General features: G+C 38.3%; 54 protein-coding genes, 1 tRNA gene and 6 pseudogenes. 26 read left to right on the top strand and 35 right to left on the bottom strand.

What is annotated here, in order from left to right; genetic code table 11:
* Nucleotides 1-24: 24 nt before the first annotated feature.
* From ACTNBF_RS10630 to ACTNBF_RS10580, 11 genes are read right to left on the bottom strand one after another with little or no spacing between them, the layout of a single operon-like run.
* Nucleotides 25-1,197 (bottom strand): toxic anion resistance protein, encoded by a 1,173-nt coding sequence (locus ACTNBF_RS10630; RefSeq protein ID WP_441089243.1) that lies wholly within the window; start codon nucleotides 1,195-1,197, stop codon nucleotides 25-27.
* A gap of 14 nt (nucleotides 1,198-1,211) precedes the next feature.
* Nucleotides 1,212-2,018 carry a toxic anion resistance protein gene (locus ACTNBF_RS10625; protein WP_441089242.1) on the bottom strand — a complete coding sequence of 269 codons (807 nt, stop codon included), beginning with the start codon at nucleotides 2,016-2,018 and terminating at the stop codon, nucleotides 1,212-1,214.
* A 6-nt stretch (nucleotides 2,019-2,024) separates the two neighbouring features.
* Nucleotides 2,025-3,134: a 5-bromo-4-chloroindolyl phosphate hydrolysis family protein gene (locus tag ACTNBF_RS10620; protein ID WP_441089241.1), complete on the bottom strand. Its 1,110-nt coding sequence runs from the start codon at nucleotides 3,132-3,134 to the stop codon at nucleotides 2,025-2,027.
* A 16-nt stretch (nucleotides 3,135-3,150) separates the two neighbouring features.
* Nucleotides 3,151-3,705: a His-Xaa-Ser repeat protein HxsA3 gene (gene hxsA3 / locus ACTNBF_RS10615; RefSeq protein ID WP_441089240.1), complete on the bottom strand. Its 555-nt coding sequence runs from the start codon at nucleotides 3,703-3,705 to the stop codon at nucleotides 3,151-3,153.
* A gap of 2 nt (nucleotides 3,706-3,707) precedes the next feature.
* Complete coding sequence (locus ACTNBF_RS10610) at nucleotides 3,708-5,078, bottom strand: hypothetical protein (RefSeq protein WP_441089239.1); 1,371 nt, start codon at nucleotides 5,076-5,078, stop codon at nucleotides 3,708-3,710.
* Nucleotides 5,079-5,080: 2 nt separating this feature from the next.
* The gene (hxsB, locus tag ACTNBF_RS10605) at nucleotides 5,081-6,472 is read right to left on the bottom strand and encodes a His-Xaa-Ser system radical SAM maturase HxsB (protein ID WP_441089238.1); all 1,392 of its coding nucleotides are present in this window, start codon (nucleotides 6,470-6,472) and stop codon (nucleotides 5,081-5,083) included.
* Nucleotides 6,469-7,575: a His-Xaa-Ser system radical SAM maturase HxsC gene (gene hxsC, locus ACTNBF_RS10600; RefSeq protein WP_441089237.1), complete on the bottom strand. Its 1,107-nt coding sequence runs from the start codon at nucleotides 7,573-7,575 to the stop codon at nucleotides 6,469-6,471. Before hxsC ends, hxsB begins: the two co-directional genes overlap by 4 nt.
* The gene (locus ACTNBF_RS10595) at nucleotides 7,566-8,597 is read right to left on the bottom strand and encodes a hypothetical protein (protein ID WP_441089236.1); all 1,032 of its coding nucleotides are present in this window, start codon (nucleotides 8,595-8,597) and stop codon (nucleotides 7,566-7,568) included. The genes hxsC and ACTNBF_RS10595 overlap by 10 nt, the downstream gene beginning before the upstream one ends.
* Nucleotides 8,597-8,797, bottom strand: coding sequence for an HxsD-like protein (locus tag ACTNBF_RS10590; RefSeq protein ID WP_441089235.1), 201 nt, complete (start codon nucleotides 8,795-8,797; stop codon nucleotides 8,597-8,599). The genes ACTNBF_RS10595 and ACTNBF_RS10590 overlap by 1 nt, the downstream gene beginning before the upstream one ends.
* On the bottom strand, nucleotides 8,794-9,162 hold the full coding sequence (gene hxsD / locus ACTNBF_RS10585; RefSeq protein ID WP_441089234.1) for a His-Xaa-Ser system protein HxsD: 369 nt from the start codon (nucleotides 9,160-9,162) through the stop codon (nucleotides 8,794-8,796). The genes ACTNBF_RS10590 and hxsD overlap by 4 nt, the downstream gene beginning before the upstream one ends.
* Before the next feature lie 7 nt (nucleotides 9,163-9,169).
* Nucleotides 9,170-9,355: a helix-turn-helix domain-containing protein gene (locus ACTNBF_RS10580; RefSeq protein ID WP_441089233.1), complete on the bottom strand. Its 186-nt coding sequence runs from the start codon at nucleotides 9,353-9,355 to the stop codon at nucleotides 9,170-9,172.
* 408 nt (nucleotides 9,356-9,763) lie between these two features.
* Between ACTNBF_RS10580 and ACTNBF_RS10575 the strand changes: the two genes are divergently transcribed.
* From ACTNBF_RS10575 to ACTNBF_RS10560, 4 genes are read left to right on the top strand one after another with little or no spacing between them, the layout of a single operon-like run.
* On the top strand, nucleotides 9,764-10,150 hold the full coding sequence (locus ACTNBF_RS10575; protein ID WP_441089232.1) for a plasmid mobilization protein: 387 nt from the start codon (nucleotides 9,764-9,766) through the stop codon (nucleotides 10,148-10,150).
* Nucleotides 10,128-10,259 (top strand): hypothetical protein, encoded by a 132-nt coding sequence (locus tag ACTNBF_RS10570; RefSeq protein ID WP_441089231.1) that lies wholly within the window; start codon nucleotides 10,128-10,130, stop codon nucleotides 10,257-10,259. Before ACTNBF_RS10575 ends, ACTNBF_RS10570 begins: the two co-directional genes overlap by 23 nt.
* 9 nt (nucleotides 10,260-10,268) lie before the next feature.
* On the top strand, nucleotides 10,269-11,804 hold the full coding sequence (locus ACTNBF_RS10565; RefSeq protein ID WP_441089230.1) for a relaxase/mobilization nuclease domain-containing protein: 1,536 nt from the start codon (nucleotides 10,269-10,271) through the stop codon (nucleotides 11,802-11,804).
* Nucleotides 11,801-12,118 (top strand): hypothetical protein, encoded by a 318-nt coding sequence (locus tag ACTNBF_RS10560; RefSeq protein ID WP_441089229.1) that lies wholly within the window; start codon nucleotides 11,801-11,803, stop codon nucleotides 12,116-12,118. Before ACTNBF_RS10565 ends, ACTNBF_RS10560 begins: the two co-directional genes overlap by 4 nt.
* Before the next feature lie 323 nt (nucleotides 12,119-12,441).
* Here ACTNBF_RS10560 and ACTNBF_RS10555 read toward each other — a convergent pair whose 3' ends face one another.
* From ACTNBF_RS10555 to ACTNBF_RS10495, 13 genes and pseudogenes are all read right to left on the bottom strand, one after another.
* Nucleotides 12,442-13,497, bottom strand: a complete 1,056-nt coding sequence (locus ACTNBF_RS10555; protein ID WP_441089228.1) for a DUF5688 family protein — start codon at nucleotides 13,495-13,497, stop codon at nucleotides 12,442-12,444.
* A gap of 39 nt (nucleotides 13,498-13,536) precedes the next feature.
* Nucleotides 13,537-15,645, bottom strand: a complete 2,109-nt coding sequence (locus ACTNBF_RS10550) for a DNA topoisomerase 3 (protein ID WP_441089227.1) — start codon at nucleotides 15,643-15,645, stop codon at nucleotides 13,537-13,539.
* Nucleotides 15,646-15,718: 73 nt separating this feature from the next.
* Nucleotides 15,719-16,414 carry a CD1107 family mobile element protein gene (locus tag ACTNBF_RS10545; RefSeq protein ID WP_441089226.1) on the bottom strand — a complete coding sequence of 232 codons (696 nt, stop codon included), beginning with the start codon at nucleotides 16,412-16,414 and terminating at the stop codon, nucleotides 15,719-15,721.
* Nucleotides 16,389-16,700, bottom strand: coding sequence for a DUF4315 family protein (locus ACTNBF_RS10540; protein ID WP_441089225.1), 312 nt, complete (start codon nucleotides 16,698-16,700; stop codon nucleotides 16,389-16,391). The genes ACTNBF_RS10545 and ACTNBF_RS10540 overlap by 26 nt, the downstream gene beginning before the upstream one ends.
* A 26-nt stretch (nucleotides 16,701-16,726) precedes the next feature.
* Nucleotides 16,727-18,715, bottom strand: a pseudogene (locus tag ACTNBF_RS10535) (CD1108 family mobile element protein).
* Between the two features lie 134 nt (nucleotides 18,716-18,849).
* A complete protein-coding gene (locus ACTNBF_RS10530) occupies nucleotides 18,850-19,164 on the bottom strand; it encodes a type II toxin-antitoxin system RelE/ParE family toxin (RefSeq protein ID WP_441089224.1) in 315 nt (104 codons plus the stop codon).
* On the bottom strand, nucleotides 19,154-19,447 hold the full coding sequence (locus tag ACTNBF_RS10525) for a type II toxin-antitoxin system RelB/DinJ family antitoxin (protein ID WP_441089223.1): 294 nt from the start codon (nucleotides 19,445-19,447) through the stop codon (nucleotides 19,154-19,156). Before ACTNBF_RS10525 ends, ACTNBF_RS10530 begins: the two co-directional genes overlap by 11 nt.
* A gap of 188 nt (nucleotides 19,448-19,635) precedes the next feature.
* A tRNA-Arg gene (locus ACTNBF_RS10520) sits at nucleotides 19,636-19,707 on the bottom strand.
* Nucleotides 19,708-20,060: 353 nt separating this feature from the next.
* The gene (locus ACTNBF_RS10515; protein ID WP_427807285.1) at nucleotides 20,061-20,936 is read right to left on the bottom strand and encodes a DUF3881 family protein; all 876 of its coding nucleotides are present in this window, start codon (nucleotides 20,934-20,936) and stop codon (nucleotides 20,061-20,063) included.
* A 24-nt stretch (nucleotides 20,937-20,960) separates the two neighbouring features.
* Nucleotides 20,961-22,241: a serine--tRNA ligase gene (gene serS / locus ACTNBF_RS10510; protein WP_427819309.1), complete on the bottom strand. Its 1,281-nt coding sequence runs from the start codon at nucleotides 22,239-22,241 to the stop codon at nucleotides 20,961-20,963.
* Nucleotides 22,242-22,303: 62 nt separating this feature from the next.
* Nucleotides 22,304-22,840, bottom strand: a complete 537-nt coding sequence (locus tag ACTNBF_RS10505) for a DUF4446 family protein (protein WP_427807288.1) — start codon at nucleotides 22,838-22,840, stop codon at nucleotides 22,304-22,306.
* A 2-nt stretch (nucleotides 22,841-22,842) separates the two neighbouring features.
* Complete coding sequence (locus tag ACTNBF_RS10500; protein ID WP_427807289.1) at nucleotides 22,843-23,751, bottom strand: ParB/RepB/Spo0J family partition protein; 909 nt, start codon at nucleotides 23,749-23,751, stop codon at nucleotides 22,843-22,845.
* Nucleotides 23,751-24,521, bottom strand: coding sequence for a ParA family protein (locus ACTNBF_RS10495; protein WP_427807290.1), 771 nt, complete (start codon nucleotides 24,519-24,521; stop codon nucleotides 23,751-23,753). The genes ACTNBF_RS10500 and ACTNBF_RS10495 overlap by 1 nt, the downstream gene beginning before the upstream one ends.
* A gap of 287 nt (nucleotides 24,522-24,808) precedes the next feature.
* Between ACTNBF_RS10495 and ACTNBF_RS10490 the strand changes: the two genes are divergently transcribed.
* A complete protein-coding gene (locus ACTNBF_RS10490; RefSeq protein WP_441016444.1) occupies nucleotides 24,809-25,756 on the top strand; it encodes an alpha/beta fold hydrolase in 948 nt (315 codons plus the stop codon).
* A 62-nt stretch (nucleotides 25,757-25,818) separates the two neighbouring features.
* On the opposite strand, the gene rsmG is transcribed toward ACTNBF_RS10490, so the two are convergent.
* The 8 genes and pseudogenes from rsmG to rpmH all read right to left on the bottom strand — a co-directional run bounded on the left by rsmG (nucleotide 25,819) and on the right by rpmH (nucleotide 33,090).
* Nucleotides 25,819-26,532, bottom strand: coding sequence for a 16S rRNA (guanine(527)-N(7))-methyltransferase RsmG (gene rsmG, locus ACTNBF_RS10485; RefSeq protein ID WP_427807292.1), 714 nt, complete (start codon nucleotides 26,530-26,532; stop codon nucleotides 25,819-25,821).
* A gap of 23 nt (nucleotides 26,533-26,555) precedes the next feature.
* Nucleotides 26,556-28,448 carry a tRNA uridine-5-carboxymethylaminomethyl(34) synthesis enzyme MnmG gene (mnmG, locus tag ACTNBF_RS10480; RefSeq protein WP_441089221.1) on the bottom strand — a complete coding sequence of 631 codons (1,893 nt, stop codon included), beginning with the start codon at nucleotides 28,446-28,448 and terminating at the stop codon, nucleotides 26,556-26,558.
* Nucleotides 28,414-29,793 (bottom strand): tRNA uridine-5-carboxymethylaminomethyl(34) synthesis GTPase MnmE, encoded by a 1,380-nt coding sequence (gene mnmE / locus ACTNBF_RS10475; protein ID WP_441089220.1) that lies wholly within the window; start codon nucleotides 29,791-29,793, stop codon nucleotides 28,414-28,416. The genes mnmG and mnmE overlap by 35 nt, the downstream gene beginning before the upstream one ends.
* 132 nt (nucleotides 29,794-29,925) lie before the next feature.
* Nucleotides 29,926-30,885, bottom strand: a complete 960-nt coding sequence (jag, locus tag ACTNBF_RS10470; RefSeq protein ID WP_441030729.1) for an RNA-binding cell elongation regulator Jag/EloR — start codon at nucleotides 30,883-30,885, stop codon at nucleotides 29,926-29,928.
* 12 nt (nucleotides 30,886-30,897) lie between these two features.
* A complete protein-coding gene (yidC, locus tag ACTNBF_RS10465) occupies nucleotides 30,898-32,163 on the bottom strand; it encodes a membrane protein insertase YidC (RefSeq protein ID WP_427819304.1) in 1,266 nt (421 codons plus the stop codon).
* An 84-nt stretch (nucleotides 32,164-32,247) separates the two neighbouring features.
* Nucleotides 32,248-32,493 carry a membrane protein insertion efficiency factor YidD gene (gene yidD / locus ACTNBF_RS10460; RefSeq protein ID WP_427807339.1) on the bottom strand — a complete coding sequence of 82 codons (246 nt, stop codon included), beginning with the start codon at nucleotides 32,491-32,493 and terminating at the stop codon, nucleotides 32,248-32,250.
* An 85-nt stretch (nucleotides 32,494-32,578) separates the two neighbouring features.
* Nucleotides 32,579-32,905 (bottom strand): annotated as a pseudogene (gene rnpA / locus ACTNBF_RS10455) (ribonuclease P protein component); the annotation flags it as partial.
* A gap of 50 nt (nucleotides 32,906-32,955) precedes the next feature.
* The gene (gene rpmH, locus ACTNBF_RS10450; RefSeq protein WP_427807301.1) at nucleotides 32,956-33,090 is read right to left on the bottom strand and encodes a 50S ribosomal protein L34; all 135 of its coding nucleotides are present in this window, start codon (nucleotides 33,088-33,090) and stop codon (nucleotides 32,956-32,958) included.
* A 397-nt stretch (nucleotides 33,091-33,487) separates the two neighbouring features.
* Here rpmH and dnaA point away from each other — a divergent pair, with 397 nt between their 5' ends.
* The 12 genes from dnaA (at nucleotide 33,488) to ACTNBF_RS10390 (ending at nucleotide 49,024) form a co-directional block, all read left to right on the top strand.
* Nucleotides 33,488-34,906, top strand: coding sequence for a chromosomal replication initiator protein DnaA (gene dnaA / locus ACTNBF_RS10445; protein WP_427807302.1), 1,419 nt, complete (start codon nucleotides 33,488-33,490; stop codon nucleotides 34,904-34,906).
* A gap of 194 nt (nucleotides 34,907-35,100) precedes the next feature.
* Nucleotides 35,101-36,210, top strand: coding sequence for a DNA polymerase III subunit beta (gene dnaN, locus ACTNBF_RS10440; RefSeq protein ID WP_427819300.1), 1,110 nt, complete (start codon nucleotides 35,101-35,103; stop codon nucleotides 36,208-36,210).
* A 16-nt stretch (nucleotides 36,211-36,226) separates the two neighbouring features.
* Complete coding sequence (locus ACTNBF_RS10435; RefSeq protein WP_427807304.1) at nucleotides 36,227-36,436, top strand: RNA-binding S4 domain-containing protein; 210 nt, start codon at nucleotides 36,227-36,229, stop codon at nucleotides 36,434-36,436.
* A gap of 12 nt (nucleotides 36,437-36,448) precedes the next feature.
* The gene (gene recF / locus ACTNBF_RS10430) at nucleotides 36,449-37,534 is read left to right on the top strand and encodes a DNA replication/repair protein RecF (protein ID WP_427819297.1); all 1,086 of its coding nucleotides are present in this window, start codon (nucleotides 36,449-36,451) and stop codon (nucleotides 37,532-37,534) included.
* 10 nt (nucleotides 37,535-37,544) lie between these two features.
* Nucleotides 37,545-39,461 (top strand): DNA topoisomerase (ATP-hydrolyzing) subunit B, encoded by a 1,917-nt coding sequence (gene gyrB, locus ACTNBF_RS10425; protein WP_441089219.1) that lies wholly within the window; start codon nucleotides 37,545-37,547, stop codon nucleotides 39,459-39,461.
* 173 nt (nucleotides 39,462-39,634) lie between these two features.
* Complete coding sequence (gene gyrA, locus ACTNBF_RS10420) at nucleotides 39,635-42,205, top strand: DNA gyrase subunit A (RefSeq protein ID WP_441026452.1); 2,571 nt, start codon at nucleotides 39,635-39,637, stop codon at nucleotides 42,203-42,205.
* On the top strand, nucleotides 42,195-42,875 hold the full coding sequence (locus ACTNBF_RS10415; RefSeq protein ID WP_441089218.1) for a response regulator transcription factor: 681 nt from the start codon (nucleotides 42,195-42,197) through the stop codon (nucleotides 42,873-42,875). Before gyrA ends, ACTNBF_RS10415 begins: the two co-directional genes overlap by 11 nt.
* A complete protein-coding gene (locus ACTNBF_RS10410) occupies nucleotides 42,875-43,927 on the top strand; it encodes a sensor histidine kinase (protein ID WP_427819291.1) in 1,053 nt (350 codons plus the stop codon). The genes ACTNBF_RS10415 and ACTNBF_RS10410 overlap by 1 nt, the downstream gene beginning before the upstream one ends.
* A gap of 92 nt (nucleotides 43,928-44,019) precedes the next feature.
* Nucleotides 44,020-44,739: a response regulator transcription factor gene (locus ACTNBF_RS10405; protein ID WP_427819289.1), complete on the top strand. Its 720-nt coding sequence runs from the start codon at nucleotides 44,020-44,022 to the stop codon at nucleotides 44,737-44,739.
* 43 nt (nucleotides 44,740-44,782) lie between these two features.
* The gene (locus ACTNBF_RS10400) at nucleotides 44,783-45,868 is read left to right on the top strand and encodes a sensor histidine kinase (protein ID WP_441089217.1); all 1,086 of its coding nucleotides are present in this window, start codon (nucleotides 44,783-44,785) and stop codon (nucleotides 45,866-45,868) included.
* Nucleotides 45,869-45,944: 76 nt separating this feature from the next.
* A complete protein-coding gene (locus ACTNBF_RS10395) occupies nucleotides 45,945-46,610 on the top strand; it encodes an ABC transporter ATP-binding protein (protein ID WP_441089216.1) in 666 nt (221 codons plus the stop codon).
* Nucleotides 46,607-49,024 (top strand): FtsX-like permease family protein, encoded by a 2,418-nt coding sequence (locus ACTNBF_RS10390; protein WP_441026461.1) that lies wholly within the window; start codon nucleotides 46,607-46,609, stop codon nucleotides 49,022-49,024. The genes ACTNBF_RS10395 and ACTNBF_RS10390 overlap by 4 nt, the downstream gene beginning before the upstream one ends.
* Nucleotides 49,025-49,586: 562 nt before the next feature.
* On the opposite strand, the gene ACTNBF_RS10385 is transcribed toward ACTNBF_RS10390, so the two are convergent.
* Both ACTNBF_RS10385 and ACTNBF_RS10380 read right to left on the bottom strand, forming a co-directional pair.
* The gene (locus ACTNBF_RS10385; protein ID WP_441089215.1) at nucleotides 49,587-50,702 is read right to left on the bottom strand and encodes an RNA-guided endonuclease TnpB family protein; all 1,116 of its coding nucleotides are present in this window, start codon (nucleotides 50,700-50,702) and stop codon (nucleotides 49,587-49,589) included.
* A gap of 10 nt (nucleotides 50,703-50,712) precedes the next feature.
* Nucleotides 50,713-50,841 (bottom strand): annotated as a pseudogene (locus tag ACTNBF_RS10380) (transposase); the annotation flags it as partial.
* A gap of 201 nt (nucleotides 50,842-51,042) precedes the next feature.
* Between ACTNBF_RS10380 and ACTNBF_RS10375 the strand changes: the two are divergent.
* The 7 genes and pseudogenes from ACTNBF_RS10375 to ACTNBF_RS10345 all read left to right on the top strand — a co-directional run.
* On the top strand, nucleotides 51,043-51,405 hold the full coding sequence (locus ACTNBF_RS10375) for a VOC family protein (RefSeq protein ID WP_441089214.1): 363 nt from the start codon (nucleotides 51,043-51,045) through the stop codon (nucleotides 51,403-51,405).
* A gap of 179 nt (nucleotides 51,406-51,584) precedes the next feature.
* Nucleotides 51,585-52,577: a Fic family protein gene (locus tag ACTNBF_RS10370; RefSeq protein ID WP_441089213.1), complete on the top strand. Its 993-nt coding sequence runs from the start codon at nucleotides 51,585-51,587 to the stop codon at nucleotides 52,575-52,577.
* Between the two features lie 75 nt (nucleotides 52,578-52,652).
* Nucleotides 52,653-53,120 (top strand): annotated as a pseudogene (locus ACTNBF_RS10365) (ABC transporter ATP-binding protein); the annotation flags it as partial.
* Between the two features lie 121 nt (nucleotides 53,121-53,241).
* The gene (locus ACTNBF_RS10360) at nucleotides 53,242-53,607 is read left to right on the top strand and encodes a tyrosine-type recombinase/integrase (protein ID WP_427820755.1); all 366 of its coding nucleotides are present in this window, start codon (nucleotides 53,242-53,244) and stop codon (nucleotides 53,605-53,607) included.
* Complete coding sequence (locus ACTNBF_RS10355; RefSeq protein WP_427820754.1) at nucleotides 53,576-53,767, top strand: tyrosine-type recombinase/integrase; 192 nt, start codon at nucleotides 53,576-53,578, stop codon at nucleotides 53,765-53,767. Before ACTNBF_RS10360 ends, ACTNBF_RS10355 begins: the two co-directional genes overlap by 32 nt.
* Nucleotides 53,760-54,738 (top strand): annotated as a pseudogene (locus ACTNBF_RS10350) (IS91 family transposase). Before ACTNBF_RS10355 ends, ACTNBF_RS10350 begins: the two are co-directional and overlap by 8 nt.
* 172 nt (nucleotides 54,739-54,910) lie before the next feature.
* A pseudogene (locus ACTNBF_RS10345) lies at nucleotides 54,911-55,138 on the top strand (transposase domain-containing protein); the annotation flags it as partial.
* A gap of 503 nt (nucleotides 55,139-55,641) precedes the next feature.
* Here the strand turns inward: ACTNBF_RS10345 and ACTNBF_RS10340 are convergent.
* Complete coding sequence (locus tag ACTNBF_RS10340) at nucleotides 55,642-55,797, bottom strand: hypothetical protein (protein WP_427820753.1); 156 nt, start codon at nucleotides 55,795-55,797, stop codon at nucleotides 55,642-55,644.
* A gap of 399 nt (nucleotides 55,798-56,196) precedes the next feature.
* On the opposite strand from ACTNBF_RS10340, the gene ACTNBF_RS10335 reads away from it, so the two are divergent.
* Both ACTNBF_RS10335 and ACTNBF_RS10330 read left to right on the top strand, forming a co-directional pair.
* On the top strand, nucleotides 56,197-56,778 hold the full coding sequence (locus ACTNBF_RS10335; protein WP_427820752.1) for a hypothetical protein: 582 nt from the start codon (nucleotides 56,197-56,199) through the stop codon (nucleotides 56,776-56,778).
* On the top strand, nucleotides 56,723-57,595 hold the full coding sequence (locus ACTNBF_RS10330) for an ISAs1 family transposase (protein ID WP_441089212.1): 873 nt from the start codon (nucleotides 56,723-56,725) through the stop codon (nucleotides 57,593-57,595). Before ACTNBF_RS10335 ends, ACTNBF_RS10330 begins: the two co-directional genes overlap by 56 nt.
* The last annotated feature ends 76 nt before the right edge of the window (nucleotides 57,596-57,671 follow it).

Genomic DNA, 57,671 nt, shown 5'->3' with positions numbered 1-57,671 from the left:
AGCAACAATGCTCCCATTAATATTTTACTTTCTATATTTTGGTTCAAGCATCGCCTGTTTTAATTCTTCCTCTATCTTTATCAATTCTTCCTGCGCCTTCACGCGTTTTGCAGTTCCCTGCTCATGAATCTTTACAACTTCATTTACGGAAGATATCAGATTTTTACTACATAAACGAAGAGTTTCAATGTCGACAATCGGTCTTTCAACCTCTTTAGCAGTTTCAATTGTTGCCATTTTCAAAGTTTCTGAATTTCTGCGCAACAAATCATTCGTTTTTTCAGTAAGAGCAGACTGTGCTTCTAAGGCACGCTGCGAATGTTCAATACCTAATGACAATACTAACTGATTTCTCCATAACGGAATCGTATTTGACAATGAGGACTGTAACTTATCCAGCATTTCGCGATCATTATTTTGAAGCATGCGAACTTGCGGAGCTGATTGAATCGCAATGACTCTCGTTAATTCCAAATCAGAAATCTTTTTCTCAAATCTATAGCATAAATCCTCAAAATCTTTGTATTCTTGTACATCTTCTTGAAGATTTGTTTTATCAGCTCTCACTTTTAATTCAGCCAGTTTACCGCTCCTTGCTTTATCTAATGCCTTTTTTCCAGCAATAATATACATCGTCAATTCTTTGTAATATTGTACATTCAATTCATACATTTGCTGGTACATAGAAATATCCTGAATTAAAACATTCTGATGTAAACGTAAATCTTTTTCTATTCGATCCACATTACTCTCAGCCTTTGCATAATTTGCTCTAATCGATCCAACACCTCTTTTGGCTTTTTGAAACACTCCCAAAATTCCTTTTTTTTCGGGTTCAGTCGTTGCATCTACTGCAGTTGTCAATTCTTTAAGTGATGTACCTACATCACCCAAATCATATGTTTTAACTTTTTTCAATATAGATACTGAAAAATCAGAAATATTTTGTTGTGCATTCATTCCATATTTCACAACCTGATCAACGTTCGTAATATCTATTTCAGAAGCAAATTGATCAACCATTTCGCGTTCTTCTTCTGAGAGCATTGATTCATCAATTGTTCCGGCAGAGTAGCCTTTGGATTCTTCTGATGAAACAACAGATTGCATTACTGGAATGTCATCCAATAACGGATTTCTTTTGTGATCCTCCGGATTTAATACTAATGTTGTTCTTTTTTGAGTTTCTGTGCTCACAATTATTTCTCCCTTCATGATGAGATATTTCTCAATTCTTTTCGGATATCAGTGTCTCTTATTTCTATCTCTGACAAAAATTTCAATTTTTCACCAAGTATTCGATTTATTTCTTCCTTATCAGAACTGTTAGCAATAGAAATAAACGCTTTCATTTGACTTTTCCATAAAGGAATTGTTTTAGTCGTAATTTCTAATATCCTATTAACTATCTGATTATTGTTGTCTTTTAATAATCTAACTTGTGACAAGGTTTGCATTGATATCATATAAGATAGTTCTAAATCACGAACTCTTTGTTCTAATCGAAGCCACCAATGTTCGACATCTTCAGAATCAGTGTTCTGTGTCTTATCATGGCTCATGATCAACGTTTTTCCTTTATCAATACAGTTTTGCAATTCATTGCAACACCGTTCTATTTGTTTTTCCAAACATTCAAGCACATTACTTTCTTTTAATATTGCCGCTTCTTGTAGCTTCAGCTCTACACTCAGTTTTTCTATATATTTGAGAGTAGAATTGTAATGACCCAACAAAACGGATTTGGGCGGGGATTTTTTCAAAAAGGATAAATCCCATCCCTTTTTATGCGGTGAAACTTGAAATTCTTTCAATTCGTCCAGGATATTGTTAATGGTAATCTCTATGTTGTAACCTTGATTTAAAAACAAGTGTGTAATCTCTTTCGCAAATTCTCCCAACTTTTGTTGTTCGACACTTCCATATACAGAAATAGATTCCTGATTCCCAATAACCAATCTTCCTTGTAATACCGATTTTAGATCATCAATGTAATCAATTAGCTTGTCATTTTCCATATTCTTCTACATTTGTTCTTGTTTAATAAGTAATTCCATAGTAGAGATATCACTGGCAATATCCAATTCTTGCTCCTCATAGAACTGGTTTAGAATACCCTCAAACGAAACAATCAACATATCAATGGCATGTTCGATATCCCTTTTGGCATTTTTAATGTTTGGTCCTCCAATCTCTTTTTCATTCATATCGATGTATGCATTCAGTAATTTTTCCGTGGTTGGTAAATAATAATTCAAGAACATCCCAAGCTTTCCGGACTGTTCTGGATTAAGATCAACTTCACGGAAAATTGTAGCAACTATTTTTTCCATTCGATCCAATTTCATTGTTATATCTTTTTCTTTAATTAGTCGATTACTGTCATGTATTTTATCAACATATTCTTGTCCAATATCTAAAATCTTTTGTATCTCCTCAGAACGTTCCCCCATGCGAATACGTTCTTCAATTAACTGTTTATAATATCGATCATATACTGGTTTATTTTCTTCGTATTTTTTATACATTTCATCAGAGGCAATAAACACCAGATTCTCAGTAGAAAAATGCCCCTGAGGAATGAGTTTTTGTTTTACTGCACAAGAAAGATCTTTTACTACCTTGGAATATGGAAAAGAAGTATATGCACATATATCATCAATTATCTCAACATTCTTATAATTCATTAATTCAAAATATTTTTCATATCGTTTAGCAAATTTTATTGAATTAATAGCCAAAATAATGACAATAACATTAATAACAAATACCGCTAAAGTAACTCCTAAGAAGACTTGGCTATACACCTCATAATTATCGGAATAAATGTGCATTCCAAGTCCCATAACGGCATAATATAAATATCCTATGATAAAGCAAATGCATATACCAATTATCCATTTGAAAATTGTTGTTCTTGGTGCCTCAAAAACATACTGAGTTCGACGAAATCCAGTGCTCGGCAGTTCTTCTAGTTTTTGACTAATTTCGGAATAATTTCCTTGTTGTATACTATTAATTACAATCGTTGCAGCTTGAACAGGTTCTTGTTCATAGTTTTTTATTACTGGTTGCGACACTCTTTCAGCCACTATATTGTTATCTTTTGAAATATTTTTTTTGAATAAAGCCATATGCTAACACCTCTTTTTATTCAATCGGATCCGTAGATGACGGAGTATTCATTTCCATGGAATCCATCTTACTTGTTACAGTTGATGCTGGAACAGCAAAAGATGGAAGAATACTAGAAATCGGTGTTCCATTCGGTAACTGAATATTCTGATTAACCTCTGGCAATCCTAATGAATCTGCTGTCATCTCTACAGTAGGCTCTGAAATTTTTGGCACACTAGAAGCTGCTGGTGCTGAGTAACTAACATCACCCTCTGCACTATATCTTGAGTTCGAATGAGATCCTGTGTTCGAATGGGAAGTATGGCTCTGATGGCTTTGATGGCTTTCATGGCTTCCATGATTGCTATGACTGTTTCCATGTGAACCTGATGAATGTGAACTATGCGAACTGTGCGATCTATGCGAACTGTGCGATCTATGTGCTGCAAATGCATCCACTGTCATTAAACTACCTAAAATTATAATCATTGTTCCTAAAGCCAGTAACTTATTGCCTGGAATATTGCCTTCTTCATCCTCTATTAAATTCTCTATACTTTTTTGAAATTCGGGAAATAATTTATCCATAATTACTCATACACCTTTACACATTTTCCATTTGACCAATCTGTTTTGTAATACTCTGAAGATGATACATAATATGTACATTCTCCATTAGGATGCCCATTTTTGAATTCTCCAGTAAGCATATAACCACCTTCTTTTGGAGAATAATAATAGGATCCTGTTCCACTCATTTTATCTTCAGACCATTCTCCTTCATAAGAGGCACCACTTGTCCATTCGTAGGTCCCCTGCCCTGACTTCTGGTTATTTGACACCATACCGCTATATTTATCTCCATTACTATATGTAATTTGAGCCTTGCCATTTAACTTTCCAGCTGACATATCTCCGGAATATTTTGTTCCATTCTTTAATGTCATTTCAACAGAAGTAGGTTCACCTTCCTTAATAATAAATGTATATATACCGAAGTCATTTGAAACGTGATATGTTCCTTCTATAAAAATATTTTTTTCAAATGTTCCTGTTGCATAATTATCTTTGGAATATGTATATGTTCCAGTACCGGACATATCGTCATTCAACCAATCACCATCATAAGAAGCACCGGACTTCCAAGTATATACACCCTTTCCAGAACGTTTATCGTTCTCCATTTCTCCAGAATATGAGTCCATATTTGAAAACATCATGGTTCCCGATCCAGTAATACCACTCTTTGTACAATCGCCCGAATATGTTGTACCATCTTGATATGTGATTTCAGCGTTGCTTATTTCTTTATTATCAAATCTGATTTTGTATTTGCCTGTTTCATTTTCAAACTCACAGGTACCTTCCTTAAAAATATTGTTTTCGAATGTTCCGGTAAATATAACATTATTGGCTGTTATATACACACCTTGACCATTCATCTTATCGGATTTCCATTCACCCTCATAAGAATCACCATCGTCCCAGGTAAATAATCCAACACCTTCTTTTTTTCCTGATGAAAATTCCCCCTCGTATGTTCCTTCTACAGGAGTTTTTAGATTACCTAACCCTTGAATACAATCATTTTCGAACTCTCCTGTATAAACAGCACTAGTATCAAATAGGAATTCACCCGTTCCATCAAACAACCCAAAATCCATTTCTCCAGAATATGTACCCATTGTTGTAGACACAAATCCTTGATTCTGGTATTGATATTCCCGTGTAACACGTTTATGAATATTATGAGTACTGATTATGTAAGAAAAAGCTCCAGCTATACTGGCTTCAGCGATAACCACACAAACTAACCCTGCAATTATTTTGTTTTTTCTTTTTTTCTTTTCCTTCCTATATTCATTTTCAGGAATCTCTTCCTCGTTAGAAACATTATTTATTCCTTCGAGTGCTGAACCTTCGTTTTGAACCATTAAATCTGATTTTATATCTTTTTCCATTGTTAATTACTCCATGAATTCAATATCTGAATTTTATTATCATCATTTTCTAAAAATAAGGAAAAGAGTATATCTAATAATCCAGAATAAATCTTACACCTATAACCATGTGGAGATTTTTCAATAATGTCTCCGCTCGTAGCAAAACTAACCACTGGGCAAGTCCCACAATATGGCTGATAAACACAATCACAACAAGACGGTATCGTTTCCAGAATGCTAGATGCACAAATAGCTTTACATGTACTATTATTAATAAGAGACTGATATGTACTTGTCATTACATTTCCTAAACAGAATGCTTTATTTCCCATTTCATACAACATTCTTCCTTCATCACATGTAAATATATTACCATCAGCATAGTAAGCAATCTGTCCAATTCCTGCTCCACAAGGCGATCTAAGTTCCATATAATTTACAAAATGTCCTGCAATTCTTTTAAGCAAAATAGACGCATGTTCTTCCTTAAAAAAACAACCGTTCTCATTTAGTTGGATTGCTGTATTTAATGCTTTATAATAAAACTCCAAAAATTCTTCTGCAGAATATCCAATCTCATTCCAATTAACTGTTGCCTTTCCCAAAGGGGTTAAAGGTCGAATAAATATGCTGTCAAAACCTAGATCGTAATAGGTCTCAACAATTTCTTTTGGATATTTTAAAGACTCCTTTGTCGTGGTTTGAATTGCACCAACATATATCCCGGCATCACGTAATTTACCAAGCGATTCAACTACTTTATTATATGTTGGTGATCCATCCTTGTATGGCCTATTATGATTATGAAGCAAATCGTGACCATCAATAGATGTGGACACTCCAAAATTATGTTCTTTAATAAAAGACAATATATTTTCGTCAAGCAATGTCAAATTAGAAACAATATTATAATTAACTAAATGAGCACCTTTATTTTCTTCTGTGTATTCAACAATATGCTTTATTACGTCAAAATTCAGGAGAGGTTCTCCTCCTTGAAATTCAAAAGTTAAGCACTTTGTTGGAGATTGAAGTGCAATATCAACTGCTTTCTCAGCAATCTTTTTCCCCATAAATAGATTTGAACATTTGGTTCCATTATTGGCCTGACAATATATACACCCCATATTACATGCTGTTGTAACAACGAATATATGTAATGATGCAGACATATTTAAATGATTTTTTACAACTCTAAGATTATATCGATTCACGTCTGAAAATGATAACGCCGTTTCATCATAGATCATATGGTGCTCTATTAACTTCTGTTCCAACAAAGATCCCTTATCAACTTTTTGCATAATCAAATCCCTGAATTCAGATTCTTTAACAAATATATATTCTCCAAAATCATTAGTTAATAGAATCTTTTTCCCGAAAGATTTGAAATTAAAATAATTCAACTTCATATAATTGCCTTCAACTCATCTCTTTCAATATTAATAGTGCCCGCAAACACACCGCCACATGATTGTTTATAACTACATCCTTCACAAGTTTCACTATAACGTACTTTATTCGGAGAAATACTTTTCTCGCTAATCATCCAGTATGAAGGATCTACAGTACATAATGGGAAATTATAAAGTTTCACATCAATGCCGTTATTTATTAGTTTCTTTATCGCGCCCGAAGCATAGTAAAATGCTTCTTTATAAGAAATCCATAAACTATCTTTATTCTTAAATGCATTTCCTGTCATTTCCATTGCAATCACACTAATATATCCGACCTGTGGAATCTCCCGGATAATAAAGTCTGCCAGATTGTTGATATCATCACAGTTAATCTTAGAAACAACAATTCGTACTTCGATTCGTATACCATATCTCAACAATCGTTTAATTCCCAATATTGTCTGGGAAAAACTACCCTTGGTCTGAGTAATGTAATCATGAAGTTCTGCATTTGAAGCATGAATTGGAATTGCAAGAATACTATTATTCGGTATTGAATCCCGTAGCATCTTCGCATATTTATCCAATGCAAAAATTCTTCCATTTGTTAAAAACAAGCATTCTGTTTTGTGAAATTTTTCACGTAACAAAATAATAAATTTAAAAATTTCTTCTCCGCTTAAAAAAGGTTCTCCACCTGTAATTGTTAAATGTGGGCTATCTGATGGAATATGCTTAGCCAAAGTAATTAAATTATCAATATTTGTTTCATCACCATTCTTCCTTGAATAATCTGGAGAAGGGCACATAATACAATTAGAATTACATTTACCTGTAACAAAAAAATAATTTTCTATAGAAGTTGTGTCATATCGTAGATACATTCTTCCATCTGGCCATATTTCGAAAACATCATAATTATTATGATGCAATAATTCACAAATACCATCCTCATCTACTTCTAATTCTATATTTGAAGGAAGAAGAAATAGTTGTTTTTTATCAAGGAAGATAAAATCCAATTCATCCTCCAATAAATCTTTCTTTGTTGGTTCATCCAATGCCAAAGATACATATTTAAACCCTTCAGCATAGTTCTCTATTCTTATATCCATGACAATAATCCCCAAGCACACATATAACTAATAAATCCAAGAGCAATAAAAGCAGCAAAAGGAATTTTCTTTACTATAGTCACTGTTTCCTGTTTTTTACTTTTGGCCCATCGTCTAACACTTTCTACTTCATCCTCGGTAAGACGGTCTCTCAAGTCTTCAGATGATATTTTCGGAAGCCCTCTCACTCTTGAACTTTGCATTAAAACCGTTGATCCCATTGACAAAATCATTCCTTTTTTAATTTCATCTATAGAAATCTCTTGATATAAGCTTGTTTTTATAGTCATTTGGCAAATTAAAAGCGCAACAACTAAAATATAATTTTCGGGATGAATCGAAAAGGGAATAAGTTTCAACCAAATAGCCAACACAATATCACCAGCGAGAGCAGATATTAAAATCTGTTTTTTTCTAAAAATGGGATATCTACCAGTTCCCCAGGAAACTATAATGCAGATAACCCGGGTAAGCCAAATCGGAACAAACAATCCAATTTTAGCCAACAAGTGTAAAATGAAAGTAACTGCACTGATATAAATAAGTGCGGTAAAAAACGATTTAAAAAATGAGCATAAATAACTCTTTACATAATTACTTGATATTCTATTATCTTTTTTTGCAAGGCCATATATTGAAGTTACTAATAAATAAATATACCCATAAAAAACTGCAATGCCGATGGTAAAGACAATTGTAATTAAGCTATTTCCATAGCTTATATAACATCTAGAGGGATAGAGCAATGACAATACAATTATTAATTTACAGTCTCCCCCTGCAAAACAATGCGAATAAAATAAACAAAAACTGGCTAATGAAACAACAATGATATTTACAACAAATGGAAATATCATTTCACGATAAAAAAATCCATAGTAAAAAAAGTCCATTATTATTGCAAGCACCAAAAATATTAATAGCGTCTTATTGTATACCATTCCTTCTGTTATATCAGTTTTAATAACCGCTAAACATAAAGTAATCATAACTAGAAGAAAAAGAATTTCCATCCACCCCATTAAGAATTCTCCAATCCAATCAGATAATTTTCAAAGGCTTTGATAGTTTCTTTTTCATCATATTTACAATCCGAAAAATTTACTAACCAATAATTATTCTCTGATGTAATATTAATATTTGCAAAATTTGCATATACTTTTTTTGTATATTCAATATTTTCAACGGAATAAATTTCCGAATGCAAATGTAACGTTATCATTCTTTAAACCAATCCTTTAATATTTCATCTTCAGAAAACTCTTCATTTTCATTTTCTAAGCTGTCATAATTTTCATTCAGCATTACACTTGAAGCCATTGCTCTGGCAAGCATAAGTTCTCTAATATTTTTTGTTTGTTTGTAAACTTCATGTCTTACACTCTGAGAAAGCATTTCATTAATAAAATCTTTTTCTGAAATAGATTTTCCCTCCTCTTTAGCTGACATAGAAACATAATAATAGTTTTCATCCGCATCTAGATGAATGTATGCTATATCGGTAAAATTGTATGCAGCTTTGATAAGGGCTGTTCTTGAATATAATTCTTTACTAAATTTGAGCATTTCTTCAAATTCTATTTGCATAACTCATTTATTCTCCTTCAAAATGACGTTTTTGATGTCGAGGATTTTCTGGTTTTTCTGCATTTGGGGGAACTAACCAAGTTTTCCCCTTTAATACAGCCCCTTTTATTCTTCCATCTTTACAATACATAGAAACTCGTCTTCGTGAAATATTCCATTTTGTAGCAATCTCACTCGTTGTCAAATAGTCCATTATATGCCTCCAATATTTATAAAAACGTCAATTTTATTATATTCCCATACAGGAATATTTTCAATCAAATATCTAGTATTCCATGCCACAATGCAAAATTATTATTACAGTTCTCAAGCACTCCATGTTGTATAAGGAGCTCTCTTTTCCCATATAAGTAAGAGGTTCTTTTTCTAAGAGCAAGATCCACCCCGGTAATACCAAAATCCATTTACTGGATTTTCTATTACTTTCGGGGATGCAGTCTTGATGGGGATTCCGTTTCCCCATACCCTCGATTTGAACATCTTTGATGTCATCTGGCTCCCACAAAAGTGGTCGCAGTACGAATTATATCAGAAGGGACAGCTGATCTAATTCTGTGAATCCACAATGTGGAATAATTGATTTTTTCAGGAAAGGAGGAATATGCCACGTAAGAAAAAACCGGAAAATCTTCGCCACAAGAATATTATTTCATTGAAACTTACAGATTCTGAATTGGAACTATTAGATCATTCAGCAGAAATTGTTGGCTTGTCGCGCTCAGAATTTTTAAGGAAATCATTCTTGGAAAAGGATATTCAACTTCATTATGAAATCGTAGCTGACATGGATGAACTAAGGTGCCTTGTCAATGAATATGGAAAAATTGGATCAAACCTCAATCAGATTGCAAGATATTTTAACACCGGTGGAGATAGCTCTGCGAAAATGAAAGATGAGATCCGGCAGTGTATCACTGATCTGTTTTCCTTAAGAAAAGAAGTATTACGAATGGCAGGTGAATTGCATGGCCATAATCAAACACATTAAAAGCAGAAATGCGAATTATTCCGATGCATTGGAATATCTGTTTTTCCAACACAATGAAAAAACGGGAAAAGCGATTCTGGATGATTCCGGCAGGAAACTGTTGAGATAAAAATTCTATATGGACGGACTGCATTGTGACCCAATGTCTTTTGACAAAGAATGTGAGAAGACAAATATATTTTTTCACAAAAATCAAAAAAGAGGGGATATCAAAAGCCACCATTACATCATCAGTTTTGACCCTGCTGATGCAACAGAATGTGGACTTACCGGTGAAAAGGCACAGACACTATGTCTGGATTTTGCCAGAAAAAACTTTCCTGGTTATCAGTCACTGGTCGTCACTCATACAGATGGGCATAATGGCTCCGGTAACATTCATACTCATATTGTCATTAACAGTGTTCGGAAATATGCCGTTGACCGACAGGATTACATGGACAAGCCTCATGAACATGAAGCCGGATTTAAACACCGGTACACAACAAGATTTCTAAATCATTTAAAAAAAGAAGTCATGGAGATGTGTGACCGGGAAGGGCTCCATCAGGTAGATCTCCTTTCTCCGGCACCTGCAAAAATAACGAGAGAAGAATACTGGGCAAAGACGCATGGACAGGATCAGATAGATAAAACAAATGAGAAAATCCGTGCTGCTGGGCTAAAACCGGCTTCGACTGTATTTCAGACACAAAAACAGTTTTTGAGAGATGCCATTGATGACTGCTCGCAGTTATCCGGAAGTTTCGATGAATTCCAATCTCTGCTTCTGGACAGATACAATATTTCTGTCATTGAGAAAAGGGGAAGTTACCGGTGTCTTCATCCGGACAGGGATAGACGGATCTCGTCAGAATCTCTGGGAGGCAACTATGGAAAAGAATATCTGGAACAGCAATTCCAGAACCATTTCATCAACAAAAGTCAACCGCATGAAAGTTCTCACAATACAGAAAATGCTGCAAATCTCGATTATCATACAGATTCATTCATAATCTTTTATGTAAAATCTGAGCTTCGTCTTGTGACGGATCTTCAGACAAATGTAAAGGCAATGCAGAATCAGGCTTATGCCCGAAAAGTGAAGATCAGCAATCTGCAGCAAATGTCAGATACCTTGATCTATATTCAGGAACACGGCTATGACACCAGAGAAGATCTGAGGACACAGGAAATTGACATTCGGTTGAAGATGGAAGAAGCGCAGGAACATCTTTCAGATCTATTTTCCAAAATGAAAGATGTAAACGCACAGATCCACTACACCGGACAATATTTTGCTTCAAAACCGATATATGCTGAATTTCTGAAATCGAAAAATAAAAAGAAATTCCGACAGGATCATTTATCGGAAATCAAATCCTACGAGGAAGCCCGTGACTGGTTAAAAGCGTTCTATCCGGATGGAAAGATGCTTTCGATGAAAGTCCTGAAATCTCAAAAATCGGAACTACAGAAATCCATTGCTACTCAGAAATCAGTTGTAAAACAATTGAAGGATTATCACAAAGAACTGGAAATCGCCAATGCCAATGTAGATGCCATTCTCGAAAGGAAGGAACCATCCATTCATACACATTACGAACAACCGGCACAGACAGAAAACCTAAAAACAAATTCACAACACAAAAAGAAGGAGGACAAAACATTATGACACAATCAGACTTTAATTTGCTATTCATACAGCAAGTAAACCGCTGTGAAGAAACCCTGCGCGGGAAAGCAAAAGAATATACTGGAAACAACCCGGACAGGCTCAGTGCATTTAAAACAGCTGCAGCTCTGCAGGAATGTACACCTGAAAGAGCCCTTGCCGGAATGATGGCAAAACACATCATCTCACTTTATGATATGTGCTTTTCAGAGCAGTCTACTTACGACCAGAGCATGTGGGAGGAGAAGATTACCGACGGTTTGAACTACCTGTTTCTGTTAAACGCACTGGTCAGGGAGGGGGGCACACAATGAATAAAATCGAGACAAAAATATTGAACTGTTTCGCAGTAAAAGAAGCAGAAAAGAATATGGTCTTTGCTGCAAGACTGACCCAGCGAGGACATATAATCCATAGTCTGCAGATACTGGGCATATTTCTCACCAGTAAAGATATTCTCCACGCCAGTCTCCAAAGATTTCAGGATGCTGTTCATATCCTTTCCCGCAACCGGAAGTGGGATAGTAGATGATTGAACCGGCTGGATTTCTTCGAAATTATTTTCTCTGTTTATTCGAACTCCTTTCTAAAACCCCGCCGGTTTCTAATTCCGACGGGGCTTCTCATACACATACTTTTAAAGTGACATATCATTTGCTTTATGCTTCGGTTTATGTACCGGTTGAAACATATTTGCATCTTTCTTATCAGGTATTGTTTGTTTCTTTCCTTTCGCTTTCTGACGTTCTTCAAAAGCAGATGCTTTTTCAAAAATCCTGTCCTTGGTATCGTAGTGATACACTTCATCCGCCAGCTTTTCTTCAGGACGGACTTCACTGTTATTCACTTCCATTACCATGTGTTTTAATTCACGGGAGGTCATCTCTCCATTATTCGGAAGAACCAGCATTTCATGAGTGGAAGAGGGAAGAATATAATAGTCTCCCTTTAATGCTTCTCCAATCTGATCCATCTGGCCGGGATAGAAGAGAACTGCAGCACCATCGAGCATCTGCTCATTCGTAACAATGGTGAGCGGAACAGCCATATTCCGATACATTTCTTCCATCATCTGGTCAATATCTTCTTCCTTTACACCGGCAGCCCGCATATCATTTCTCATCATATTTTCCATCATTTTATCCATAGATTCTATCTTGACCGGAAACACCTTCGGACTGTTTTCCAGAGCATCCTGATGAAGCTGGTCCTTTGAAATACCAAAAAGTTTCATCATTTCGTTGTTTACAATCGCAGAAGCAATGCCATCTGCTCTGGAATTAGCAAAGATATGATAGGTAATCGCCAGATTCTCTACACGAGTATGAGGAACTTTTGACAGCATTTCCTGATTCCTGTCCGCATCAGATACCCGGATAAACAGATTCTCTTTTGCTTTTTCATAATCAGTCAAAATATCCATATCAATATCCATAGGTGTGATCTGCACAACCTCAGCCATCCGTTCCATAATATCTTCCATATTCATCTGAACATCCTGCATCTGTTCATAGAACATGTTCAGGTTCAGTGTAGGGGACGCCACCTGGTTCTCCATTCTTACAGTCATCCCCAGATAGCTTTCATTCAACTTTTCATGGGGATAAACATCAACACTGGCATTGTTATATTCAGCCGGAAGATAGTCTTTGATTGTTTCTTTTACAGTTTCTACAAATTTTTCAAATTCCATATTTCTCGTCCTTTCCTGATTTCTTTCTCTTTTCGTTTTCTATTTTTTCTTGCTTTTCCCTGATGATTTCCTACTTGGAAATTCAAGAGAGAAATTCACGCGTTCTTCATTCGCATCCATGATCAGATCTGCTTCGAAATACATATTTTTTTTGACAGAATACAGATCCTTTACGCGGACTTTCCCGCTTTTTAAAAGCTCGGCAGCCATACGTTTATCGATGGTTTTCAGCATCCGCTCCAGATATTTTGTTTCTTTCCAGAGGGCAAAACGACATTCCCTGTTACTGCAGTAGAAGTTCTTTTTCCCTTCATACACCAGACTTCCGCATACCGGACAGGTTCCGATGCTTTCCCTTGTCTGGAACCTTCTGGTTTCTTCCTCCGGAATCGTGTCACATCCATTCAGCATCATGGTGATCATATTTTTGATCCCTGTCATAAAGGTATCCGGAGTGATCTTCCCTTTCTCCATATCCAGAAGCTGATTTTCCCATTCCGCTGTCATGCTGGCTGATTTCAGAAAGTCGGGCAGGATCTCAATCAGAACCTTTCCATCTTCTGTAGGAATGATCTGTTTTCCCTTACGGACGGCATACTGGGAATGTACCAGTTTTTCAATGATTCCTGCTCTGGTTGCCGGAGTTCCCAGCCCCTTTTTCTCTGTATCCTCATCGAATTCCTTATTCCCGGCTGTCTCCATAGCTGCAAGCAGAGTATCTTCGCTGTACTGTTTCGGTGGGGAAGTGAGATGCTCCGATTTATCAGCTGCCACATTGTAAAAGATCTGTCCGGGAGTCAAATTAGAAAACCGGTCTGTCTCTACATTTTCCGGATTTTCTATAGCCAGCCCATCTTTGTTCTTGAAACACTCTTCATAAAGCTTCCATCCCATCTGCTTTACAACTTTCTTTTTTGCGGAAAACAGCTCGTTCTGGCATTTCACGGTGATATCGGTTTCTGTGAAAATATGATCCTTTTCTGTTGCTTCCACCATACGGACACAGATGAGGAACAATACCTTCTGTTCCCAATCCTTTAACTGTGACAGATCATAATCTGTCAATTCCACAGTGGGAATAATTGCATGATGATCGGATACCTTCCGGTTATTCAGGACAAGCCTGATATTCGGCTTTTTCGGCTGATCAAAGGGACCTGTCAGCTGATACTTTTCATGAATTCTCCGAATCACATTTCCTGCAGTTATCTCCATATCCTCCGTCAGATACTGGCTGTCAGTTCTCGGATAGGTGATCAGTTTCTGCTCATACAGAGACTGTGCTGCATTTAACGTCTGCTGGGCAGTCATACCATAATGTCGGTTCGCTTCCCTCTGCAAAGTAGTCAGATCATAAAGCTTCGGTGGTCTTACAGTCTTATCTGTTGAACGTATTTCTTCCACAACAGCATCGCTTCCCTGGCAAAGAACTCTCAGTTTTTCTGCTTCCTTTTCATCAAAGATTTTCTGTCTTTCTACCTGCAGACCATCCAGATCCAGTTCCACATTGAAATACTTTTCCTTTTGGAATGAGGAAACAGCTCTGTCCCTGTCTACCAGCATGGCAAGCGTCGGTGTCTGGACACGCCCCACAGTCAGCTTCTTATAATATTTACTGGTGTAAGCTCTGGTTGCGTTCATTCCTACCAGCCAGTCTGCCTGGGCTCTGCACACAGCAGCATCGGCAAGGTTTTCATATGCAGACGCATCTTTCATTTGAGAAAATCCCTCACGGATGGCTTCATCTTCCATAGAACTAATCCACAGTCTTTTTACCGGTTTTCTGCTCCGGGAAAGATCATAGACTCTCTTGAAGATCAATTCTCCTTCCCGTCCTGCATCACAGGCATTTACTACATAGTCGATATCCGGACGGTTCAGCAACTTCTTTAACACATAGAACTGATCCTTCTTGTCCTTTGACACTGCCAGTTTCCACTCCTGCGGAATAATGGGCAGATCCTCATAGTTCCATCTGCTGAATTTCTCGTCATAAGCATCCGGAGCCACATATTCAGCAAGATGTCCAAGACACCAGCTGACGATACAATCCTTTCCTTCCAGATATCCGTCTTCACGTTTCTGTGCGCCGATCACATCCGCAATGGATCTGGCTACGCTTGGTTTTTCTGTAATCACTAAATACATATTCTTACAACTCCTTTCACTTATATGGGAGCTGCGTTGCCCTTATACAACATCAGCTTCCACCTTTTTGGATTTATTCCTGTGATTCGACTTTCTCTTCCGGATTGTCTGATTCCTCATCCTCATTGATGGTCTCCAGCCCGTCATCCATTTCCAGACCTTCGTTTTCAGAATCATCATCTTCCTGCTTCGGTTTGTAGATCTTGAAGTAGTAATAGCCTGCAATCCCCGCTACAGCCAGAAGCAGGATCACAAACAGACCAGAATTTGTTGCTGTTTTATCCGGTTTATCTGCCTGTGTTTCTTCTTCAACAACCATGCTGCTTTCCGTATCGTCTGTATGCTCATCCTCCAGGACTACCGAAGGGGCAGTCTCTAAAGTCTGCTGCTGATCCTCATCCAGAAATTCTTTCAGGTCATTTTCATCAATCTGAGACAGCATGTACACGTTATTCGTAGTAGCTGCCCGGTCGATTACGATATAAAACGTATTGTTATTCTTTGTTTTAATCGTCAAGAATTCCTTACTGGAATCATCGGTAATGTCATCCCTTACCTCTCCGTTACCAGGAACAGAGAACGGATCGCCATTTTCCTCGGTATGAGTATCCTCAACCACCGGTTCCTCCGTTTCTGTTGTTGATTCCTCCTGAGCAGCTTCTGTACCCTGATCCACATAGGCAAACGCAGTAGCCTGACTTCCAAAAAGCATCATTGCTGCTGTCAAAAGCATCACCAGTTTTTTATTCAGTTTCTTCCATTTCACCATATTCATTTTCCTCACTTTCTCTTTTTTCTTCCTGAACAACAAAGGAGCCAGATTCTTCTTCTGACTCCCCGCTCGCTACAAATGATATCGTTCCATCCTGGATTCCGTTTAGCAGGTCAAATAATTCCTGCCCTTTTAATTTCATTCCACAGATGCTTTTGATCATTTCGTTATTTTCTTCCTCTTTCAGAGCTGACCGGACACCTTTCAGATACATTTCCAGATCAGCGATCTTTTTTTCGGTCTTTTCAATCTCATCCAGATACTTTTTGATCTTCCGATTCAAATTTTCACCTTCCTTCTTTTTTATTTTTAAGGCAGTCTTCCAAAGCACATAAAATGCTGCTGCCAGTAGGATGTATTGATATTCGCATACTGGATCGGATCCCCGCAGTGAATCATCATTCCATTGCCAACATAAATTCCCACATGGCTGGCACCGCTGGTATTATAGGTTCCCTGGAAAAAGATCAAATCTCCCGGCTTTGCCTGAGACGGTGGAACATAAGTACAGAGACCGCGAAGCCCATCTGCTGTCCGACGTCCATAATTCCATCCATTTCCACAATGATTGACTACCCAGGATACAAACCCGGAACAGTCAAAACTGGTACTCGGTGAAGATCCGCCCCATACATAGGGATATCCCAGATATTTTTCTGCTTCCAGGATCATTCTTGCAAAACGTTCATCCGACAGTGCTTCCGGTGGGATCTCATAGCTCATGCCGCCTCCGGCTCCAGTGATTCGGTTTACATCCCACAGATAATCCCGGTTGCCCAGTGTGGTATTCAATGCATCGTACAGGATTTCTTGTTCCTCTGTCAGATTTGCCCTTGCCACTGCATCAAAATTTGTATTCGTTAGAGTGACATAGAGGACTCTTTGAGTAGTAGTGGTAGTAACCTCCACCTCCCGACTGCCATTATCATCTGCCAGAAATGCCTCCCAGGTCTGATGTCCATGTGCGCTGGCAGCAGAATGGCTGTCGTAATACACATCAAAGGCAACTCCATATCTGGCAAAATTACCGGTATCCTCTACCGTATATTCCACACCGTTCATGCTCACTTTCGTTCCTAGAGGTACAATCGGATTGTTTGCATCAACCGCAATCGTATGGTTAGCTGTCGGGTATGCACCGCTGGCTGTCGGCCCTCCGGACCACCTTCCACAGCAGATAGAACAGTTACAATATCCGCTGGTTACCACATTTCCCAGGGATTCTCCCACACGTACTGTTCTCGTTTCTGTGACAGTTTCCGTCCTTCCATGGGTTGACAGATGATACTGTGCCTGAAACAGATCCTGTAATTCATCCTTTACATCGTCATAGGTATATCCACCATATTTTGGGGTAGGTATGAAGTCAGATGATACGGATTATGCCCGATTTCGCTGACATTGTACTGATAGGAATCGTAATCCGGATATGTAGACTCCATATTGTTAATCTGCCGGTTTAATGCCTCCTCCATGGCAGCATAAGCATTTTCTGCCGCATAGATATCTGCATCTGTGCTGGGATAGGTTGTCATACCGATCACGGAAGCTCCACCCTGAATCGAAGCACTGCAGCTTCCCAAAGAAACTGCAATCAGCATAAAAATGAGCGAAAAAATGCCGATACCAAGAAACACGGTACGGTTTCGCCTTACGATTTCTTTTAAAGCAATCTTGGCTTTTACCGTCATGTTCTCGACACCGGCAATCGTTGTTGCTCCTCCGGGACTTCCTGCTGTTTTTCCAGCTCTGGCAGCCCGGTAGGCATCTTTATATTTTTTCTCTGGAAGAAGCGGTTTAAGAAACGCTTCTTTTCTGCATTTTGCACTGAATCCCTGGCAGTTCGGTCTGCTGCTTCCTTCGCAGCATCAAACTTCAATCTGGAAGCCTCCCCGATTTTGCCTGTTCTTCTGTCAGTCTCTTTCGAGCACGTTTCTTCTTTACTTGATCTTTCTGATCCGAGATACCGGATACTTCCGGAATCTGTTCCTGAGAACGAAGCTTTCCCTGATACCGGCTGTCCTTTCTTTCTATGATTCTTTCACTGTTTGCTTTGGAAAAAGTTCTTGCAGATCTTTCTTCAGATGCAATATCCGAAGACATTCTTAATTCCTGCACATACCTTCTCATGCGTCGGTTATCAGTTCTTCCGGAACTGTCCGACAGCCTTTTGCCGGGAGCCGCATTTTTCTCATCTCGCTCCTTACTGTCAAGTTCAGGTTCATCCCGACTTTTCTGGCTGATTTTCTTCACAGAACCATCCCGGAGTGTATCTTCTGTCAGACCTTCTCTTGTCATTTTAGAAAAGATCTTGTCTTTCGCTGTATATTCTTTTCCTGCCATCTTTCCTCCTTTCCATCGAAAAAGACATAAGAAAAAGGCCATCTATCGTCTTCACGGTAAATGACCTTCCCTAAGAATCCCATTTTCAATTAAATCATTTTGTTTTCATAATCCTGAAATTCATGAAAAATATTATCTACAAACACAATATCCTCAACAATTCGATACAGCATAAAATACCTATGTGAAAGAAAATTTATCCTTCGATACCCCAGTTCTTTTAATCGAGGATTATCACACGGCTTCAAACTTCCTGCAACACTTTTAAGGCTCCGAATAGTAGCCTCAAAATCATCCAAAACATTTTTCGCCGCCTGATCACTTTTTTTCACCATAAGCAAATATCTGATGTATTGATTTAAATCTTCTTCTGCATCTGCTGTTACTACTACTTTATATTCCATACTTTTCCCTCATATCAGCAATAACAGCATCCGCAGATCGATAGTTACCCTTTGATGCAGATGCTCTTGATTTCTCCAGTTTCTCCAACATCATTTCTTCAGACATGGCAGCATACGGATTATGCTCCACCCGTTTTATCTCAAATGGGAAACCGTTATTTGCAACAGCTTGTGTCAAAAACATCCGAATTGCAGAAGTAGTATCTGTGCCAAGATCTTTAAACAACTGATCTGACTTGCTCTTTAACTCATCATCAACACGTACTTGAATTGTACTAGCCATTCATTATTCCTCCATTTCTTTTTTATTATCTATTATTATAATACCTGATCATTACTATTTCAATTCATTTGTAATGTTTTTGCATTTTATATCATCCGAATTATTTTAGAATCTACTTTCCCCAACAAAAAAGCACCCCCTCCTCTAGCATTCTCTGCTAAGATCATGGACGCTTTTTTCTTTCAAACCGTTCCCTGCGGGAATCGAACCCACAACTAGTGCTTAGGAGGCACTTGTTATATCCATTTAACTAAGAGAACCCACTATTTAATTTCCACCATTCCCCAACCGAATTCACACATCTTATTCCATCATCAATTCAGCTGAACACATATAATGATACCTTTCAAATTCCATTTTGTCAACCAAGAAATTACTCCTCTCTCCCGTCAATCACTCCTAACATTCTTCATTTTCACAGACTGAACTGTCATCTTCCACATCAGCCCAGCCTGCTTTATTTTTAAAATTAATGAACTGTTCAGAGCCAACCTCGAAAACACTTCGTATTTTCTCAATGTGGCGTATCCGCCAAATAGATTTGTACAAAAAAGTGTTCACGAATGCAAGCATTCATCGCCCTTTTTTGACAAATCTGCTTGGCTCTGAACAGTTACAAATTAATCTTCCCCTGAAGCCATATATCTGCCTTAATTCTTCGCCCGATCGCCGGTTCACCGAGCACCGATTTTACCGGTACGCAGATATCGAATCGAAGCTCATTGACATCGACCGTAAATACATAGATTTCTTCTTTTGTCAGTTTATTTTCTACCGTATCAATATCCAGAATTTCTCCCAGGATCGAATACTGGTCACATTCTACACCGCATGGCATAAAATATGTATCTACAATACTGTATATATCTTCTGTCTGAACTCTTCTGGAAACTTGCGAATACAGATCCATATCTTCCATGGTCAGACTTTCGATTGCTTTGGAATCTCCTTCTCTTGCTGCGCTAAGAAGCATCATTCTGTTTCGGGACTCTTCGCGGATTTCCTGTTCCTGTTCTTTGCTTTTCATAACAGGAAACAGGATCGTTCCGGAAACTGCGAGTCCGGAGAGTGTGACGGATGTGGAATTTTTCGGAATTCTTCCTGCCATCAGTTCTTTCCGGTACTCGATTCCGTTTTGAAGATGGAAAATCAGGCTGACCCCGACTTTCACATCTTCGCATATTCCGATATATGCTTCTTTGTCGCTTCTTTTTTCTACAATTATATCTGCGTAGGAGGTAATTCCGTTTCCTTCAAAATACGGCAGGTAATACTCACGTGTATAAGTCTCATATTCATCAATCTGTCCGTATGAATAGATTCCTATACCCATTCCGTATTCTTTACGAAGTTCACCAAAATCAAGTTCTTCTTCCAATGAAATTCTTTGATAATCGGTAAACTCTTCTTCGGACTGGATTAATATACGATTCCATTCTTTTTCGGAAGTTACGTTTTGAAATCCAATTGCTTTTAAATATTTATGCACAATTTACCTCATTCATTGTATTGATTATCTGATTTCTGTCTTTCCACCCATGTATGGACGAAGTACTTCCGGAATTCTGACAGAACCATCAGCCTGAAGATTATTTTCAAGGAAGGCAATCAGCATTCTCGGAGGAGCTACTACGGTATTGTTCAGTGTATGAGCGAAATATTTGCTTCCGTCATTTCCTTTTACGCGGATGCCGAGACGTCTTGCCTGCGCATCTCCAAGGTTTGAACAGCTTCCTACTTCAAAATATTTCTTCTGTCTTGGTGACCATGCTTCTACGTCACAGGATTTTACTTTCAGGTCTGCAAGGTCTCCGGAGCAGCATTCCAGTGTACGTACCGGAATATCCAGAGAACGGAACAGATCTACTGTATTCTGCCACAGTTTATCATACCAGATTTTACTGTCTTCCGGCTTACATACGACGATCATTTCCTGTTTTTCAAACTGATGTATTCTGTATACACCACGTTCTTCGATTCCGTGTGCACCTTTTTCTTTACGGAAACACGGTGAATAAGAAGTAAGTGTTTGTGGAAGTTTATCCTCTTCAAGCATTGTGTCGATAAATTTACCGATCATGGAGTGTTCACTGGTTCCGATCAGGTATAAATCTTCTCCTTCGATCTTATACATCATGGAATCCATCTCAGCAAAGCTCATAACACCTGTTACTACGTTGCTGCGGATCATAAATGGCGGTACGCAGTAAGTAAATCCGCGGTCGATCATGAAATCACGTGCGTAAGAAATCACTGCAGAGTGAAGTCTTGCAATATCTCCCATCAGATAGTAGAATCCGTTTCCTGCTACTTTTCCTGCACTTTCAAGATCGATACCGTTGAATTTTTCCATAATTTCTGTGTGATACGGAATCTCAAAATCCGGAACAACCGGTTCACCGAATTTTTCGATTTCTACGTTTTCGCTGTCATCTTTTCCGATCGGTACGGACGGATCAATGATATTCGGAATAATCATCATGTCCTGTTTGATTTTTGCTTCTACTTCTTTTTCTTCCTGAGACAGTGATTCTACACGTTCTGCGTTTGCTTGTACCTGTTTTTTCAGTTCTTCTGCTTCTTCTTTTTTGCCCTGAGCCATGCATGCACCGATCTGTTTTGAGATTTTATTTCTTTCAGCGCGAAGTGCTTCTACTTCCTGCTTGATTTCACGGTTTTTCTTATCAAGTTCAATTACTTCATCAACTAACGGAAGTTTTTCATCCTGAAATTTCTTTCGAATATTTTCTTTTACTACTTCCGGGTTCATTCTTACAAATTTGATGTCTAACATAATGTTTCTCCTTCTCTCTTAAAGTTTCCTTTTTTTCTGTAAAATAAACATCTTTTTCTTTTTTATTTCATCACAGACTGCACATCCGGATCATATACTTCCTGATAAATAGCCTGTTCTAAGGATTCAGCTTCTTCCTCTGCAAGTTCAATGTAACTTTCGCCGCGGACAATTTCTTTTATATAAGTGTAGCATCCTTCTCTGCTGTGCATTGCATTGATGACCCAGCCACTGTTATTTCCATCGAGAAGAGTCAATGCAAAGCTGAGTTTTCCTCCCATTTCATTGAAAGCATCATATTTTACAATGCCTACTTTCTGGTAATTGTTCTGCATTTCACGGAATAATTCTTTGATATCTGTCCGGTTCTTTTTTGCAATTTCTGTGATTTCATCCAGTTCATCGAATTTTTCAAGGATACTCTGTTCCAGATTTTTTCCGTCGCGTCCTCGCATAAATGAGGAATAACTGCTTTTCAGACGTTTATATTTCATATTTACATTGACAACCATAAAAAATAGAATCACAATCAATACGAGTAGAAAAATAAATATAAACGCCGGATCAATACCTATGGCAGCTAAAATCTTACTTTCCATTCTTATTCTCCTTCGCGTATCGACATCAGAAGTTCGAATATACGTTCTAATTCTGAATCTGAATAATATTCTATTTCAATTTTACCTTTTCCATTTGGTTTATGATTTACATGAACCTTCGTGCCAATGACACTCTTCATTCTTTCTTCCAGATTCTCATATACAAATGAATTCTGGATTTCTTTTTTAGGTTTTTCCTTTTTAGGATTTTTGATATCCTTAACCAGCTTTTCCGTCTCTCGAACGCTTAGTTTTTCATCAAAAATCTTATTTGCAAGTATATATTGTTGCTCCGGATCATCAATTGCCAAAAGTGCACGGGCATGTCCTGTAGAAATCATATCATCTACGATCATCTGCTGAACTTTATCACTTAATTTCAACAGACGCATGGAATTCGTCACAGCAGTTCTGCTCTTTGATACACGTTCAGCCACTTCATCCTGTTTCAAATGAAATTCTGTCAAAAGCTTTTTAAAAGCCATTGCTTCTTCAATTGGATTTAGATTTTCCCGCTGAATATTTTCAATTAGTGAGATTTCCACAATTTCCTGATCCGTATATTCTTTAATAATTACAGGGATTTCTTTTACTCCTGCCAGTTTTGCTGCTCTCCATCTGCGTTCACCGGCTATGATCTCATAGTAATCTTTTTTCTTTTGTACAATTAAAGGTTGTAATACACCAAATTGTTTTATTGAATCTGCTAATTCTAGTAATGCATCTTCTTCGAAATTTTTTCTGGGCTGTTCACGATTTGGTTCAACCTCATTAATTTTCATCATTATCTGTCCCGAGACATTTTCAGGTGTTTTCGGCGCTTCTACCGTTTTTTTTACCATTTTAGATGATTTATTATCGGGAATCAGACTGTCAAGGCCTTTTCCAAGTCCACTTCTTTTCACCGCCATTATTCATCTTCTCCTTTATGAATCACTTCGTCTGCTAATAACATATAGCTCTCAGCACCCGTCGATTTTGGATCATAAAAATTGATAGGTAATCCATGACTGGGAGCCTCTGCCAAACGAATATTTCTCGGTATAATAGTTTTATAAATCGTCTGATTCAGATTATCTTTAACATTCTCTACCACCTGAAGCGATAGATTTGTTCTGGCATCGTACATAGTAAATACTACGCCTTCCATTTCCAAGCGTTCATTCAGACGTGATTTTACCAACTCAATTGTTTTCATCAACTGACTTAAACCTTCAAGTGCATAATATTCGCACTGTATTGGTACAAGAACCGTATCCGCAGTCGTCATAGCATTGATTGTCAGCATACTAAGTGACGGTGGACAGTCTATAATAATAAAATCATAATTATCTTTTATCTTAAATATTTCATCTCGAAGAATATACTCTTTATTTTCGGCATCAATCAGTTCTATTTCAGCACCGGATAAATCAATATTTGTTGGAAGCACATCTAAATTGTCAAAAACATTTTTTTGGAGTACCTGTTCAATATCTGCTTCTCCAATAATTAAATCATATACAGTATACTCAACTTCGTCCTTATCAACACTAAGTCCGCTGGTCATATTACCTTGTGGATCCATATCAACCGCAAGAACTTTTTGTCCTTTAGCAGCAAGACAAGAAGAAAGATTAATAGCTGTTGTGGTTTTTCCTACTCCACCCTTCTGATTTGCAACTGCAATTATTCTTCCCATTAAAATAATACCCCTTTCCATAACAAATTATATAATTTGTTACAATCATATTGTATCACCATTTTTCTCGTAAATCTACCAAATGTTTCACGTGAAACATGATTTTAGCATAATTCATAAATAGACAAATGTTTCACGTGAAACATTTGTCTATTTAGAACCACCGATTATTTATATGTAAAATGTTTCACGTGAAACATACTGAATATCAATGATAAACACTTCCAACACTAACCAAAATATGATATAATATATTCAATTTAAAAGCAGAAAGGAATGATAATACATTGAAGAAAAAAATAAGCATCATTGCCATTCTTACTACATTGGTCACTCTTACAATGCATTTAATCAATAGAATTACATATTATATTGCTACAATTGATAATCTTCTTAACAACGCGGAAGGTAATTTTTATGAATGGCGTTTTGGAAAAATATATTATAAGAAACAAGGAACAGGTTCACCACTCCTTCTTATTCATGATTTGAATGCACACAGTTCCGGATATGAATGGAAACGCTGTGTCGGAAAGCTGGCTGAAAATCATACGGTTTACACAATTGATTTACTTGGATGTGGACGTTCAGATAAGCCGAATATTACTTATACAAATTATTTGTATGTTCAGATGCTAAATGATTTTGTGAAACATGTAATTAACGAAAAGACAGATGTGATTGCAACCGGATCTTCGTCGTCTATTGCCGTTATGGCATGTAATACAAGCGAAGAAATGATCAACCGAATTATTATGGTAAATCCTACTTCTCTGTCAGATTTAGCAAAATCACCGACAAAGAGAACCGTATTTTTGAAATGGTTGATTCAGATTCCTATATTAGGAACGCTATTATATAATATTCTTCAATCTGAAAAATATATTGAAGAAATCTTTCAGACAGATTATTATTATAATATAGAAGAAATAAACAATATGTCTGTGAAAGCTTATTATGAATCTGCCCATTTAGACAGCAGTCATTCTAAATATCTTTTTGCCAGTATAAAAGGGAGATATACAAATGCGAATATTCTTCACTGCATCAAGAATATTACAAATAGTATGTATATCATAACAGGCGAGGGCAATCCGGAACAAATAGAAACTGCAGAACAATATCAAAAATATGTTCCTGCTATTGAAACCATTTCCATTCCGGAAACAAAGTTCCTTCCACAGCTTGAAAAACCGGAAGCATTCATGGAGCAAATTAACATTTTTCTCATATAATCCAAAAGAAAACCCGTGTATACTGCATCTTCATATATTGCGCAATATACACGGGTTTTCTATTACTTCAATGGTTCTTTTGCAGGTAGACCTGCTTTTCTCGGAAATTTTTTTCCGGTAGATTTTATTTTTTCAACAACCAGAAGCGTTCTTCCTATATCGCTTCCGGGAAGCTGAAATTTTACGGTTTTTCTTTTCTTTCCGCCCAGAATTTTCAATGCAGTTTCTGCATTCTTTACTTCTTCCTCAATTTCGCCGGATTTATATGGAATAAATAATCCACCTGTCTTGACATATGGAAGACAATACTCTGATAATGTGGATAAATTTGCTACTGCTCTGGAAACAACCAGATCAAAATTTTCTCTATACTCTTCTTTTCGTGCATAATCTTCTGCACGTCCATGAATTGTGTGGATATCTTCTAATTTTAATTCCGATATAACTGTATCCAGAAATTTAATTCTTTTATTCAATGAATCCAAAAGTGTTACTTTCAAATGTGGGAAAGCAATCTTTAAAGGAATGCCGGGAAAGCCAGCTCCGGTTCCTACATCCATTACGGTTTCAATACTTCCTATATCAACTGCTTTCACGATAGAGAGACTATCTACAAAATGCTTTTCATTCACTTCTTCATACTCAGTGATTCCAGTCAGATTCATGACTTTGTTCCACTCGATCAGTAATTCAAAATAATTATTAAATTGCTGATATTGTCTCTCGCTCAATTGTATTCCCATTTCATTTAATTTTTGTTCAAATATTTTACTCATAACCGCCTCATTTATGTTTTATTCTAATGTCCCAGATATACAAGAAGAACCGATATATCTGCCGGAGAAACGCCGGAAATTCTGGAAGCCTGTCCAATCGAAACCGGCTTATACTGTTTCAGCTTTTGTACAGCTTCAATTCTTAAACTGGGCACAGCATCATAATCGATATCATCCGGAATTTTTCTTGTTTCAAGTTTTTTGAACTGTTCTACCTGCTTCATCTGTCGGCTTATATATCCTTCGTATTTGATATTAATATCAATCTGATCGATGATTTCCTGACTGAATTTTTCCGGTCTTTGCTCATCAATCGGTTCAAGCAACTGATAATTCAGTTCCGGTCTTCTTATCAATTCAGCAAGTGCTGATCCGGATGTAAGCGGTGTACTTCCATACTTTTCAAGAAGGTCCTGCACTTTTTCAGATGTTCCCACATTTACATGCTTCAGTCTCTCAATTTCTTCTGAAATAATTTTCTCTTTTTCCACAAACTTCTGATATCTCTCGTCAGATATCAACCCTATTTCGTGTCCTATTTTGGTTAATCTCTGATCAGCGTTATCCTGTCTTAACAAAAGTCTGTATTCTGCCCTGGATGTCATCATACGATAAGGTTCATGGCTCTCTTTCGTCACAAGATCATCAATTAGTACACCAATATATGCCTGAGAACGATCAATGGTGATCTGTTCTTTTCCCAGAACCTCTCTCGCAGCATTTATACCTGCAATCAACCCCTGCGCAGCAGCCTCTTCATACCCGGAACTTCCGTTAAACTGTCCTCCGCTGAATAATCCTCGTATCTTTTTAAACTCCAACGTCGGGTATAATTGTCTGGCATCTATGCAATCATACTCAATTGCATATGCATTTCGAACAATTTTGACATTTTCAAGTCCCGGCACACTCCGATACATAGCATACTGTACATCTTCAGGAAGAGAACTTGACATTCCTCCGACATACATTTCATTGGTGTCTAATCCTTCTGGTTCAATGAAAACCTGATGACGGCTCTTATCGGCAAATTTGACAACTTTATCTTCAATAGAAGGACAATATCTTGGTCCTGTTCCTTCTATCATTCCAGAATATAGTGGTGACCGATCCAAATTTTCACGAATAATCTCGTGTGTCTTCTCATTTGTGTAAGTGAGCCAGCAGGATACCTGGTCAATCTGCACATCCTCCGGATTTGTTGTAAAAGAAAAAGGAACAACTCTTTCATCACCAAACTGCTCTTCCATTTTACTGAAATCAATACTTCTTTTATCGATTCTGGCAGGAGTACCTGTTTTGAACCGATACATTTCTATTCCTAGATCTTTCAGACAATCTGTCAGATAATTTGCTGCCTGAAGCCCATTCGGACCGGTATGCATGCTTACATCACCGTAAATACATCTTGCTTTCAGATACGTTCCGGTACACAATACAACCGCTTTACAATGGTAAATTGCACTGGAATACGTCTGTATTCCGGTAACCTGACCGTTTTCCACAAGAATATTTACCACTTCGCCTTGTTTTACTTCCAGGTTTTCCTGATTTTCCAAAGTTCTTCTCATCGTGTTGCTGTAATTCTTTTTATCAGCCTGTGCACGAAGGGAATGAACAGCCGGTCCCTTGGATTTATTTAACATTTTCGACTGTATAAACGTCTTGTCGATCGTTTTTCCCATCTCACCGCCGAGTGCATCGAGCTCACGTACAAGATGTCCCTTTGAGGTTCCTCCTATATTCGGGTTACAAGGCATCATGGCAATGCTTTCCACGCTGACCGTAAATACAATCGTCCGAAGTCCAAGTCTCGCTGATGCCAGAGCGGCCTCACATCCTGCATGTCCTGCACCGACTACAACAACATCATATTGATCTTTATTTTCCCATACAGAATTTGCTGAATATTTCATTTACCAAATCTTCTCCTATCGTTTCACCGGTAATGCTTCCCAAAGATTCATATGCATCCATAAGATCAATGGTAAAAAAATCCTCCGGCATTTGATTCTCTATGCTGTCCATTACTTTTCCCAGACTCTGATAAGCATCATTTAAAGCTGCTTTATGTCTGGCATTGGTAATATAAATTTCATCATTAAAAGATAACTCTCCGTGATAAAACATTTCTTTCAATGTGGATTCCAACTCATGAATTCCAGTCTCTTCTTTTGCAGATATTTCAATCATCGGCTTAGTTATCCACTTTTTCAACTCATCTTTATCAACAACTGTGGATAAGTCCGTCTTATTCAGCAATATAATAGCACGTTTTTCCCGAATCATGTTGATAATTTCAAAATCATTTTCATCTAACGGAATCGAAGAATCCACAACATAAATAATCAAATCCGCTTCTTCTGCATTTGCACGTGCCTTATCCACACCGATTTTTTCTACAATATCTTCCGTATGCCGTATCCCTGCAGTATCCATAATATTTAAAGATACGCCCTGGAGCTGTATATTCTCTTCCAGTACATCCCGGGTCGTACCGGCTATGTCTGTTACGATAGCTCTTTCTTCACCAAGCAGAGTATTTAACAGAGAAGATTTTCCTGCATTGGGCTTTCCTACTATTACCGTCTTTATTCCCTCTCGGATTATTCTCCCATTATCCACAGTGTCAAGCAGCTTCTTAATCTCTGCCATCAGCTTATCCACAACACCTCTTAATTTATCCCCATACCCATCTACGCTGATATGCTCAGGGTCGTCCAGGGCAGTTTCAATGAATGCAGTATGATATAGAATTTCTTCTCTTATCTCTTTTATTTTCTTATGAACCGAACCTTTTAACTGGTTGACAGAACTTTTCAATGCGTATTCATTCTTGGAATTGATAATGTCAATCACTGCTTCGGCCTGAGACAGATCCATTCTTCCGTTCAAGAATGCTCTCTTTGAAAATTCACCGGGTTCTGCAGGGCGTGCGCCGTATTTAATCACCGTTTCCAATATCTTTTTCGTAACAAATACACCACCATGACAATCAATTTCTACCGTATCTTCTCCTGTATAGCTATGTGGTCCTCTCATCAGAAGTACCAGCACCTCATCAATTGTATCATTTCCATCCATAATGTATCCATAATGAATCGTATGACTTTTCTGTTCGGACAGGATTTTATCTTTCTTTCCTTTATAAATCTTATCTATCACATCAAATGCATCTTCACCACTGATTCTTACGATTCCAATTCCGGAATTTGTCATCGCGGTTGAAATCGCAGCAATCGTATCTGTTCGAAATCCCATAACTGACCCTCCATTTTCCCTATTAGAACATTGTAAGATATCTTGCGCCAAATCGCAAGCTTCGTATAACTCTTGGTTGAATAAAATATTTAAAAAGAGCCGTTTCCTTTTCCAGGAAACGACTCTCATTGATTATCGCCTGTTTGGAGTTACCACAACTCTTCTGTATGGCTCTTCTCCTTCGCTGTGTGTTGACACTCTGTCGTCATTCTGAAGTGCAGAATGAATGATTCTTCTTTCATATGGATTCATCGGCTCCAGAGATACCGGCTTTCTGGTACGTTTTACCTTATAAGCGATATTCTTTGCCAGATTTTCAAGTGTCTGTTTTCTTCTTCTTCTGTAGTCTTCGGTATCAAGTTTTACTCTTACATAACCTTCCTGTGACTTATTCGCAACACGATTTGTAAGATACTGAAGAGAATCCAGTGTCTGACCGCGTTTTCCGATCAGGATTCCCATATCGTCACCCTTCATTTCAATGGCAAGTGCTCCGTCTTCATCTACTACCGAAGTAAATTCTACTTCACCCATTCCCATTGCCTTTAATACATCACGCAGGAAATCTTCACAGATCTTTTTGGTTTCTTCTGTAACCACTGCAACTTCGATTTCTTTGCGCTCCGGCTGCGATACTTCTTTCTTCTCTTCCTGAACAGGAGCTGCTGTTTCTTTCTTATACTCTTTCTTAAAATCTTTCTTGTACTCTTTTTTTGAATCTTTTTTATATTCTTTTTTGTAATCCTTATTATTCTCTTTCTTGGGATCTTTTTTGAAATCTTTACGGTTTTCTTTCTTGAAGTCATTCTTTATCTCATTTTTAACTTCATTCTTAACTTCAGATTTCTGTTCTTCTTTTACTTCCGGTTTAGATTCAAAAATTTCTGATACAGAAATGGTCTCTTCCTGCTCTGCTTTTTCTTTTTTAAGTCGGGCTTTGATGACTGCCTGTTTGCTTCCGATTCCGAAAAATCCTGTACTTCCTTTTTCGATGACATCATATTCCATCTGGTCACTTGAAACCCCCAGCTGAATGGAAGCTTCTGTGATTGCATCATCTAATGTTTTTGCCGAAACTGTAATTTCTTTCATCATCATTACCCCCTATTTATTGCTTTCATTGAACTTCTTGACCATATTTGCTTTTGATGCAAGACTTCCCTCTTTCGCATTTTCATTCAGTTTTCTTGCATTTTCAAGTTTTGCTTCCAAAGCCTTCTCTTCTTCGGCACTTCTGCTCTTTTCAATCTTGCGTCCCTTTTTCTGTGCCATTTCATTCACATACTGTGATTCAACTTTCTTCTTATTCTCACGTTTTTTAGCCGCTTTTTCCATATTCTGTTCGATCAGTTCATCCATCGGCATTTTGCTCAGATGTTTATTGATAAAGAACTGCTGAACCATACGTACTACCGCACTGGTGATCCAGTAAAGACCAAGACCGGTCGGCATCGTGAAACACATAAATACAGAAAGCAGAGGCATCGTGATGTTCATGGTCTTCATGGTTGCGGCAACCTGGTTCTCCTGATCAGTATTGCCATTGTTCTGAGGTACCATCTTCACACTCAGATACTGGGTCAGACCAGCAAGAATCGGAATCATAAGTGCTGCGATCACAATTCCGAATGCTCCGGCTGAGAATCCGTCTTTAATCAGGTTCAAAGGAGCTTCTGCAATGTTCAGTCCCAAAAAGTTGTTCATCTTTTCGAGTTGTGCCATTGTAGATTCAATTGTTGACTGCAGAGCCGGGAATCCTTCTTTCAAAGTTTCCCATGTGGAAGACTGGAATTTGTATAAAACATCAATCAGGATGTTCGTATTCGAATAATCGTATTTTGACGGATCCATCAGAATCGGTTTTGCTTCACCGATGGATTCCATTATTTTCTGCCATCCGTTTGTAGATGTAATTCCTTCAATCAACGGAGTATAGACATCTTTTACCTGACTTACATAAGCAGGTATACCACGAATTACATACCACATTGCCCAGAGGAACGGGAACTGGATAAACATCGGGAGACATCCGCTTGTAGGGGATACTCCATATTTTTCATAGACCAGCTGTGTCTCTTCCTGCATTTTCTCCATGGAAGCCTGGTCTTTCTTGCCCTGATACTTTTTCTGGATCTTCTGAATTTCAGGGTTCATTGCAGCAGACATCTTCGAAAACTTCTGCTGTTTAATCGTAAGCGGAATCATCAGTGTGTAAATAACGACTGTCAAAAGAATGATACAGATACCAATGTTCTGTATACCGAAGACTCCATTCATTACCCGGTAAATTCCATCCATAACTTTACCGAGCAGCCAGGCAGCCTGTCCGATAATCGGCGTGCTGACCTGTGTCATTACAAAACCTGTCATATTTTTTCCTCCATAATTTTCTAAAGACCATTTACTTTGATTGGAAAATGAAGGTCTTCTGCCCCGAAACTGGGCAGCAAATCATTAAGGCACAGGATCATATCCGCCCTTCGCAAACGGATTGCACCGGAGTATTCTCCAGGCTGCAAGCAAACCGCCTTTAAGCGCTCCATATTTTTCAATTGCCTCCAACGCATATTCGGAACAGGTTGGAACATAAATACAATGATATCTTGTCTTTAATGGAGACAAATATTTTCTGTAAAAACGAATTAAAAATAGTAATAATCTCTTCAATTTTTCATCTCTCCGTGCCTTTTGCACATCCATCTTCCTGATATGCTGAACCGGCATGATCCGGTCCGGGTTCGCCTTTCTGCTGTTCATTTTTACAAATGTCCTGCTTCACGCAAACAATATTATGAAGTTTTCCCAAGTGGATGAGTGCGCTTTCAATCTCTCTGTACGATTTTTCTTTTGCTGACACTCTTGCGATAATTACAAAATCATATCCACATTGGAACATGTCCTCATGCAGCCTGTAACTCTCTCTTATCAGTCGGGTTAAATGATGTCTTACAATACTATTTCCGACTTTTTTGCTGACCGATATTCCGACCCGGTTCTTTCCAAGATCATTCTTCAGCACATACATAACGAGATACCGGTTGCCATAAGACTTTCCTCTACGGTAAACTACCTGGAAATCTTTGTTTTTTTTCAGTGATTCTGAAAATTTCATACGCTTCTTCCCCTGTTTTTTTGTAGAAGAAAAGGCCACATGTCTGCGGCCTAAGCTGATAATACTTTTCTTCCTTTTGCTCTTCTTGCTGCAAGAACTTTTCTTCCACCTGCTGTAGCCATTCTTGCTCTGAATCCATGAACTTTAGATCTTGAACGTTTTTTTGGCTGGAATGTCATTTTCATTGATATCCACCTCCTATCCGATTACTCCCTATTAAAATATTAGATTATAAACTTTTTAAGACATCATTTTTGATTATAGACAAAAAAGCTTGTAAAGTCAAGAAAAACACGGTTATTTTATCATCAACTTTATCCCCATTTTGTTGATAACTATGTGGAAAATGGTTGATAACCTGTGTATGGATATTTTTTTAACATAAAATAACGCGCATTTAAGCGATTTTCTCATGTTGAAAAGTTTTCCCTACTTATTTTTCATTGATTATATAGGAATTTTAATGTAGAATATATATGTATGATTATGCAATTTTATCTTTGAAGACATGTTTTCTTCTTATTGTAAATAGATTTTGACATAATCTGACCGACTATACGCTGAAATGGAGTTTTAACTAAGATGGATACTGTAAAAGAAAAATGGGAAGAGATTATTCAAAAACTGAAGGTAGAATACTTCTTATCAAATATATCCTTTGAAACATGGATCAGACCCCTTGAAGTATATGACATCGTAGGAGATACTTTGTATTTGTCCATCAACTTCAAGGCCAGCATTGAACATATACAGAATAAGTATCTTCTTCCGCTCAAAGTATGTATTGCTGAAGTAACCGGTGTGGAATATGATATTAAATTTATTCCAAAAGATATTCCTGATTCTGAGATGGCATTCTATAAAATGGAAAATAATCTGAATTCCCGACAGGAAGAACCAAAAGCAAAACCAAAAAACAAAAGAATTAATAATATTTCCGAGCAGGCGAATCTCAATCCGAAATATACCTTTGATACGTTCGTTGTCGGCGGAAACAATAATTTCGCCCATGCTGCTTCCCTTGCGGTAGCCGAATCACCGGGAGAAGTATACAATCCTCTCTTCCTTTACGGAGGTGTAGGATTGGGAAAAACGCATTTGATGCATTCAGTTGCTCATTATATTCTGGAGAAGGATCCTTCCAAAAAGGTGCTTTATGTAACCAGTGAGACATTTACCAACGAACTGATCGATGCGATCCGAATTGGTAAAACAGGAAATGAACTTGCAATGACTGCTTTCAGGGACAAGTACCGTAATAATGATGTACTTCTGATTGACGATGTACAGTTTATTATAGGAAAAGAAAGTACACAGGAAGAATTTTTCCATACATTCAATCACTTACACAATGCCGGAAAGCAGATCATTATTTCGAGTGATAAACCTCCAAAAGACATGGAGACTCTCGAAGCCCGTCTGCGAACCCGTTTTGAATGGGGATTGATTGCAGATATTTCCGCTCCGGATTATGAGACACGTATGGCCATTCTTTATAAGAAAATCGAAATTGACCAGCTGGAACGTTACAATATACCGAATGAAGTTATTCAGTATATAGCCACCAACATAAAAACCAATATCCGGGAACTTGAGGGTTCTCTTAATAAACTGATTGCTCTGTACCGGATCAATAATAATCAGAAAGAAATTGACATCAAACTGGCTGCCGAAGCATTAAAGGATCTCATTTCACCGAATGAGAACCGTGAAGTAACCCCTGAACTTATTATTGATGTCGTTTCTGAACACTTTAACATTCCGATTTCTGACCTGAAAAGCAGCAAAAGGAATGCTGAAATTGCAAATGCAAGGCAGATTGCCATGTACTTATGCCGTAAAATGACGGATACGCCACTTAAGACCATAGGACTTCTTCTGGGTGGTCGAGATCACTCCACTGTGAATCATGGTGTGGATAAAGTGGCAAATGATGTGGAAAAGAACGAAACTTTGAGGAATACTATCGACATTATTAAGAAAAAGATCAACCCGGTATAATTCATTCAAAAAGTTTTCCCAACCTCATAAACATCATTTTCTGAAGCTGTCAACGGACTTGTCCTTTTCTGAAATGCTTGATTTTCAAGGGGTTTAGGTACTTACCCACATTTCCACAGCCCCTAATAAGGATAAGGCGGATATTTTATATATATATTATTTATAATTGCTCGTTGAAAGGAGTTATACACACTATGAAAATCAGATGTCAGAAGGCTGACCTTGTAAAGGGAGTCAGTATTGTATCAAAAGCTGTGCCGACCAAGACAACAATGCCAATTCTGGAATGTATCTTAATAGATGCTACAACAAACATTATCAAGCTCACAGCAAATGATATGGAACTGGGTATTGAAACTGTCATAGAAGGAAATATCGAACAAAAAGGAATGATCGCACTGGATGCGAGAATTTTCTCCGATATTGTAAGAAAGCTTCCCGATAATGATATTGTAATTGAGTCAGATGATAATCAGCAGACACTTATTACCTGTGAAAAAGCTAAATTTAATATTTCAGGCAAATCAGGAGAGGATTTCTCCTATCTTCCATATATCGAAAAAGAAGAACCGGTCATCATTTCCCAGTTCACTCTGAAAGAAGTGATCAGACAGACTATTTTCTCTATTGCAGATAATGACAGCAATAAATTAATGACTGGTGAACTTTTTGAAATCCATGATGATATGCTGAAGGTTGTTTCTCTGGATGGCCATCGTATTTCGATTCGTAAGATTGCCCTTAAGAAAGCTTATGATCCGCTTAAGGTTGTTGTTCCGGGAAAGACACTGATGGAAGTAAGTAAGATTCTTTCAGGAGAAGTAGATAGTGAAGTAAATCTGTATTTTACAAATAACCATATTGTTTTCGAATTTGATCAGACAGTCGTTGTTTCCAGATTAATTGAAGGTGAGTATTTTAAAATTGATCAGATGCTCTCAAATGATTATGAAACAAAAGTGAGAATTAACAAGAAAGAATTTTTGAACTGTATTGACCGTGCAACGCTTCTTGTAAAAGAAGGCGATAAAAAACCGGTAATTATTAATATCACAGATGAAATCATGGAATTGAAGATCAAATCACAGCTTGGAACCATGGATGAAGAAATTATGATTACAAAAGAAGGAAGAGATCTTCTGATCGGATTCAATCCGAAATTCCTGATTGATGCTCTTAGAGTGATTGAAGACGAAGAGGTTGACCTATATTTTATGAATGCCAAGGCACCATGTTTCATTAAGGATGAAAAGGAAACGTATATTTACCTGATTCTTCCGGTGAACTTCAGCGGCGTGGCATAAGACAAGAGGAGAAACTATGTATACGATTAAGTTGAGAGAAGAATATATCAAGCTTGGACAGGCACTGAAGGCTGCAGGTCTGGTGTCTTCCGGTATTGAAGCGAAAGAAGTAATCATGGACGGTCTTGTAAAGGTAAATGGAGAGGTAGATACAAGACGTGGCAAGAAGCTGTACGATGGAGATACGGTTTCTTACGATGGGGAAGATATTAAAATTGAAAAATAAGTTGGTGTGTCTATGATTATCAAATCATTGAAGTTGAAAGATTACAGAAATTATGAATTGCTGAATATTGAATTTGATAAGGCAACCAATATTTTCTACGGAGACAATGCGCAGGGAAAGACAAATATCCTGGAAGCTGTGTACCTTTCCGGTACGACAAAGTCGCACAGAGGAACCAGAGATAGGGATTTGATCCGGTTCGGACAGGAGGAGTCTCATATCGAGACGATCATCGAGAAGAACAAAGTTCCCTGGCAGATCGATATGCATTTGAAGAAGAACAGTCCAAAAGGAATCGCGATCAATAAGGTTCCGATCCGAAAAGCGAGTGAGCTTTTTGGGCTGATGAATTTTGTGTTTTTTTCGCCGGAGGATCTGAATATTATCAAAAACGGCCCGGCGGAAAGAAGAAGATTCATGGATCTGGAATTGTCCCAGCTGGATAAAGTCTATCTTCGGGATCTGGCAAATTATAACCGGATCGTCAATCAGAGAAATAAGCTTCTGAAAGATGCCGTGTATCAGTCGGAGCTTATCGATACTCTGGATGTCTGGGATATGCAGCTGGTCGCATACGGAGATAAGATTATTGCCAGGAGAAAGAAGTTTATTTCTGAAGTAAATGAAATCATTGATGAGATACATTACAGGCTGACGGGTGGCAAAGAGAGAATATGCCTCTCCTATGAATCGGGATGCGGTGCATATTCGCTGGAAGCTGCTCTTAAGAGAAACAGAGAGAGGGATATCCGGACAAAGAGCACCTCTGCCGGTCCGCATCGGGACGATATCTGCTTCATGGCAGGAGAACTGGATATCCGCAAATTCGGTTCCCAGGGACAGCAGAGAACGGCGGCTCTTTCGCTCAAACTTTCTGAAATTGAACTGGTAAAACTGATTATAAGGGATACTCCGGTGCTTTTACTTGACGATGTTTTGTCTGAACTCGATAAACACAGGCAAAACTATTTATTAGACAGTATTCATGATATACAGACTCTGATCACCTGTACAGGCCTGGATGAGTTTGTAAATCACAGATTTTCAATAAACAAAGTATTTCATGTTCTTAACGGACATGTATCAAACGAGAATTAGGAGGATAGGTATGAGTGCAGAATATGGGGCAGACCAGATCCAGATATTGGAAGGGCTGGAAGCAGTAAGAAAAAGACCTGGAATGTATATTGGAAGTACATCAACCAGAGGGCTTCATCATCTTGTATACGAGATCGTAGACAACTCAGTAGATGAGGCGCTTGCAGGATATTGTGATCACATTCAGGTTTTCATCAATCCGGATAATTCGATTACCGTCATTGACAATGGACGTGGGATTCCGGTAGGAATCAATCATAAAGCCGGACTTCCGGCAGTGGAAGTCGTATTTACCGTACTGCATGCCGGCGGAAAGTTCGGCGGTGGAGGATACAAGGTATCCGGCGGTCTTCACGGAGTAGGGGCTTCTGTTGTAAATGCATTGTCAAACTGGCTGGAAGTAGAAATCTGTTCTGAAGGTAAGATTTACAAACAGCGCTATGAAAGAGGCCATGTTATTTATAAACTAAAAGTAGTCGGAGAATGTGATCCGGCAAAAACAGGAACGAAAGTCACATTTCTTCCGGATGATACGATCTTTGAAGATACGGTATTTGATTATGATACATTAAAACAGCGATTCCGTGAGATGGCATTTCTTACAAAAGGGCTGAAGATCAGCCTTACCGATCTGCGTGACGAAGAACCGAAAGAAAAAGTGTTCCACTATGAAGGCGGAATCAAGGAATTTGTAGAATATCTGAACAGAAGCAAGACACCGCTCTATGAGCAGATTATCTACTGCGAAGGAACGAAGGATAATGTTCAGGTTGAAGTTGCGATGCAGCACAACGATTCCTATACAGATAATACCTATGGATTTGTAAATAATATTACCACACCGGAGGGCGGAACGCATGTGATAGGATTCAGAAATGCCCTGACGAAAACATTTAATGATTATGCAAGAAAGAATAAATTATTAAAAGACAGTGAGCCGAATCTGTCCGGGGAAGATATTCGTGAAGGGCTGACTGCGATCATCAGTGTCAAAATTGAAGATCCTCAGTTTGAAGGACAGACGAAGCAGAAGCTTGGAAACAGCGAGGCAAGAGGTGCAGTTGACAGTATTGTCAGCAACCAGCTTCAGATATTCCTGGAACAGAATCCTTCGGTCGGAAAGACGATCATTGAAAAATCCGTACTTTCCCAGAGGGCGCGTGAGGCGGCAAGAAAAGCGAGAGATCTGACGAGAAGAAAATCAGCTCTGGAAGGAATGTCTCTTCCGGGAAAACTGGCAGACTGCTCCGACAAGGATCCTGCAAACTGCGAAATCTACATCGTAGAGGGAGACTCTGCGGGAGGTTCCGCGAAAACAGCGCGTGACCGTGCAACACAGGCCATTCTTCCGCTCCGTGGAAAAATTCTTAACGTTGAAAAAGCAAGGCTGGATAAAATCTATGCCAACGCTGAAATCAAAGCGATGATCACTGCATTCGGAACCGGAATTCATGATGATTTTGACATTTCAAAGCTGCGTTACCATAAGATCATTCTTATGACAGATGCCGATGTGGATGGTGCTCATATCAGTACGTTATTGTTAACATTTTTGTACAGATTTATGCCGGAATTGATTAAACAGGGATACGTTTATCTCGCACAGCCGCCACTTTTTAAACTGGAAAAGAACAAAAAAGTGTGGTATGCATACAGTGATGAAGAACTGAATGCGATTTTGAAAGAAGTAGGACGTGACAGCAGCAATAAAATCCAGCGTTATAAAGGTCTTGGAGAGATGGATGCAGACCAGCTCTGGGAGACAACCATGGACCCGAAACATCGAATTCTGAAGCGTGTAACGATGGACGACGAGACCTCATCTGAACTGGATCTTACATTCACCACGCTCATGGGCGATAAAGTAGAGCCAAGACGTGAATTCATCGAAGAAAACGCGAAGTTTGTTAAAAACCTGGATATCTAGTATTTCGCAGCGGCAGCTGAAAGAAGAAAAAGACAATTTCATGTTCACATGAAAATTGGCTTATTCTTCTTTCAAGGTTGGCATTGCAAATGCCAACCCATCGAGAAAATCGCAGATTTTCGAGAAGGCTGCAGCTGTAAAAGCTGCATTCCAACCAAAAGGAGAAGAAAAAAATGGAAGATAATATTTTCGACAAAGTCCATGAAGTGGATATGAAGAAAACTATGGAAGATTTTTATATCGATTATGCCATGAGTGTTATTGCTTCGCGTGCGCTTCCTGATGTGCGGGATGGTTTGAAGCCTGTACAGAGACGAATTCTTTATTCAATGATAGAGCTGAACAACGGACCTGACAAACCGCATCGTAAATGTGCACGTATTGTCGGTGATACGATGGGTAAATATCATCCGCACGGTGACAGTTCTATTTATGGTGCGCTGGTAAATATGGCTCAGGACTGGTCTATGAGATATACGCTTGTTGACGGACACGGAAACTTTGGTTCTGTGGACGGAGACGGCGCTGCGGCTATGCGATACACCGAAGCAAGACTCAGCAAAATTTCCATGGAAATGACTGCTGATATTAATAAAAATACCGTTGATTTCGTACCGAACTTTGATGAGACGGAGAAGGAGCCTACCGTCCTTCCGGCAAGATTTCCGAACCTTCTGGTAAACGGAACTTCCGGTATTGCAGTCGGTATGGCGACCAATATTCCGCCGCACAATCTGCGGGAAGTCATTGGTGCCGTAGTGAAGATCATTGATGATCAGATTGCAGATAAAGAAGAGACAACCATCGAAGAAATCATGGAAATCATCAAAGGACCTGATTTCCCGACCGGAGCAACGATCCTTGGAACAAGAGGCATCGAAGAAGCTTACCGTACAGGACGTGGTAAGATCCGTGTTCGTGCAGTGACGAATATCGAGCCGATGGCAAACGGAAAGAATCGTATCGTTGTGACGGAGCTTCCGTACATGGTAAATAAAGCGCGACTGATCGAGAAAATTGCAGAGCTTGTAAAAGATAAAAAGATTGACGGAATCACAGACCTCAGCGATCAGTCAAACAGAGAAGGTATGCGTGTATGCATTGAACTGCGCCGTGATGTGAATCCGAACGTTATTTTAAATCAACTATATAAACATACACAGCTTCAGGATACGTTCGGCGTTATTATGCTTGCACTGGTAAATAATGAGCCGAAGGTTATGAATATTCTTGAGATGCTGAACCATTATCTGGAGCATCAGGAGGATGTCGTAACAAGAAGAACGAAATATGATCTGAATAAAGCCGAAGAACGTGCCCACATTTTAGAGGGCTTATTGATCGCGCTCGATAATATTGACCGGGTAATCGCAATCATCCGTGGTTCCAAGACGGTGCAGATTGCGAAAGAATCTCTCATGAAGGAATTCAATCTCAGTGACGCGCAGGCACAGGCAATCGTAGATATGCGTCTGAGGGCTCTTACCGGACTGGAAAGAGAGAAGCTAGAAGCAGAATATGCAGAACTGATGAAGAAAATTGCAGAATATAAAGCAATTCTTGCAGACAGAAAATTGCTTCTCGGTGTGATCAGAAAAGAAATTCTCGTGATTTCTGAGAAATACGGAGATGAGAGAAGAACGTCCATCGGATTTGATGAGTACGACATTTCCATGGAAGATCTGATTCCGAAGGAAGATGTAGTCATCACCATGACAAAACTTGGCTATATCAAGCGCATGAGCAATGATACTTTCAAGAGCCAGAACCGCGGTGGCAAGGGAATCAAAGGAATGCAGACACTGGAAGAAGATTACGTGGAAGAACTGTTTATGACGAATACACATCAGTATATCATGTTCTTCACCAGCACCGGACGCGTGTACCGCATGAAAGGTTACGAGATTCCGGAAGCCGGAAGAACCTCCAGAGGAACTGCGATTATCAATCTTCTGCAGCTTCAGCCGGATGAGAAGATCACCGCAATGATTCCGATTAAGGATTACAGAGATGGAGATTATCTGTTCATGGCAACCAAGAAAGGTCTTGTAAAGAAGACTCCGATTTGCGAATATGCAAATGTGAGAAAGACAGGACTTGCTGCAATCACGCTCAGAGAAGATGATGAACTGATTGAAGTAAAAACAACAGATAACGAATGCGATATTATTCTGGTAACAAAATACGGACAGTGCATCCGTTTCCACGAGAAAGATGTCCGCGCAACAGGAAGAACTTCCATGGGTGTTCGCGGTATGAACTTAAGTGACCGCGATGAAGTGGTGGCAATGCAGCTTGATACACAGGGAGAAGACCTTCTGATCGTGTCCGAAAAAGGTATGGGAAAACGTACCATGATGGAAGAATTCACCTCTCAGAACCGTGGCGGTAAGGGTGTGAAATGTTATAAGATTACTGAAAAGACCGGTAATGTAGTAGGAGCAAAGGCGATAAATCGCAATGATGAAATTATGATCATCAATACCGATGGAATCGTGATCCGCATGGAATGTAAGGGAATCTCCGTTCTCGGAAGAATTACTTCTGGTGTAAAATTGATCAACCTTAAGGAGAAAGAAGAAGTTGCCAGTATTGCCAAAGTGCGTCATGCATCCAAAGAGCTGGAGGGTGATATTTCTGAAAATGAAGAAGAACCGGTAGGAACTTTGGAAGAGATTGAGACAGTATCAGAGGATATGGAAGGCGATAGCGAAATGACAGAAGGACAGCCGGATGAGGAATAAAGTACTTCTGGTCGAGGATGATTGCCTCATCATAGAAAATCTGACAGAATTTCTGACAGGAGAAGGTTTTGAAATCTGTTCGGTCGACGGACAGCAAAAGGCAATGAACCTTCTCGAAGAACAAAAATTTGACTTAATTTTGCTGGATATCACACTGGCACAGGGAAATGGATACAGCGTCTGCACGGCGGTGAAGGCGCTGTACCGAATTCCGATTATATTTCTAACTGCACTGGACGATGAATTCTCAGTAGTGACAGGTCTGGATATGGGAGCCGACGATTACATCAGCAAACCATTCCGGCCGCGCGAACTGGTATCCAGAATGCGAATGGTAATCCGCAGATTTTACGGAGAAAAAGAAAAAATCCAGATTCAGATAGGCAGACTGGAGATTGATGCATCAAGAGGAATCGTAAAAAAAGACGGCCGGGAAATCTTTCTGACCTCTTTGGAGTACAGACTTCTTCTGATGTTTTTACAGAAAAAAGGCAAAGTGCTTTCCAGAGATTATATTCTGGAAGAACTTTGGGATATCGCCGGTGAATATGTAAATGATAATACACTTACTGTTTACATTAAGAGGCTCAGGGAGAAGATTGAAGATTCACCTCAAAACCCTCAGATCATCAAAACAGTAAGAGGACTTGGCTATAAAATGGAGGAGTAATGGGTATTTTTCGAAACAGAGAAATTAAATTACAGTTATTGTCTGGAGGAGGAGCAACTGCATTTATCAGTGCGCTCCTTTTTTTCGAATCTGTATTTGGAAAAAATAAATGGTCACCGGAAACAGTGTTTCTGCTGAAAGGCGGAGCCGCAGGAGCACTTCTATGCGGAATCATTTTGCTTTTGATCTGGATAATATTTGCAGGAAAAAGATATCATGAAATCAGGGTACTTACCATGGAAATGGATGCAATCCTTCACGGAAAGGCAGACCTGAACTTAAGCAGAATGCGGGAAGGAGACCTGGAAATCCTGCGGGATGAAATTCAGAAAATGATCATAAGGCTGAGGGAACAAAATGAATGCATCCAGAAAGAAAAACGGAACCTTGCCAATTCCCTGACCGACATTTCCCATCAGATCCGCACCCCGCTTACATCATTGAACCTGATGCTGGAAAAAATCAAATCACCGGAGACACCGGAAGAACAGAAACGAAAACTGTGCCGCGACATGGAACAGATGCTCGGAAGAATAGAATGGCTGATCACATCCCTCCTAAAAATGGCAAAACTGGATGCCGGAACCATCACATTTAAGAAAAATGAAATTTCCGTTCAAAACCTTATCCAGGAATCCATGCAGCCATTTGAAATCGCGATGGAACTGAGAAACCAGAAATTCACGACGCATGGCGAAAAAAATATTTCTATCAATTGCGATAAAAAATGGATGGAAGAAGCCATCGGAAACGTGATCAAAAATGCGATGGAACACACACCGGAAAACGGAACCATCTGCACTTCCTGGAGAGAAAATCCAATCTATACAGAAATCAGTATCACAGATTCAGGAGAAGGAATCGAAGAAAAAGATATGCCACATCTGTTTGAACGGTTCTACAGAGGAAGAAAGACAGAAACTTTGAATTTCGGTGTGGGACTGGCATTTGCAAGACTGGTTATCACATCCCACGAAGGAGTGATATTCGCCGAAAATGTAAAAGATGGCGGAGCGAGATTTGTGATTCGGTTTTATAAAATGGTGGTGTAGGAGCCAGGGGACGATCCTTTTGTCACGGCCAGCGCCCTTTGGCTTGTGGGTGGCAAAAGGATTTCCAAAGTCACTAAAAGAAGGTGAGAAATATGGAGAAAATTTTGATTGTAGAAGATGATGAAATGGTTCGATGCGGAATAGAGGATGTTTTGAAAATGAGAGATTGGAAAACAGAAACAGCATCAACATTTGCAGAAGGAATGGAAAAAATCAAAGCAAATAAGTATATGCTCTACATATTGGATATGAAACTTCCGGATGGAAATGGAATCTCCCTTTGTCGAGAAATCAGAAAAAGGACTAGAAATCCAGTTTTATTTTTATCAGCATATGACAGCGAGGGATATATTGTTGAAGGCTTTGAAGCCGGCGGTGATGATTATGTCATAAAACCATTTCGGACATTTGAACTTCTTGCAAGAGTCAAATCTCTTTTAAAACGATCTGAACAAAATCAAGAAGAAAAGAGAAAAACAGGAATCAAAAGCGGAGAATTTGTTTTAAATTTTGATCGACAGTCTCTCGTAAAAAATCAAATTCCGATAGAACTGACTTTGACAGAATATCGAATTTTATATTGCTTAATCGTAAATTCACCGCAGATAATTTCAAGAGCAAAGCTTCTGGAAATTATTTGGGATTCCAATGAGAATTTTGTAGATGATAATGCATTATCGGTTTATATTAATCGAATCAGAAGCAAGATTTCCGGAGATAGTAAGGAAATCTTGATTGAGACAAAAAGAGGAATCGGATATCGGTGGACAATACAAACGGAGGAAATATATGAGACCATTTCAGAAAAATAGAATCAGAAATATTTGTGTAAAATGGCTGGCAGTCTTTGCTTTTATGCTGACTGCCTTTTTTATATATCAACAGATTCTTGGAAATGCATATGAAAAACAAGTTGTTTCCTGGATTGGTGAACTGAAGGAGACAGATATGGAGCATGCGGTGTTTAGGTCATTTGATGAAGAAAAATATGAGTTAGGAAGCATTCAAATGAAAAATGCCGGATATGAAGAAAGTGGAAAATTATATTTAAAAGAAAATATTAAAACATACGGTCGACTTTTTTACTGTATTACAGCTTTTTTTATTTGTTTTGCTGGATTAATTCTGGAAATATGCAGAAATGAAAGAACAGAAAAAGAAATTGTTCAATATATGGAACAGGAAAAAAAGCGGATATATGAGCAGGTTCAAAAAGAAAAAACAATTGTCCAGAATGAAAGAAAAAAGATGGGAACTTATATGGAAAATATATCCCATCAGTTAAAAACACCAATGGCAGGAATGTTGCTTACTCTTGAAAATCTGACAGAACTAGAAGAAAACCAAAAGAAAAAAGAAAAACTGGAGAGCTGTGTAAATCAACTTTGTTGGATGAAAGATATGACAATCGTTTTACTGAGACTTGCACAAATCGATGCGGGAAAAATCTGGATGAAAAGAAAACGAGAAAATTTAACTGTATTGATTGAAAAATGTATTGACAGAATAAAAATTCTTGCAGAAGAAAAATATATTTGCATTCATTATGAATCCGAAGAAGAATGTATTTTATCTTGTGATGCATTCTGGATTCAGGAAGCAATAGAAAATGTATTGAAAAATGCTATTGAATTTACTTCACAGTGTGGAATAGTTAATGTTTTACTTCTTGACAGTGGGGATAATTATGTAATTCAGATATTTAATAGTGGAAAAAGTCTGGAAGGAAACGAAAGAGAGCATATATTTGACCGGTTTTATCAGATAGAAGAGGGAAAAAACAAAGGCTTTGGCATTGGGTTAAATTTATCAAGAGAAATCATAAGTCTTCATCAGGGTACCCTTCAGGTAGTTGATTCAAAAAAAGAAGGGACTACATTTGAATTCCGGATTCCGAAGATGGTTGCAAAAGAAGCAGATAAAAATCTTACGGAATCGTAAGAATACGAGTAAGAGAATTGAAAGATAAATATGATAAACTGAAAACAACAGATAAGCAAAATATGGAAGGAAAGAAATGAAAGCAGCTATTCAGTTTAAAAATGTAAATAAAAAGTATCAATTTGGTCAAAAAAATATTACTGCATTAAGAAATTTTTCTATTGAAGTGGAAGAAGGAGAATTTGTCGCAATTATGGGAAGAAGCGGATCGGGGAAATCTACGTTTCTCAAAATTGCAGGAACACTAGAGAAACCAGATTCGGGTGAAGTGTTTCTAAACGGAAGAGAAATAAACAAGCTTACTGAAAAGCAAAAATGCAAAATAAGGCAAAAACACATAGGATTTGTATTTCAACAGTATCAGCTTCTTCAAGAATATACAATTTGGGATAATGTTTGTATGCCACTTTACATTTCGCATGATACTCCGGATTATCAACATTTACAGCATGTGTTACAAAGAGTTGGTATGTGGGAAAGACGAATGGATTATCCGGATCAGCTTTCCGGAGGAGAGCAGCAAAGGGTTGCAATTGCCCGTGCGATGGCAGCAAAACCGGAAATTATTCTTGCAGATGAGCCGACCGGAAATTTAGATTATTATACAGGTCAGGAAGTGATGCAGATGATTTGTATGTCAAGAGAAATTTATAGACAAACGATTGTAATGGTGACGCACGATATAGAAAGTGCAAATTATGCAGATCGAATTGTAACAATAGAAGATGGTAGACTACGATGAAAAAAGAAATGAATCCCAAAAAGATTGAGCGAAATCTGAGTTTTAAAAGAATAAAGAAACAGAAGAAATACAGTATCCAGATTCTTTGTATTTCCATTCTGGCATGCGCTTTAATACAGCTTGATTTACAGATGACATCAGGTATCATTGATGCATTTCGGGAAAGCCGGAAAGAAGTATATGGTGAGTGGGAAAGGATAATGGTAGAAACAGATTATAAAGACAGATCTGTTGCAAGGGATAACCCATTTCTTGAAAAGACAGGTGAAATCAATATTTATGGTGTTCTTGAAGGAGACTATCTGGAAAATACTCAGTGGAACATAGGAACGATGGATGAAGACGCATGGAATCTGGGACGTTTGGAATTGAAAGAGGGAAAATTTCCGGAAAATGAAAATGAAATCGCTATGGAATATAGCATGCTTGTTCTTCTAGGATATGAAGATAAAATAGGTGAAAAAATCACGTTAAGAATCATACCGTCCATAGAGTTTCATCATGAAGAAACATCGGTAGAACTGTCCTACACTTTGTGTGGAATCATCAAAGACTATCAAGTAAACTGGGATATCAGCTTAAGACATAGATTACCAACTGGAATTGTGACTAATGAAGGGGCAGAAAGAATAGGGAGTCCATTGGAAACGCATATGCTTATTAAGGCAAAAGATGGATATGAAAATGTTTATGAAGACATGGAAAAAAGTGAAGATATTTCTTGTGCCATGGTTGAAAATTTTAGTGATGGGAGATTGATAACAGACAAAATCCCATATGAAGATTTTTTGATAACCATAAGAATATTGATTGCCGGATCTGCAATTTGTGTGCTATTTATTACGATTTCTCATTCCATTGATGGAAGAGAACAATTTTGGAAATTTCTATATGCATTAGGAATGGTAAAGAGTCAAATGGTTCAGATGATTTTATGGGAAGCTGGAATTTATGGAAGTATTTCACTTACTATAGGGACTCTTATGGGAGTCTCTCTTTATAAAATCAGTTTACCGGTCCTAAAGGTCATATCAGGACAAAATATTATCTCGAAGATTTTTGTAAAGTCAATGTTAAATGGAATTTTATGGAGCGGGCTTATTATTGTAACCGGTTATTTATTATCATGCATGAGATTAAATAAAATTCTAAAATCAGGAGGTGAAAGAAGAAATAAAAAAATCAAAAAGAGAAGGAGCTGTTCTATTTCAAAATTTACACCCTTTTCCGTAGTTATGAGCGAGTGGAAATATAAAGGTGTAAGAAAAATCGTTCAGATTTTATTACTATCCAGTGCAATAAGTATTGTGTTGTTTGGAATTCTTGAAGTAAGAAATAAAAAAGTAAATCTGGAAGAGTTTAAACAAACGACAGGAAATGGATATAGTCTAGATACGACAGATTTTCCGGAAGTATCTGGTATAAGAAAAAGTGATATTGCATTATTTTCTCAGATTGCCGGAGTAGAATCAGTAGAAACTTATCAAGTCAGCGCCAGTGGGGAATTTACCATTGATTTGTCTGAATACTCGGATAATAGATATTTTCAGGAAGTTGTAAAAACCGAACAGAATTTTAATGAAAATGTAGAAATCAATAAAATATCATTAAGCGTATTAGGCGTTAATGAGTGGGAAAATATAGAACGATTTGTGAGAAATATGACGGAAGGAAGTATCAATCAAAATGACTTTCAAAATGGAAATTTCTGCATATTACTGCTTCCTCCTTTAGAAAAAACATCATATGGATATCTGGGAAATGTAACCGAAGAAGAATATCAGGAATCATTTCTCATGGAAAATGATCTGAAAGTTGGAGATACGCTAAAAATATCTCATTGGGAAGTGAATGGGTATACAGAAGAAAAACAAATTCAAATCAGTGGGATACTTAGAACAGCAAAAAAAGAAGATATTCGATCCCCGTTTCCAGGAGGAAGTGGAATCCAGATCATTGTAGGAGAAAAATTTTGGAAAACTTTTCAAGTAAACAATATGAATGAGTATTGTCAGAAGGTAAGAATTAATCTTTCAGATGATGCAGATGTATTTGATACAGAAGAACATTTGTTAAAATGTATCAAGAAAATGGGTACTGTAAACATTGATAACTATCATCAGGAATATATACAAAGACAACAGGATATGTATTCGTTTCTGGGAATGTATAGTGTATTTACGGTATTTTATCTAATATTGGTATTCATAGTTCTTTATCAGATGCTAGAAGCAGAAGAGTATGAAGCAAAGAGGAGTCTGGAAATTTTTCGTGCACTAGGGATGGAAGAAGAGTTTATTAGGAAAAAGAAGAAAATTGAGATTGGAGTGATGGGAATATTGGCGGTTTTGGGGAGTGGAATTGTTGCTTTTGGGGCGCTCCTTTTGTCACGCCCAGCGCCCTTTGGCTTTTAAGTTTTAAGTGTGAGGGGACGCTCCTTTTGTCTTGCTCAGAGCTCTTTGGCTTGTGGGTGGCAAAAGGAGCGTCCCCAGTCTCTTTTTCAAGGGGAGATTTGTGTTTACTTAATTACCGAAATCGTTCCTTCGTGAAAACTAATAGAACTAGGGCTGGCACTGAGTATTCCAAGATTATAATAACAATCTTTAGTAGCAGTATACTGGTAAGAAACTTCATTTGTATTGAAAATTTCCATTTCTTCTTTCAGTTCTCCATCGATAATAGGTAAAATAGATGTTGAATGCCCATAAGTTGGATAAAGTGAGGATTCAAATTTGATAACATCACCTTTTTTATTCCCATCCTGTATTATTCGGAGTAGTAAGTACCACAAGTGAGTTGTTCATCATAATAATTTCAGGAGTGCAATTCACAGTGACACGCTCCCACTACTTAAGCCCTAAAGCTTTGAAGTAGGGGCTTCTTACTCAATAGCCCGATAGGGCTAAGTATCAATAAGCTATCCCCGCGTGCCCCGCGGTTCTTTTCTGCCCGGTTACGGGCATATTTCAGGCGCAATTATGCGCATAAAATTCTTTTTCCTTCTTCTCGGATATTGATCGCTGCATTCACATCCCGATCCATCCGATTCCCGCACCCACATTCATAGATCCGTTCTGACAGTGACAATTCTTTCTTGATCTTTCCGCATTTGCTGCAGGTTTTACTGGATGGATAAAACCGATCGACCTTTATCAGCTTCTTTCCTCTATCTTCCAGCTTATATGCAAGCATATCCCGAAACATTCCATATCCGTTATCCATAACTCCCTTCCCCAGATGCAGGCACTGACTCATCGCTTTCATATCCAGATTTTCCACTGCAACCGCATCATATCTCTCTGCCAGCTCCTGACTCAGCTTATGGTGAAAATCCTTCCTCTGGTTCCGGACCTTCTCATGACAGACTGCAACCTTTTTCCTTTGTTTTTCGTAATTCCGGCTCCCCTTCTGACACCGGGACAGTTTCCTCTGTTCCCTCGCAAGACACACCATTGCCTTTCTGAAATATCCCGGATACTCACACCTTGTTCCATCCGAAAAGACCGCCATCCCACTCATCGCATAATCAATCCCCAGCACTTCCGGTTCTGCTTCTTTTCTCTTCTCTGCTTGGTTCTCACAGACTTCATACTCATAAAGCAGACTTGCATAGTATTTTCCGGAAGGCTCCTGACTTATGGTCACCGACTTCAGGACATACCCCGCTGGTATTTCCCGATGTTTCCTGATCTTCACTTCCTTCAGTTTCGGAAGCCGGATCTTTCCGTTTCCCAGACGAATATTCCCATTCACCACATTCGTTGTATAGCTCTTCCTGCTTCGATGTCTCGACTTGAATTTCGGAAAACCAACAGCCGGATTTACAAAAAAGTTCTTATAAGCCTTCTCCAAATGAATCTGCACATTCGCCAGTGCAAGGGAATCTACTTCTTTCAGCCACGGATATTCTTTCTTATAGGCTGCCGGAGTCGTCTTCTTCATTTTCTTCGTTGCCTCATATTCCTTTCTCTTGTCATCCAGCATGATATTATAAATAAAACGGCAGCATCCAAATGTTTTAGCAAGAAGTTCTTCCTGTTTTTTATCCGGGTAAATCCGGAATTTATACGCTTTGTTCAAATTACTTTTCACCCTGGCTTTCAATATACTCAAATATTTCTTTCGCTCTGTTTGATATTACATCATCTATCACTTTCCGGCGATATTTCACAATCATAATCAAATGACAATATAACAAAAATACTGAATGTGCATTATTATCCAAATCCATATTATAATCAATCCACTCTTTTATTCGACTGATTATATTATACCACATCCGGCGCATTAGAACAAGTGTTCTCTCATATTTTTTGCAATTCATCTCGCCACCTAAAGAGGTGGGAGAATTCTTGCTATATTTTGTTAAAGTATAGTAATATAATAAAATGTTATGTTAACTGGAAATGCCGCAGAGAGGAGTGTAGAAAAAATGAAATTAAAAAATATCCTAATCGTTGTTAAAGACATCGAACGTTCAAAAGAATTTTATCACAAATTATTCGGTCTCGAACCTATTCTTGATAATGATGGTAATATGATTCTTACAGAAGGCCTGGTACTTCAGGATGAATCTACTTGGAAAAAATTCACAGGACAAGATGTCATCCCAGAGAATAATGCATGTGAATTATATTTTGAAGAAAAAAACATAGATGCTTTTGTAGAGAAGCTGGAAAATTATTATCCATCTGTAAAATATGTGAATCGCCTGATGACACATGCCTGGGGACAGAAAGTAGTCCGTTTTTATGATCCGGATGGAAACTTGATCGAAGTAGGTACACCGATGTAATAGTAGAAATGGATAGGGTGACTGGGGGACGGGGACAGGGGCACGGTGACCATGTACCCGTCCCCCAGTTACCTAAAACAGAATTTATTTGAAGAATCCGAGAGAGATGATGTATAATGGAGGAAGAAAGTACGCAAGATAATACGCAAGATAATACGTAAGTTAATGGAGGTATTTTCATGGATAATTACAAACCGCCTTTTACAATTACAAATGAGATATTATCATATGTTTCATCCATTTCAGAAAAAATCGGATGTATTACAGCAATCAATAGTTTGGAAGCAAAACCACACTTAAGAAAGAACAATCGTATAAAGTCTATTCACGCTTCTTTAAAGATTGAAGCTAATTCGCTTTCTTTAGGACAGGTAAGAGATGTTATTAATGGTAAGAATGTATTAGGAGAGCAAAAAGAAATACAAGAAATTAAAAATGCTTACATTGCTTATGATAAAATTTCTGAAATTAATCCATATAGTATCAAAGATTTAAAGAAATTTCATGGTATTATGACAAAATATGTTGTTGAAGAATCTGGTAAATTCCGTAGAGGAGAAGAAGGTGTTTTTAGTGGTGATCAGTGTATATTTATGGCGCCGCCTGCACAATTCGTTCCAGAGTTAATGGAAGATCTTTTTAGATGGATGCAGGAATCAAAATACAGTGTTCATCCTTTAATCTTAAGTAGCGTATTTCATTATGAATTTGTTTTTATCCATCCTTTTTCTGATGGTAATGGAAGGATGGCAAGATTATGGCATACTGCTATTCTTACAAAATGGAAACCGATATTTGAATACATTCCAATAGAAAGTCAAATTGAGAAGTTTCAGGAGGAATATTATGATGCAATTGCCAAGTGCCATGTAAATGGTGAATCTACAATTTTTATTGAGTTTATTCTATCGCAAATTGATAAGGTTTTGGATGATATTTCTAAGCAGGTTAGCGAGGATAACGAACAACTTTCGGAACATATCAAGAAAATGCTTGATGTTATGGAATATGATATTCCATACACCAGCAAATCACTTATGGAAAAACTGGAATTAAAATCAAAAGAAGGATTCCGCAGAAATTATCTTCGTCCAGCAATCGAGATGAATCTTATTCATATGACAATTCCGGATAAACCTCATAGCAGAAATCAAAGGTATGTTAAAGTTTAAGTAGACGATCCTTTTGCCATGCCAGTCACTTTTCGCTAAAGTGACAAAATTGTCATCTGTAAGTCATGGAGAAAAGTGATTGTAGGTCAGACAGACGTTTACGCCCAGAAAGAAGAAGAACTTGCAATTTTCAGAAGAAGGCAGATCGGACTGATTTATCAGTTCTATAACCTAATACTGGTTCTGACTGTGGAAGAAAATATGACACTTCCGGTTCTTATGGATGGAAGAAAGGTAAATGAAGAGCGTCTGGAAGAACTTCTGGACTTATTAAAACTGAAGAAAAGGAGGAAACATTTGCCGAATCAGCTTTCCGGTGGACAGCAGCAAAGAGTTTCGGTGGGAAGAGCGCTGATGAATGCGCCTACTCTTGTGCTTGCGGATGAACCGACCGGAAATCTGGATTCTGAGAACAGCAAAGAAATCATGAAGCTTCTCAGATATTCCAACAGAACCTATGACCAGACGTTGATCGTGATCACTCATGATGAAAATATTGCGCTACAGGGCGACCGGATCGTGAGAGATGAGGTGATCCGGTAATGAACATTTTTCATAGATTGAAGTATACAACACCTTATCAGTATTTCACAAAGCATTTACACCGCTATAATGAATGGGTGCAGAATAATCCAGATAACAGGTAAACCTACTTATTGATTCTATGGATAATTATAAGCACAAGGCCATCACTGCAACGATGTATTCCTCCGGTCTTCGGGTCAGTGAAGTCTGCCATCTGCGCTATGAAGATATCCGCAGGAAACAGATGATGATACATGTTCCATTGTCAAAGAACCGACAAGACCGCTATACCATATTAAGTGACAGGAACCTGGAAATCCTTACAGAATACTGGTACAGTTATAACCGCCCAATGGGATGGCTGTTTCAAAGCACAGTAAGGGATGAACCACTTACCAGTTCAAACGTTCAACTATTCATAAAAAAATCATGCACGGAGACTCGGGCTTCCGGAAGGGGTAACACCGCATACAATGAGGCATTGCTTTGCCTGCCACGCACTTGAAGACGGAGTCAGCCATACATTTATCCAACAACTGTTAGGCCACCGCAGCCCGAATTCCACGGATGTGTATCTGCAGATGACATCCAAAGCACTTATGGGTATCCGGAGTCCCTTTGATACTTTTGAAAAAGACTATGGGGAGGGCGGCCGTGATGAATGATAATCCTACCATGCGGGATGTCCTCCGGCATATCTATCCCAAATATCTGGACTCTTACACATCCACTGCAAGTCAGGAAAAAACCTTACATCATATTCTTAATTGCAAGACTGGTGCATATGGAGCCAATTTCTCTGAATGTGACAAATGCGGACATATCCAGTACCATAACAATTCCTGCCGTGACAGATTCTGTCCGATGTGCCAGGCGTTAGCGAATGTATTATGGGTTGATGCACAGAATGAACATGTATTGGACATTGATTATTACCACCTTGTCTTTACCTGTCCAAGTAAGTTGAACCCATTGATCTACTGGAATCAGAAAGAGCTGTATTCTCTCTTTTTTCATGCTGTGGCAGAAACCATCCAGGAGCTTTCAAAATACCCTTCCCATATGGGAGGCACCCCCGGATTTATCAGCATTATGCATACGTGGGCATCCAATCTTTCTTACCACCCGCACATTCATGTGTTATCAACCTGCGGCGGGTTGGACACAGACCGTAACTGGCACCAGAAAGAAGATGGCTATTTTCTGCCCGGGAAAGCAATGGCAAAGCTTTTTAAGAGAAAATTCCTGTCCGGGATGAAACAGCCGCATTCTCCATATGGATGAAAATACGGTAACCATCCGGGTAAAGGATTGTAAATGTGGAGGTAAATGGAAAGAGTTAACCCTGGAAGGTACCGAATTCATCCGCCGTTTCCTGATGCATGTTCCTCCGAAAGGATTTGTCAGGATACGTCACTATGGGCTCCTGAGCAACCATAATAAACGAAAACTGATTCCCATCTGCAGAAATCTGATCGGCTGCCGTGAATTTCTGAGACGGTTCAGGAAGGAAGATAAAGTACATGCGATCAAGATACTGTACAAAAAGGATGTCACAGTATGTCCGTGTTGTGGAGGGAACGTATCATATAAGGTGTGTTCCAGATATATGACACACCGAAAAAACAGTGCCTAAACCAAACTCAAAACGAATACCGTACTTACAAAACTGGGGTAAGGGGAATCTCTGCCAAAAATCAAAAAAAATTCCTGGATTTTCGAGATCGTCTTCTCCATAGACAGTTCTGCTTATCCAAAAATAATGACAGAATATGAGATATTGAATCCCCATATACCGGACGCGACTTTGTTCAATTCGGAAAAACTGGGTTATGATTGATACCATTGCAGGAGAAGAAGCCAGCGCAATCATTTATAGCATTGCAGAAATTGCAAAGGCTAATAATCTTAAACCTTACAATTATTTTGAATACCTTCTGACAGAGATTCCAAAGCGCATGGATGACCATGATACAAGTTTCTGTGAAGATTTGCTTCCTTGGTCAGACAAGTTGCCAACGGAATGCAGAAAGTAACTTTAAAACCAATGCCGCTCTTCGGAGCGGCTAATCAATTAGTCGTACCGACTATGGTGCGTTTACTTTCATTATGCAATTCAGTTGTTATACACGAGACCAGATTAATTGGAAAATGTTCAAAAAAGAATATCATTCTTATAAGGGCAGAGTGGAAAGATTGTTAATAAGATAATAGATAGAGATTTTGGTAAAACTACACATTTTGTAGAAGTGAACAATAGACATATCCTAGTTTAACTTTTCATTTAAAATATTATAAATCACTTATACTAGATATGATTTCGTGTCGATTCCAAATTAAAAACAGATACAGAGAATACTTGATAAAGTATTTTGCAACTTTCCTTCTCTAGAATTCAGGGTAAATAAAATGAATGCCTCCTGTAAAATCAGGGAAGCATCCATTTTTTACTTCAAAATATGTGTCCAAGAGAAAATTTGGGGGACATATTAGTCTCAATTACCCTCTAACAACTACACTTTTGGGGTATCGCTCAACTTTAATTTATATTCTTATTCCTATCTCCTTCATTTTGAAAAACTTCATATGCCTCCAAGATTCCTGCTCTTACTGCATTTTTAATGATAACAAATAATACAGGAACTATAACGAAAATAATAATCAAAACAATTAATACTATCATTTTCCAATCCATAAAACCATCCTTTCTCATAAAGCATATATGTAAAATAGAATATTACGTTTCAATCTGGCAATCTTTCAGTTTTATTGGAACGACCGCACCTCAAATGAAATCCATTTTCAGTATAGCATACTATTAGCAAATGTAAAAGATAGAATAGTTGAATATAATTTCTATTATAATTAGTTGTGCAAATCAATTTAGCGCTTGCAATTTATCAGTTAATTTGATAAATAAATGTTTTCAGGGTTGTTTCATGAAGATATTTTAAAATTCTAAAAAGATCAGATTTCATCGAGGGTTATACATGCTATACATAAGCGTGTATAACCCTCGACTTTTAGGTCAAGTAGAGGTATGATGTCTATAAAGTATAGGTATGCACCACTTATACGGAAAGGAGAGGACATTATGCCAGTAACTGAGAAAAAATATCCAGAATGGGTTCAAAAACACCGTGTAAAGGGAACTACCGTGAAAAAAAAGGGGGATTCTTATTACCTTTATAAAAGAACATCCCGGCGTGTAAAAGGGAAAAAATATCCGCAGCCGGTCGATACTTATATCGGCATTATTACTCCGGAAGGGGTAATACAAAGCAACAAAAAGAAGGTATCTTTAACAGATGCAGAAGTATGGGAATACGGGTTTTCAAAAGCTGTCTGGGAATTGTGCCCGGATGACTGGAAAAAACCATTAGGGGATGATTGGGAAGATGTACTTTCTATTATTCTTTTCAAGCAATCTCCAACTTCTTATATCCAGAAAAAACGAACGATGAAAAAAGAATCGGATTTTCGTTATCAGTTTGCAGCTCAGATATCGTCTTTGTCCCGCAGAATATATAAAAAATGGGGCGTGGGTCTGGAAGAACTGCATAAGTTAGAGACAATCTATTTAGTATGTCTGAATAAAACTGAAATCATTTCAAAAGTTAATGAGGAACAGCAGGAACTTCTGGAGAAAATACAGGTGGCTCTGGAAATGTGCTGAAAAACCATTTCTGACAGAAAAACTGATTCATTATTTCAGGCAGATCCCAGATTATCGATGCAACAGAGAGAAAAGACACAATCTGGCAGAAATGCTGGTATGTGTCACAATCGAATTTCTTTGTGGCAGGACAACGATCCGCAGGAGTCTTAACTGGTGCAAACATAACCTGGAATGGCTGCGGAAACATATGGAATTGAAATACGGGATCGCCTCGTCTTCCACGATTAGTCGGATGCTGAGCGGAATTGATGAGGAATTAGCCTTGTGTGCTTTTATGGAATGGATTGGAGAAATCGTGGACTCGAAGAATACCCATCTTGCAATTGACGGGAAAGCGCTCTGTGGCGCAACGGAAAAGACAAAATGTGCGGCAACTCCAATGATTTTGAACGTCGTGGAAACTGTCCGGGGATTGCTGCTTGCACAGCTTCCTGTAGATTCAAAGACGAATGAGATTGCGGTGATTCCTGAATTGTTGAAACTTCTGGATATCAGTGGAATTATTATAACGATTGATGCGATTGGAACGCAGACCGCAATCATGGACCAGATCCATGAACAGGAAGGACATTTTGTGCTGACAGTAAAGAAAAACCAACCAGAGGCTTATGAGGAGATCCATACGTTCATGGACAAACTGGAAGCGGAAACTGCTAAAAAGAAAAAAGGCGAAACTACAGATCCTGTAATGCGGGAGTATCTTGAGAAATATGAAGAAATCAGTCAGATGGAAAAAAATCGGGACAAAAATAATTTTAAGGGGACGATCCTTTTGCCACGATGCTGGGGTCAAAAGGTATTTCCAACTAATTAAATAACTATTATTGATGAAAGACATATGGTATAATCATCTTATCAAATAAAGGTGGTTTGCATATGTCTTTTAAAAC

Source organism: Bariatricus sp. HCP28S3_A4, from assembly GCF_052066395.1.
In the GTDB taxonomy this organism is placed as follows: domain Bacteria; phylum Bacillota; class Clostridia; order Lachnospirales; family Lachnospiraceae; genus Allocoprococcus.
The sequence above is the reverse complement of the archived record's forward strand: the minus strand, read 5'-3'. Positions and strand labels throughout refer to the sequence as shown.

Bases quoted from the DNA above. Each gene is read 5' to 3' on its own strand.
- jag (WP_441030729.1), bottom strand. From the start codon at position 30,885: ATGAAAGAAATTACAGTTTCGGCAAAAACATTAGATGATGCAATCACA.
- ACTNBF_RS10555 (WP_441089228.1), bottom strand. From the start codon at position 13,497: ATGGAATTTGAAAAATTTGTAGAAACTGTAAAAGAAACAATCAAAGAC.
- rpmH (WP_427807301.1), bottom strand. From the start codon at position 33,090: ATGAAAATGACATTCCAGCCAAAAAAACGTTCAAGATCTAAAGTTCAT.
- ACTNBF_RS10330 (WP_441089212.1), top strand. From the start codon at position 56,723: ATGAGGAACAGCAGGAACTTCTGGAGAAAATACAGGTGGCTCTGGAAA.
- dnaN (WP_427819300.1), top strand. From the start codon at position 35,101: ATGAAAATCAGATGTCAGAAGGCTGACCTTGTAAAGGGAGTCAGTATT.
- dnaA (WP_427807302.1), top strand. From the start codon at position 33,488: ATGGATACTGTAAAAGAAAAATGGGAAGAGATTATTCAAAAACTGAAG.
- ACTNBF_RS10595 (WP_441089236.1), bottom strand. From the start codon at position 8,597: ATGGGGTGGATGGAAATTCTTTTTCTTCTAGTTATGATTACTTTATGT.
- mnmG (WP_441089221.1), bottom strand. From the start codon at position 28,448: ATGAAATATTCAGCAAATTCTGTATGGGAAAATAAAGATCAATATGAT.
- ACTNBF_RS10550 (WP_441089227.1), bottom strand. From the start codon at position 15,645: ATGTATTTAGTGATTACAGAAAAACCAAGCGTAGCCAGATCCATTGCG.
- gyrA (WP_441026452.1), top strand. From the start codon at position 39,635: ATGGAAGATAATATTTTCGACAAAGTCCATGAAGTGGATATGAAGAAA.
- yidD (WP_427807339.1), bottom strand. From the start codon at position 32,493: ATGGATGTGCAAAAGGCACGGAGAGATGAAAAATTGAAGAGATTATTA.
- ACTNBF_RS10390 (WP_441026461.1), top strand. From the start codon at position 46,607: ATGAAAAAAGAAATGAATCCCAAAAAGATTGAGCGAAATCTGAGTTTT.
- ACTNBF_RS10580 (WP_441089233.1), bottom strand. From the start codon at position 9,355: ATGGACTATTTGACAACGAGTGAGATTGCTACAAAATGGAATATTTCA.
- ACTNBF_RS10560 (WP_441089229.1), top strand. From the start codon at position 11,801: ATGACACAATCAGACTTTAATTTGCTATTCATACAGCAAGTAAACCGC.
- recF (WP_427819297.1), top strand. From the start codon at position 36,449: ATGATTATCAAATCATTGAAGTTGAAAGATTACAGAAATTATGAATTG.
- ACTNBF_RS10405 (WP_427819289.1), top strand. From the start codon at position 44,020: ATGGAGAAAATTTTGATTGTAGAAGATGATGAAATGGTTCGATGCGGA.
- ACTNBF_RS10570 (WP_441089231.1), top strand. From the start codon at position 10,128: ATGGCCATAATCAAACACATTAAAAGCAGAAATGCGAATTATTCCGAT.
- ACTNBF_RS10415 (WP_441089218.1), top strand. From the start codon at position 42,195: ATGAGGAATAAAGTACTTCTGGTCGAGGATGATTGCCTCATCATAGAA.
- hxsB (WP_441089238.1), bottom strand. From the start codon at position 6,472: ATGAAGTTGAATTATTTTAATTTCAAATCTTTCGGGAAAAAGATTCTA.
- hxsC (WP_441089237.1), bottom strand. From the start codon at position 7,575: ATGGATATAAGAATAGAGAACTATGCTGAAGGGTTTAAATATGTATCT.
- ACTNBF_RS10620 (WP_441089241.1), bottom strand. From the start codon at position 3,134: ATGGCTTTATTCAAAAAAAATATTTCAAAAGATAACAATATAGTGGCT.
- ACTNBF_RS10340 (WP_427820753.1), bottom strand. From the start codon at position 55,797: ATGGATTGGAAAATGATAGTATTAATTGTTTTGATTATTATTTTCGTT.
- ACTNBF_RS10495 (WP_427807290.1), bottom strand. From the start codon at position 24,521: ATGGGAAGAATAATTGCAGTTGCAAATCAGAAGGGTGGAGTAGGAAAA.
- ACTNBF_RS10610 (WP_441089239.1), bottom strand. From the start codon at position 5,078: ATGGAAAAAGATATAAAATCAGATTTAATGGTTCAAAACGAAGGTTCA.
- ACTNBF_RS10370 (WP_441089213.1), top strand. From the start codon at position 51,585: ATGGATAATTACAAACCGCCTTTTACAATTACAAATGAGATATTATCA.
- hxsD (WP_441089234.1), bottom strand. From the start codon at position 9,162: ATGCAAATAGAATTTGAAGAAATGCTCAAATTTAGTAAAGAATTATAT.
- ACTNBF_RS10575 (WP_441089232.1), top strand. From the start codon at position 9,764: ATGCCACGTAAGAAAAAACCGGAAAATCTTCGCCACAAGAATATTATT.
- gyrB (WP_441089219.1), top strand. From the start codon at position 37,545: ATGAGTGCAGAATATGGGGCAGACCAGATCCAGATATTGGAAGGGCTG.
- ACTNBF_RS10335 (WP_427820752.1), top strand. From the start codon at position 56,197: ATGCCAGTAACTGAGAAAAAATATCCAGAATGGGTTCAAAAACACCGT.
- hxsA3 (WP_441089240.1), bottom strand. From the start codon at position 3,705: ATGGATAAATTATTTCCCGAATTTCAAAAAAGTATAGAGAATTTAATA.
- rsmG (WP_427807292.1), bottom strand. From the start codon at position 26,532: ATGAGTAAAATATTTGAACAAAAATTAAATGAAATGGGAATACAATTG.
- mnmE (WP_441089220.1), bottom strand. From the start codon at position 29,793: ATGGGATTTCGAACAGATACGATTGCTGCGATTTCAACCGCGATGACA.
- yidC (WP_427819304.1), bottom strand. From the start codon at position 32,163: ATGACAGGTTTTGTAATGACACAGGTCAGCACGCCGATTATCGGACAG.
- ACTNBF_RS10565 (WP_441089230.1), top strand. From the start codon at position 10,269: ATGGACGGACTGCATTGTGACCCAATGTCTTTTGACAAAGAATGTGAG.
- ACTNBF_RS10375 (WP_441089214.1), top strand. From the start codon at position 51,043: ATGAAATTAAAAAATATCCTAATCGTTGTTAAAGACATCGAACGTTCA.
- ACTNBF_RS10410 (WP_427819291.1), top strand. From the start codon at position 42,875: ATGGGTATTTTTCGAAACAGAGAAATTAAATTACAGTTATTGTCTGGA.
- ACTNBF_RS10355 (WP_427820754.1), top strand. From the start codon at position 53,576: ATGAGGCATTGCTTTGCCTGCCACGCACTTGAAGACGGAGTCAGCCAT.
- ACTNBF_RS10435 (WP_427807304.1), top strand. From the start codon at position 36,227: ATGTATACGATTAAGTTGAGAGAAGAATATATCAAGCTTGGACAGGCA.
- ACTNBF_RS10530 (WP_441089224.1), bottom strand. From the start codon at position 19,164: ATGGAATATAAAGTAGTAGTAACAGCAGATGCAGAAGAAGATTTAAAT.
- ACTNBF_RS10545 (WP_441089226.1), bottom strand. From the start codon at position 16,414: ATGGTGAAATGGAAGAAACTGAATAAAAAACTGGTGATGCTTTTGACA.
- ACTNBF_RS10395 (WP_441089216.1), top strand. From the start codon at position 45,945: ATGAAAGCAGCTATTCAGTTTAAAAATGTAAATAAAAAGTATCAATTT.
- ACTNBF_RS10590 (WP_441089235.1), bottom strand. From the start codon at position 8,797: ATGATAACGTTACATTTGCATTCGGAAATTTATTCCGTTGAAAATATT.
- ACTNBF_RS10525 (WP_441089223.1), bottom strand. From the start codon at position 19,447: ATGGCTAGTACAATTCAAGTACGTGTTGATGATGAGTTAAAGAGCAAG.
- ACTNBF_RS10400 (WP_441089217.1), top strand. From the start codon at position 44,783: ATGCTGACTGCCTTTTTTATATATCAACAGATTCTTGGAAATGCATAT.
- serS (WP_427819309.1), bottom strand. From the start codon at position 22,241: ATGTTAGACATCAAATTTGTAAGAATGAACCCGGAAGTAGTAAAAGAA.
- ACTNBF_RS10505 (WP_427807288.1), bottom strand. From the start codon at position 22,840: ATGGAAAGTAAGATTTTAGCTGCCATAGGTATTGATCCGGCGTTTATA.
- ACTNBF_RS10625 (WP_441089242.1), bottom strand. From the start codon at position 2,018: ATGGAAAATGACAAGCTAATTGATTACATTGATGATCTAAAATCGGTA.
- ACTNBF_RS10500 (WP_427807289.1), bottom strand. From the start codon at position 23,751: ATGGCGGTGAAAAGAAGTGGACTTGGAAAAGGCCTTGACAGTCTGATT.
- ACTNBF_RS10360 (WP_427820755.1), top strand. From the start codon at position 53,242: ATGGATAATTATAAGCACAAGGCCATCACTGCAACGATGTATTCCTCC.